The organism is Mesorhizobium sp. M2A.F.Ca.ET.042.01.1.1, from assembly GCF_003997405.1.
Lineage (GTDB): Bacteria > Pseudomonadota > Alphaproteobacteria > Rhizobiales > Rhizobiaceae > Mesorhizobium.
The window spans coordinates 1-56751 of the sequence record NZ_RZRX01000001.1 but is presented as its reverse complement, the minus strand read 5'-3'; the positions used below and the strand labels follow the sequence as shown (position 1 = coordinate 56751).

The following is a 56751-nucleotide window of genomic DNA, read 5'->3' as shown; positions in this document are numbered from 1 at the left end:
CCATGGCCATGCAATGGCGGGCCTGGTCGAAAGGGCGAAGATCACGCTCACCGACCACCCTTCGGCCGAGGTGAAGGTGTCGCTGCCCGGCGCGCGCTTCGCGGCCGAGATCACCCGCGCGGGCCTCAAGGAGACCATTGCGGTCGACATCGAACGCGTGGCCGCGACGGTCAGGCAGACGATCGCCGACGCCGGCGTTCATGCCTCCGCCATCACTGCGGTGTTCCTCACCGGCGGATCGACCGCGATCCCGCTGGCCAAGCGGGAAATCCTGTCGCTGGTGCCGCAGGCCGCTGTCATCGAAGGCGACATGTTCGGCTCGGTCGGCCTTGGCCTGGCGCTCGACGCGCAGCGCAAATACGCCTGAGGCGCTAGGAATTCAGATCTGTCACAGGGCTGGCATAAACGACGATTCCATAGCCCTGTTGGAGGGCAGTCTCCGCAGCATTTCGCAGAGTTTGATCGCTGATCGAAGGAACTTCAATCGCCAGCTTCTTTGCGTCCCTTACGTTGATTTGCTCCCAGCCGCATGAGGCGAGAAACCGTGGCGTCGATAAAAGGGCGGACTCCAAGTCGTTGGTATTTGCAAAAACCAAGAGTGCATGTCGCTCCCCATCAGGGTATTCGCGATGCTTCTCCGCACACGCTATGATTTTTAATACATGAACGCTCATTCGGCCTCTCGTGCTTTCCTGTAGAATCCCGCGAGCTATCGGCCTTTCTTACCTTTGGTCCCTATCGGGTTGGCGACGCTTCAGCCTTGCCACCCAGATGCGCCTTCAGCGCCATCTGGGCGAGGCTGGCCTGGCGGTCGCGATGCGTGATCATGGCGAAGTCGCGCTTGGGCAGTTCGACCGGCACGGCCCTGAGGCTGCCCTCGGCCAGCGAGCGCGCGACGACGAGCTCGGAGATGATCGTGGCGCCCGCGCCGGCCTCCACCGCCTGGCGCACGGCCTCGTTGCTGGGCAGAACCAGGAATATCTGCAGCTCCGCCGGCGGAACGCCCTGACTGTGGGCGAAATCCTCCAGCGCCTCGCGCGTGCCCGACCCGCCTTCCCTGATGATCCAGCGCAGCGCCCTGATGTCGAGGTTTCCGGCACGCGTCATCGGGATGTCGGGATGCGAGCGCGCCACCACCAGCATCATGCGGTCCTCGTCGACCGTGGCGCGGCGCAGGATGTCGGACTCGGTTCGGCCCTCGACCAGGCCGAAATCGGCCCGGCCATCCAGCACATTGGTCTCGACCTGCCTGGTGTTGCCGATGGTGACGCTCAGCTTCACCGCGGGATAGGCCTCGTGGAAGGCAGCCAGGCGACGCGGCAGCCAGTAGCTGGCGATGGTCTGGCTGGCCGCGATCGACAGGCTGCCGGCGACGGTCTGCGAGACATCCTCCAGCACGCCACGAGCAGCCGCGGCGCGATCCAGGACCGCCTTCGCCTCCGGCAGGAAGCGGTGGCCGGTCTGGGCCAATTCGATGTTGCGGCCGACCCGGTTGAACAGGCGCACGCCATGCTGGCTTTCGAGCGCGCGGATGGCGGCCGACGCCGCCGATTGCGAGATGCCGAGCCGCTCGGCGGCCCTGGTCATATGGCCGTGTTCGGCGACAGCGACAAAGATGCGCAATTGATCGAGGGTCATGGATCAACTAAGAAGCAGAATCGATCAGAATTACAAGAGCTGCTTGTTAGACGGATCAATTGCTTTGTTCTAAGTTTTTGCCCGAGGTTGGAAAAAATTGGTCGTCACAGACCAAGAGTGGGAAATGGCAGGGCGTTTCAGATCCCTATTCGCGCATTGGAGCCGCCGGCTGAAGCGGCAGCTTGCCGGCGAGCGTTATCATCCTGAACTTCACTACATGCGCGGCCCGGGACCCAAGACGAAAGCCAAGATGGCGAACGGCAAGAGCGTTCGCCAATCATGAGCAAAACCGCGCCGCGCGGCGCCAATTCCGCACCCTCGCAACGGCCACTTTCCGACACTCACGCGCCAAATGAGGGCGACGGCGTCGAGACTTCGCCCAGCGTCTCCGACTGCGTCGCCAAGACCACCTGCTATATGTGCGCCTGCCGCTGCGGCATCGACGTCCACATCAAGGACGGCAAGGTGCGCTACATCAACGGCAACAAGGACCATCCGGTGAACCGCGGCGTGATCTGCGGCAAGGGCAGCGCCGGCATCATGCAGCATTACAGCCCGGCGCGTCTGAGGAAACCGCTGCTGAGGACAGGCCCGCGCGGCTCGGGCGAATTCCGCGAGATCGAATGGGACGAGGCTCTGACCATCGCCACGGAGAGGCTGTCGGCGATCCGCCGCACCGATCCGAAAAAACTCGCCTTCTTCACCGGCCGCGACCAGTCGCAATCGCTGACCGGCTGGTGGGCGGCGAAATTCGGCACGCCGAACTTCGCTGCGCATGGCGGCTTCTGCTCGGTCAACATGGCGGCCGGCGGGCTCTACACGATCGGCGGCTCGTTCTGGGAGTTCGGCGAGCCCGACTGGGACAACACCCGATATTTCATGCTGTTCGGCGTTGCCGAGGACCATGATTCCAACCCGATCAAGATCGGCCTCGGCAAGCTCAAGGCGCGCGGCGCCAAGGTGGTTTCGATCAATCCCTGCCGCACCGGCTACAATGCCATCGCCGACGACTGGATCGGCATCCGGCCGGGCACCGACGGCCTGTTCGTGCTGGCGCTGGTCCACGAATTGCTCAAGGCCGGGCGCGTCGATCTCGACTATCTGCTGCGCTACACCAATGCGTCGGTGCTCGTCGTGCAGGAGCCGGGCGCGGCCGACGACGGACTCTTCGTGCGCGGCGCCGACGGCAACCCGCTGGCTTGGGACAGCGTGGCCAAGCGTCCGGTCAACGCAGCCGGACCCGAGGCAAAGCCGGCGCTGACCGGCAGCTACGAGGTCGGTGGGCGGCGCTGCGTGCCGGTGTTCCAGCTCATCGCCGATCGCTATCTGGACGAGAGCTACTCGCCGGATGCCGTGGCGCAGCGTTGCGGCGTCAGCGCCGACACCATCCGGCGCATCGCGGCGGAGCTGGCGCATGTCGCCTTCGAGCAGACGATCGAGCTGCCGGTCACCTGGACCGACTGGGCCGGCCGCCGGCACGAGACGATCAAGGGGCGGCCTGTCTCGATGCATGCCATGCGCGGCATCTCGGCCCATTCCAACGGCTTTCATACCTGCCGCGCCATCCATTTGCTGCAGGTGCTGCTCGGCACCGTCGACGTTCCAGGTGGCTTCCGCTTCAAGCCGCCCTATCCGCGCTGCGCGCCGCCGGGACCGAAGCCAGCCGGCAAGAACGCCCAGCCAATGACGCCGCTGGACGGCATGCCGCTCGGCTTCGTCTGCGGGCCGGACGATCTTCTCGTCGACGAAGCCGGCCGGCCAGTCCGCATCGACAAGGCCTATTCCTGGGAAGCGCCTTTGGCCGCGCATGGGCTGATGCATTCTGTCATCCGCAACGCCTGGGCCAGCGATCCTTATCCGATCGACACGCTGTTCATGTACATGTCGAACATGGCGTGGAACTCGTCGATGAACACGGTCGAGACGATTTCCATGCTGACCGACAAGGACGAGGCCGGCGCGTACAAGATCCCGTTCATCATCTATTCCGACGCCTATTACTCCGAGACCGTGCCATTCGCCGACCTGGTGCTGCCCGACACCACCTATCTCGAGCGGCACGACTGCATCAGCCTGCTCGACCGGCCGATCAGCCATGCCGACGGAGCCGCCGACGCCATTCGCCACCCCGTGGTGCAGCCAGATCGCGACGTGCGGCCGTTCCAGTCGGTGCTGATAGAACTCGGCGCGCGGCTGGGCCTGCCAGGCTTCGTCGAGGAGGATGGCTCGGCGAAATACCGCGACTATGCCGACTATATCGTCAACCACGAGCGCACCCCCGGCATCGGCCCTTTAGCCGGCTGGCGCGGCAAGGATGGCGACGCAATCGGCAAGGGCGACGTCAACCCCGGCCAGTTGCAGCGCTACATCGACAATGGCGGCTTCTGGCACCACGATTTTTCCGACGACCAGCGCTATTACAAGATGGGCAACCGCGCCTATCTCGATTTCGCGGTCGAGATGGGTTTCATCGCCAAGGCCGAGCCGATCGTCTTCCAGCTCTATTCGGAGCCGATCCAGCGGTTCAGGCTGGCAGCGCGTGGCCACGGCAAGGTGCAGCCGCCCGACGCCGAACGCGGCCGCATCGAAGCCTATATGGACCCGCTGCCCTTCTGGTACGCGCCCTTCGAGGATGACACCGGCGATCTCGAAAAATATCCGCTGCATGCGCTGACGCAGCGGCCGATGCATATGTACCATTCCTGGGGTTCGCAGAATGCCTGGCTGCGGCAGATCACCAGCCAGAACCGGCTGTTCGTCCATCGCCAGACGGCCAGCAAGCTCGGCCTTGCCGACGATGACTGGGTATGGATCGAAAGCGTCAACGGAAGGGTGAAGGGCCAGATCAAGCTGATCGACGGCGTCAACCCCGATACGGTCTGGACCTGGAACGCGATCGGCAAGCGGCGCGGCAGCTGGGGGCTGAAGGACGATGCGGCCGAGAGCAATCGCGGCTTCCTGCTCAACCACATCATCGGCGACCAGACATCGGCCCACGCCAACGGCAAGCGCTATTCGAATTCCGATCCGGTCACCGGACAGGCGGCATGGTTTGACGTGCGCGTGCGCATCGTCAAATGCGCGGCGGACGAAGCCGGCTTCACCGAGCCGCAATTCGAGCGTTTTGCCCGGCCGGCGCATTTCGAACCGTCGCCCGACATACTTCGCTTCGGCGCGAAATTCCGGATGAAGAGGGAAGCCGCCGAATGACCTGCTTTCCCGCCCGGACCGAGAAAAAGCTCGGCCTGGTCATCGACCTCGATACCTGTGTCGGCTGCCAGGCCTGCGTCACCGCCTGCAAGGAGTGGAACACCGGCGGCCATATGGCGCCGCTGACCGACACCGACCCTTATGGCGGGCATGCCGACGGCGTCTGGTTCAACCGCGTGCATGCCTACGAGCATACGACGGAGCGGGGCGGCCGGACAGTGAACTTCCCGCGCTCCTGTTTGCATTGCGAGCAGCCGGCCTGCGTCACTGTGTGCCCGACCGGCGCCTCCTACAAGCGCGCCTCGGACGGCATCGTGCTGGTCGACGAGAGTAAATGCATCGGCTGCAAGTTGTGCAGTTGGGCCTGTCCCTATGGCGCGCGCGAATTCGACACGGATGTCGGCGTGATGAAGAAATGCACGCTCTGCGTCGACCGTATCTACAACGACAATCTCGCCGAGGAAGATCGCGTGCCCGCCTGCGTCGCCGCCTGCCCGACCAGCGCCCGGCATTTCGGCGATCTCGGCGATCCCACCTCGGCGATCTCGCAACTCGTCGAGGAGCGTGGCGGCGTCGCGCTGATGCCGGAGCTTGGCTATAAGCCGACCAACCGCTATTTGCCGCCGCGCACCCGCAGCGAACGGGCGGCGAAGGTCGACGCGCCGGCGCTGGAGCCGATCAAGGCCGAGGGCGGTTTCCTCGGCTGGATCGACCGCATGCTTTCGAACTGATCATGCATCCCGGTTTCTCGGTCGTCTTCTTCACCACCGCCACCGGGGCCGGCTACGGCCTGCTGGCGCTGCTCGGCCTGCTTGGCGGGTTGGGATACATTCCCGCCGATTTCTGGCTTGGCTTCGTCGGCATGGCGCTGGCGCTCGGCCTGATCGTCGCTGGCCTGTTGTCGTCCACGGGTCATCTCGGCCGGCCCGAGCGCGCCTGGCGCGCCTTCTCGCAATGGCGCAGTTCCTGGCTGTCGCGCGAAGGCGTGGCGTCGGTCGCGACCTTCATCCCGGCCGTGCTGTTCGGCATCGGCTGGGTGTTTCTCGGCAAGAGCGGCGGCTGGGTGGCGGCCGCCGGCCTGCTGGCGGCGGCTGGCGCCGTCGTGACTGTCTGCACGACGGGCATGATCTACGCTTCGCTGAAGCCGGTCGCGCAATGGCACAGCCGATATACGTTGCCGGCCTATCTCATCTTTGCTGCCATGACCGGAAGCGTTCTCGCCAACGCCCTGCTTCAGGGGTTCGAGCTGGGTTCAGCGGAGATGCTGGCCTGGGTCCTGCTTGCCACCCTCGCCGGCTGGGTCTGGAAGCTCGCGACATGGCGCTACAATGACCGGCTGGAGATTCCGACAAATGCCAACACCGCGACCGGGCTCGCCGGCGGCACGGTGCGGTCGATCGAATGGCCGCATACGGAAGAGAACTATCTGCTGAAGGAGATGGGCTTCCGCATCGCGCGCAAACATAGCGCGAAGCTACGACGGATCACGCAGGCGCTGGCATTCATTGCGCCCGCCGTCCTGCTTGTCATCGCCTTCGCCCTGGCTTGGCCGTTCGCGGCGATTGCCTCGGTGCTTGCAGCTGTTTGTCAGTTGGCCGGCATGCTGGTCGAGCGCTGGCTGTTCTTCGCCGAGGCGAAGCACACGGTCACGCTGTACTATGGCAGATGAAGCTGTATCAGCCCGGCCGCAGCATCGAGCCCGAGATCGCAAAGATGCGCTCGGCTCCCAACATATACGCCATCAGCGTTTCCAGGCGGAACAGGCCGGCATAGGCGCGGTCGAGCACGTTGAGCGAGCCGGTATAGGCGCCGAAGGCCGGCATGATCATGCGGCCGCCGTCGCCGGCAAAGCAGCGTCGCCTGACCGAGCGGCCGCGCTGGACGATGCGCGCGCATGGATGGAGATGGCCTGATATCTCGCCCTCGATCCGCGTCTTCGAGGGCTCATGCCGGAAAAGCAGCGAGCCGATGGCAAGCTCCTTGACCGTCTCGCCGGGCAAATCAGCGGGCGCCTCAGGATCGTGGTTGCCGGCGACCCAGAACCAATCGCGGCCTGCCATCATCGCCTCGAGCCGCTCACGGAAGGTCTGGTGCATGCGCTCGGCGCCGCCACCATCATGGAAGGAATCGCCCAGGCTGACGACGATGCGCGGCTGGTAGTCGGCGATGACCGACTGAAGCCTGAGCAAGGTGGCGCCGGTGTCGTAAGGCGGGATCAGCGCGCCGCGCCTGGCGAAGGACGAGCCTTTTTCCAGATGCAGGTCGGAGACCGCGAGCAGGCGCAGATCGGGGAAGTAAAGCACACCACGCCGGTCGCACACAGCGCGCTCGCCAGCGATGCCGACAAGGTCGGCCTCGGCGATCAGCGTTGCGCGCGACAGCGAAAAATTCATCCCCTCTTCGTCCCTCTCTTTCAGTCGATCATCTCAGGCCCCATGGCCTCTTCGACGAGGGTGGCGGCATCCATCAACAGCGTCTCGTCCGCCTCGCCATTCACCGGCATCTTGCCGATTTCCAGCATGATCGGCACGGCGAGCGGCGATATCTGCTCCAGATTCTTATGCATGATTCGACCGCGAATGCGCGAGAGCATCTCGGCAAGTCTGCTGACATCGAGCAACCCGGTCGCGGCATCCGTGCGGGTGGCCTGCAGCAGAATATGGTCGGGTTCATGGCTGCGCAGCACGTCATAGATCAGGTCGGTGGAAACGGTCACCTGGCGGCCGCTTTTCTCCTTGCCGGGGTGGCGCTTTTCGATCAGTCCGGAAATCAGCGCGCAGTTGCGGAAAGTGCGCTTCAAGAGCCAGCTGTCGGCAAACCAGGCCTCGAGATCATCGCCCAGCATGTCTTGATCGAACAGCGTGGCCAGCGACGGTTTTCTATTCTTGAACATCCAGCCCATGTCGGCCAGCGACCAGATGGCCAGCGCATAGTCGGTGGCCACGAAACCGACCGGCTTCGCGCCCGCGCGATCGAGCCGGCGGGTGAGCAGCATGCCGAGCGTCTGGTGAGCAAGCCTGCCCTCGAACGGATAGGCCACGAGGTAGTAGCGGTTGCCGCGCGGAAAGGTCTCGATCAGCAGGTCGTCGCGTTTCGGCAGAATGGACTTGTCCGCCTGGAACCGCAGCCAATCCGCAACCTGCTCGGGCAGCTTCTTCCAGCGTTGAGGATCGTCGAGCATGGCTCGGACCTGCTCGGCCAGGTAGGTCGAAAGCGGGAATTTGCCGCCGCCATAATAGGGCACCTTCGCGTCGCTGCCCGGCGCGTTCGAGACGAAGCACTCGTTCTCGCGAATGCCTTCGAAGCGCAGGATCTTGCCGGCGAACATGAAGGTGTCGCCATGGGTCAAGGTCTCCAGGAATGCTTCCTCGATCTTTCCCAGCACCCTGCCGCCGCGCGAGGCTGCCCCCCTGCTGCCAGCCTGGACGTAGCGCACATTGAGCGCCGGCACTTCGATGATGGTGCCGACATTGAGCCTGTATTGCTGGGCGACCGCCGGATTTGAAACCCGCCACAATCCTTCCCTGGTCTGCCGGATGCGGGCATAGCGCTCGTAATTTCTGAGCGCGTAGCCGCCGGTAGCGACGAAGTCGATGACCCGATCGAATGTCGGCCTGTCCAGGCTGGCGTAAGGCGCGGCCGTCCTTACCTCATCGAACAGTGCGTCAGCGCGAAACGGCGCGCCGCAGGCGCAGCCCAGCACATGCTGCGCCAAGACGTCCAGCCCGCCATTGACCAGAGGTGGGGTGTCCTGTGCGCCAAGATAATTGGCGTCGAGCGCCGCCCGACACTCCAGCACTTCGAAGCGGTTTGCCGGGATCAGGATCGCCTTCGACGGCTCGTCCATGCGGTGATTGGCGCGGCCGATGCGCTGCGCTAGACGACTGGCGCCCTTCGGTGCGCCGACATGCACGACCAGATCCACGTCGCCCCAGTCGATGCCGAGATCGAGCGTCGAGGTAGCGACGATGGCGCGCAGCACATTGTCGCCCATCGCCTTCTCGACGCGGCGGCGCTGGGCGACGTCCAGCGAGCCGTGATGAAGCGCGATCGGCAGTGTGTCCTCATTGACTCGCCATAGCTCCTGGAACAACAGCTCGGCCTGGCTGCGCGTGTTGACGAAGAGCAGCGTGGTCTTGTGCCGCTTGATCTCACGATAAATTTCCGGCGTGGCGTAGCGGGCCGAATGGCCGGCCCAGGGAACGCGCTCTTCGGAGTCAAGGATCGAGATCTCGGGCTTGGCGCCGCCCGTGACGACGATGAGCTCGGACATGGCGCCGGGGGAAGCCTGGCTGACCAGCCACCGCCGCAATTCGTCGGGCTCGGCGACCGTTGCCGACAAGCCGATGGTCTGCAATCCGGGGACGAAGCTGCGCAAACGCGCAAGGCCAAGCGCCAGCAGATGCCCGCGCTTCGAGGTAACGAGCGAATGCAGCTCGTCGAGCACGACATAGCGCAAATCCTCGAAGAAGCGCTTTGCGTCGTTCGAGGCGATCAGCAGCGCAAGCTGCTCGGGCGTGGTGAGCAGAATGTCGGGTGGCGCCAGCTTCTGCCGCTGGCGCTTGTGCGAAGGCGTGTCGCCGGTGCGGGTCTCGATGGTGACGGGCAGGCCGATCTCCTCGACCGGCTTGCCGAGATTGCGCTCGATATCGACGGCCAGCGCCTTGAGCGGCGAGATGTAGAGCGTGTGGATGCCGCGACGGGCCTGGCCAGGCTTGCGCTTGGGACGGTTGGCGAGCTCGGTGAGCGACGGCAGGAAGCCGGCCAGCGTCTTGCCGGCGCCGGTCGGCGCGATCAGCAGCACCGATTGGCCGGCTTGCGCCTTCGCCAGCAACTCGAGCTGATGGACGCGCGGCGACCAGCCCTTTTGGCCGAACCATCTGACGAATGGCTCGGGCAGCAGGACGGCGGCATTCTGTTCGGCAAGGCGCGGCTGCTCGGTCACTCGCAACAGGTAGCGCGGCGGCACGCGATCGCCAAGGAAAATCGGAACAAAAGGGGATCAGCTATTTCGTCCTCCCCCCCTTGTGGGGGAAGGTGGATTGCCGCGCAGCGGCAAGACGGATGAGGGGTGTTCCAGCTTGGCGCCAAGCTACCCCTCACCCGGACTGCCATCCGATTTGTGAAGGACAAATCGGGGCAATCCGACCTCTCCCACAGGGGGAGAGGTAGGGGAGTTACGGCCTCCTGAACCCGGTCGGGCCGCCATAGAGATAGCCGATGCGCTCGACCGCTTCCTTCAGCCCTTCCCGCGAGACCAGCATGGTGTGGCCGTTGGCGTGGATCATGTCCCTTTCGTCGGTCATAATCGCCACATGGCCTTTCCAGAACACGAGGTCGCCGCGCTGGAGGCCGGTATAGTCCGGACCCGGCTCGAAGGGCGTGCCGATCGACGCCGCCTGCATGTCGGAGTCGCGCAGCACATCCTTGCCGGTCATGCGCATCGCCAATTGCACGAGGCCGGAGCAGTCGATGCCGAAGCCGGAGACACCACCCCAGAGATAGGGCGTGCCGAGGAAGCTTTCGGCGACGGTGACGTAATCCTCCGCAAGCTCGCCGATCGGCCGCAGATGGCCTGCGATGATCGCCTGGCCGGAGGGCAGCAGCGCATAATGCGTGCCGCGCGTCTCGGCCGAGCCGCTCACGGTCACGGTCGAGCCCATCGACAGCTGTCCGCTGATCGGAAAACGCAGATCCGGCCCGGGATAGAGGAAGGTGCGCGGCACGCAGACGATGTGGGTCGGCGCGTGGTCGCGCGCGCCAAGGAGATTGTCCGCCACATAGCCGACATAGCCGTCGCGCTCGGCCTGCACCCAGGCCCAGCCTTCCGCGTCCTCGAAGACGAGCACGTCGTCGCCGAAGAGCGCCTGCGTGTTGACGCCCGCATCGGGGCGCGGCGCCTTGCGCAGGTCGGCGACCGAGGCCGTGATCCGCACCGGGCGGCCGGTGACGAAGCGGTCGGCGGCAACTTCGCCTTTCAGCCTCGCATCGGCAAGGTCGGAGCGGAAAGCGTGAAGGCGGGCATCCCTTGCGGTCAAATCGATAATCCGGTCGTTGGCAGTGAGGTCAGATGGGCAGTTCGTGCGCCCTGGCGACGATACCATCGCCGAAGCGCTCGACAAAGAGCGCGCCTTCCACCGTGCGGCGGATGAGTACGTTGCGCTTGTCGAGCTCGTCGCGATGGCGCGAGACCAGCTTCAGCGCGCCCATCGTGTCCAGCGCCCGGGTGATGACCGGCTTGGTGACGTTGAGTTTTGCCGCAAGCCCGCGCACCGTGTGCGGCGGCGGGTCGAGATAGATGGTGAACAGGATCGCCGTCTGGCGCATGGTGAGATCTGGCTCGCCATCGCGCACCTGGGCCAGCATCACCTGCTGCCACAGTCGCAAGGCCTGGCTCGGGCGCATCGAGATCGACATCGCCCAAGCATGCCGGCAAATTGTTTCGGTTCCGTTTCAGTGACGGTTTATCCGCCGACCCGGTCTTCCGGCCTAGACAAATCGCTGCGTGATGACCCGCTCCAGCGCGCGAATGCCCTGCGCCTCGCCGCCGGTCAGGCCGTAAGGGCGATCGGCCGGGTTCCAGGCGAAGATGTCGAAATGCGCCCAGCTGTGGGTCTTCTCGACGAAGCGCTTGAGGAAAAGCGCCGCGGTGATCGAGCCGGCAAAACCGTCCGTGGTGACATTGTTGATGTCGGCGATCTTTGAGGAAAGCTTCGCATCATAGGGACGCCATAGCGGCATCCGCCACAGCGGATCCTCGACGGACACGGAGGCGGCGGCAATGTCGGCGGCGAACGTCTCGTCGGCGGTGTAGAAGGGCGGCAGATCGGGGCCGAGCGCGACCCTGGCAGCGCCGGTCAGCGTCGCCATGCCGATCAGCAATTCTGGCTTCTCCTCATCGGCCAGCGCCAGCGCGTCGGCCAGGATCAGCCGCCCCTCCGCGTCCGTGTTGCCGATCTCGACGGTGATGCCTTTGCGGCTCTTCAGAACGTCGCCGGGCCGGAAGGCATTGCCGGCGATCGAATTCTCGACGGCTGGGATCAGCACGCGCAACCGGACATTCAATTTCGCCGCCATGATCATGGAAGCGAGGCCCAGCACGTTGGCGGCGCCGCCCATGTCCTTCTTCATCAGAAGCATGCCGGACGACGGCTTGATGTCGAGACCGCCTGTGTCGAAGCAGACGCCCTTGCCGACCAGCGTCACCTTCGGCGCAGCGCTCGGTCCCCAGCTCATGTCGATCAGCCGCGGCGCGTCGGCGGAAGCCCGGCCGACAGCGTGGATCATCGGGAAATTCCGCGCCAGAAGATCGTCGCCGTGAATTGCGGAAATCTCGGCGGCATGGGCGGCCGCCAATTGCCGGGCGGCTTCTTCCAGCTCGACCGGCCCGAGGTCGCTGGTCGGCGTGTTGACCAGATCGCGCGTCAGGAAAACGCTGTCGGCGACGCGACGGACATGCGCGGCGTCAGCGCCCTCCGGAAGCGCGAAGCGCAGGGCCTTGCCGGGCTTCTTGCCGTAGCGCGTGAAGACATAGCCGCCCAGGACAAGCGCCAGCGCGGCGAGTTCGGGTTGCGCCAGGCCCGACGCGAAATACCAGTCGCCTTCCGGCAGCGCCCTTGCGAGCGCGCCGAGGGCAAGCGCGCTTTCGCCGTCACCCGTGCCGAACAGCGCGCCGGCGAGACCACCGCCCTCGCCAGGCAGGACCAGCGTGCGCCCTGCCTCGCCGGAAAAACCGTTGGCTCTTGCCCAGGCGATGGCGGGCGGCGGCAATGCCGCGGCTTCAAGGGCGTCCTTTGCCACCAGATAGACAGGGAAGGCGGCTTGCGGCTTTTGTTCGACGAGTTCGACAGGCATGCGATGATCTCCGGCCGAACAGGATGAGTCGGCTTCTTAACGGTCCGTTAGGGTTAACAGAATATTTCTGCGGGAGGGAAGACGGCCAGCCCATGGCCGCACAGGAATGGAGACCGGGCGCCGATGCCGATCAAAGCGTTGAACCGTAGAGCCAGGCGTCTGATCAGCACGGCCTTCATGGCGGCACTGGCCGCCAGCGTGGCAGGTTGCGGCAGCACCAGCCAAATGACCACCGGCTCCATCTCGCGCTCCGACAGAAGGCCGCTGGAAACGATGTCGGCCGGCGAACTGCACACGGCCACGTCCAGGCTTGGCGAATCCTACGCCCGCAATCCCAATGACAAGCGCATGGCGATGAATTTCGCGGCGGCACTGCAGATGGATGGCGATGCCGACCAGTCGCTCGCCGTGATGCGCAAGCTGGCGATCGCCTATCCCAAGGATCGCGACGTGCTTGCCGCCTATGGCAAGGCGCTTGCCGCCAACGGCCAGTTCGAGCCGGCGCTCGACGCCGTGCGCCGCGCGCAGACGCCCGAATATCCGGACTGGAAGCTGGTGTCGGCGGAAGCCGCGATCCTCGACCAGATGGGCCAGAAGGACGAAGCGCGTCAGGACTACCGCAAAGCGTTGGAACTCAAACCGAACGAGCCTTCGGTGCTGTCCAACCTCGGCATGTCCTATGTGCTCGAAGGCGACCTGCGAACGGCCGAGACCTATATGCGCTCGGCCGCGCAGCAGCCCAGCGCCGACAGCCGGGTGCGGCAGAACCTTGCACTCGTGGTGGGCCTGCAGGGCCGCTTCGACGAGGCCGAGAAGATCGCCTCGCAGGAATTGTCGCCCGAACAGGCGCAGGCCAACGTCGCCTATCTGCGCCAGATGCTTGCCCAGCAGAATGCCTGGAGCCAGCTGAAGGATCAGGACAAGAACAAGGCGAAAGTCGCCACGAACTGACGGACGCCGCCAAGCGCCGCCCGCTCCGACAATGCAAAAGCCGCGCGGCTTTTTTGATTTGCGCGAACGGCTCTTTCTCTTTGCTTTTTACGCAATTCCGGGCGGAAAACCGCACCACACTTTTGCTGGAATTGCTTTATTGGCTCGAGGAGCTGTGCTGGTCGCCGAAGATGCCGCGCTGGCTGACCTGGATGCCGGCCGGGCCAAGAATGATGGCGAAGAGAACCGGCAGGAAGAACAGGATCATCGGCACGGTGAGCTTCGGCGGCAGCGCGGCGGCTTTCTTCTCGGCCGCGTTCATGCGCATGTCCCGGCTTTCCGAGGCGAGCACGCGCAGCGCATGCGCCACCGGCGTGCCGTAGCGTTCGGCCTGGACCAAGGCCTGCGACACCGACTTGACCGATTCCAGGCCGGTGCGGCTTGCCAGGTTCTCATAGGCGATCTTGCGATCCTGCAGATAGGAAAGCTCGGCATTGGTGAGCACGAATTCCTCGGCAAGCGCGACCGACTGCGCGCCGATTTCCTCGGCGACCCTGCGCAGGGCCGCTTCCACCGACATGCCGGATTCCACGCAGATCAGCATCAGGTCGAGCGCGTCCGGCCACGCCAGCTGGATCGATTGCTTGCGCTTGGTGGCGCGGTTGTTGACATAGAGGATGGGAGCGTAGAAGCCGCCATAGGCGACGACGACACAGACGAACAGCTTGATCAAAGCCGGCTGCTGCGGCAGGCCGCCGAGCACGAACAGGTAGACGGCCGCCAGCGCAAAGCCCACAAATGGCAGGACGAGGCGGAAGAAGAGGAAGCGCGTCAGCGGGTTCTGGCCGCGGAAGCCCGCGACCTTGAGCTTCTGGATCGTGTTTTCATCGGCAAGCGCGCGCTTCAGATCCAGGCGGTCGACGATGTTGCGCATGCCGATGGACTGTTCCTCGCGCAGGCCCTTGCGGCGCCGGTCGGCCTCGCTGGCCAGCCGCGCGCGCTGCTCGGCGCGCAATTTGTCGCGTTCGAGCGCCACGGACTTCATGCGCGATTTGAGCGACGTGCCGCCGAACGCCGGCATGAGGGTGAACACGGTCGCGAACACGGCGATGCCGACCAGCATCGCGATCAGGAAGGAAGGATCGGTGAGTGTTTTGACGACCTGTTCTGTCACCGGATCCGCGCCCCTATACTTCGAAGTTCATCATCTTGCGCATCACCAGGATGCCGATCGACATCCAGACACCCGAGCAGCCGAGGATCAGGTTGCCGACACTGGTGGTGAACAGCGGCATGATATAATTCGGGCTCGACAGATAGACGAGGAAGGCCACGACAAAAGGCAGGGCGCCGATGATGACGGCGGATGCCTTGGCTTCCATCGACAGCGCCTGGACCTTGGCCTTCATCTTCTTGCGGTCGCGCAGGACGCGCGAAAGGTTGCCTAGCGCCTCGGACAGGTTGCCGCCGGCCTGCGACTGTATCTGGATGACGATGCCGAAGAAGCCGGCCTCGCTGCACGGCATGGTCTCGGACATGCGCAAGGCGGCGTCGGGGACCGACATGCCCATCTGCTGGGAATCGACGATGCGGCGGAACTCCGACCGGACCGGTTCGGGCGATTCATTGGCGATCAGGCGGATCGCGTCGTTGAGCGGCAGACCGGACTTGACCGCGCGCACGATGATGTCGAGCGCGTTCGGAAACTCTTCCAGGAAGGCCTTGACGCGACGTGTGCGGCGAAACGAAACGAACCAGCGCGGCAGGCCGAGCCCGCCCACCAGCAGGGCGCCGGGCAGGGCCCACAGAGGCGCGCCGACGAAAAAGAGAAGGGCCGTCAGGATGATGCCGCAGACGGCGGAGTACATGTAGAAGCGCTCGATCGGGACCTGCATGCCGGCCTGGCTGATCTGGACCTTCAGCGGCGGTTTCTTGAGGTTGCGATCGTTGGTCTTCTGTTTCTCGTCGAGCTGCTTGAGCGAGTCCTGGAGACTTTTGCGCCGCTTGACCGCCTCCGCGGCGCGATCGCGCGTGGCTTTCACCACCGACCTGTCGGTTTCGGCTGTCTTGATGGTTTGAAGCCGCTTGCCCGCCTGCTTCTCGTTGTCGATGCGCGTGAACAGGAAAGCATAGGCCACCGCGCCGGCGCTGAAGCCGGCGAGCACGATGAATGCCAGGACGGTGGTGTCAATTCCGAACATCGACCGGTGCCCCTAGGCCCTTTCGCCGTTTCAAAGAAACGGCGAACCGCCCTATTTCTTTGTTTAGACGCAATTCCGGACGGAAAACCGCTTCACACTTTTCCTGGAATTGCGTCAGACCTCCAGACAAATCAGTCAGCGCGTTTCTCCATCGCCTCGAGCGCATTGGCGAGGCGCTGCTCCTCGCCATAGTAGCGGGCGCGATCCCAGAAATGCGGGCGGCCGATGCCCGTCGACACATGCTCGCCGACCAGCCGGCCGCTCGAGTCCTCTCCCTTGATGTTATAGAGGACGAGATCCTGGGTGATGATGACGTCGCCTTCCATGCCGACCACCTCGGTGATGTGGGTGATGCGGCGCGACCCGTCGCGCAGGCGAGCGGCCTGGATGATCACGTCGATCGAGCCGACGACGATCTCGCGCACCGTGCGCTGCGGCAGCGAATAGCCGCCCATGGCGATCATCGATTCGATACGGTTGAGGCATTCGCGCGGGCTGTTCGAGTGGATCGTTCCCATCGAGCCGTCGTGACCGGTGTTCATCGCCTGCAGAAGGTCGAACACTTCCGGTCCGCGCACTTCGCCGACGATGATGCGCTCGGGCCGCATGCGCAGGCAGTTCTTGACGAGATCGCGCATGGTCACCTCGCCCTCGCCCTCGAGATTGGGCGGCCGGGTTTCCAGACGCACCACATGCGGCTGTTGCAACTGCAGTTCGGCCGAGTCCTCGCAGGTGATGACCCGCTCCTCGCGGTCGATATAGTTGGTCAGGCAGTTGAGCAGCGTCGTCTTGCCGGAGCCGGTGCCGCCCGAGATGACGACATTGCAGCGGACACGGCCTATGATCTTGAGGATTTCCGCGCCTTGCGGCGAGATGGCGCCGAACTTGACCAGCTGGTCCAGCGTCAGCTTGTCCTTCTTGAACTTGCGGATGGTGAGCGCGGTGCCGTCGATGGAGAGCGGCGGCGCGATGACGTTGACGCGCGAGCCGTCGGGCAGGCGCGCGTCGCAGATCGGGCTCGATTCATCGACACGACGGCCGACCTGGCTGACGATGCGCTGGCAGATGTTGAGCAGCTGCTGGTTGTCGCGGAAGCGGACTCCGGTCTGTTCGACCTTGCCGTTGACTTCGATGTAGACGTTCTTGAAGCCGTTGACCATGATGTCGGCTATGTCGTCGCGGGCAAGTAACGGCTCTAGCGGTCCATAGCCCAGAACGTCGTTGCAGATGTCTTCGAGCAGCTCCTCCTGCTCGGAGATCGACATCGCGAAATTCTTGATCGCGATAATGTCGTTGACGATGTCGCGGATTTCCTCGCGCGCGCTCTCGGGATCGAGCTTGGCGAGCTGCGACAGGTCGATCGTGTCGATGAGCGCGGAGAAAACCTGGCTCTTGGTGTCGTAATAGGTCTCTGAGCGCTCGCGCTGGACCCTTCTTGGCGGCTCGGGCGCCATCGGCGGCGCCTCGACTGGACGGCGAGCCGGCGGCGCGGGCGGCGCGCTGTACGCCGGCGCGGCCGGCCGCTCGGCCGTCATCGTTCCCGTCGAAGCGGGAGCGGCGGGAGCCGACGCCGGCGGACGGAATTCGGGCGTCACCCGGTTGCCGTCGTCTTTGCCTCTCTTACCAAACATGATCGACTACCCGATGCCGCTCAAACAGCGTCATTTCTTGTTGCGCGAGAGCTTGCCGAGGATCGAACCCAGGCCCGCCTTCTTCTTGGTCTTGATTTCGCTCCGTCCGGTCAGCACATGCGCTATCTCATTGATGATGGCAACGACCGGGTTCTTGGCGTCCATCTCGGTCAGCATGCGGCCGTTGTTGGCGGCATTGCCGAACAGCAGCGGTTCGAAATTGATCACCGCCATGGGCGCGATGCCGAGCGGCTCGGCGAAATCGGAAGGCGCTATTTCCGGCCGTTTCGGCACACCTGCCTGGTTGATGATCAGCTTCGGCGGCGGATCATTCGGGCGCAGCCGCTTCAGCATGTCCACCAAGTTCTTGGTGTTGCGAAGATTTGCGAGCTCGGGCGTGGCGGTGATGACGATCTCGTCGGCCTTGACCAGCGTGCTCTTCGTCCACCCGCTCCAGATGTGAGGGATATCGAGAACCAGCAGGGGCGCGCTACGCTGCGCCGTCTCGATGACCTGCGAGAACGCCTCGGCGTCGAAATCGTAGACGCGCTCCAAGGTGGAAGGGGCCGCAAGCAGGGACAGATGCTCGGCGCATTGCGCGAGCAGGCGATCGAGATAGACCTCATCGACGCGCTCGGGCGAAAACACGGCCTCTGCGATGCCCTGAGCCGGGTCCTGATCGAAGTTGATGTTGGCGGTGCCGAAGGCAAGGTCGAGATCGGCGATGACGACTTCGGATTTGAACAGCGACGACATCGCCCAGGCCGTATTGTGAGCAATGGTAGACGAGCCGACGCCGCCCTTGGCGCCGATGAAGGCGATCGAGCGGCCGATCGGCTCCGATTCCGGATCGACGAAGATCGACGACACGACGCTGACGATGTCGGACATCGAGACTGGCGCGATGACATATTCGGAAATGCCTGAACGGATGAGCTCGCGATAGAGCCCGACATCGTTGTAGTGGCCGATGACCACGACCTTGGACGACGGATCGCAATACTCCGCGAGCTGGCCGAGCTGTTCGAGCAGTTGCTTCGGCTCGCTGCGCGATTCCAGCAGGATCAGGTTCGGTGTCGGCGCGGACTGATAGAACTCGATCGCGGTCGGAACGCCGCCCATATGGACCTTGAGATGGGCCTTGGCCATCCGGCGATCCTCGGCGGCGCGCTCCACGGGGCTGGCGACGCCTTCGGTCTCGCAGAAAGCCTGGATCGAAATGCGCGGCACGGGGCGCAGCGCCTGCATGGCGGCGATGTCCTGCTGCGAAAGGTCGCCGGTTTCCGCGGGCGTGTCGTAGGCAAGATTGCTCATCGTCATGCTCTTTCCGTCGTCTTGCGCGGCTCAGTACGTCACTTCAGAATTGCCCAGGAACTCGTCGGAGATGCCTCTCGCCCGGTACACGTCGATCACTGCGCCACGGTTTTCGGCGTCGATTTCGGACTGCTTGCGCGGCCCGATCAGATCGTTGGGGTTGGCGACCTGGGCCGCGAGATTGTTCTGGTAGGAGCAGCCGAAGTCGGCATAGTGCTTGTTCTCCGACGTCTCGGTCAGGTCGTCGGGCCAACGCCCGCATTTGTCGGTCTGGGCCCGCACCGCGACGAAGGCGACACGCACCGGCGCGGACGCCTCCGGCACGGCCGACTGATAGGATGTCATGACGATGCGGTTGCGCTTGACGCCGGCCGCCATGGCGAGCCTAGCAAAATCGCGGCCGGCGGCGCGGGCGGCGACCTCGTTGGCGGAGCCGGATGGCATCGCGATCGTCAGCGCCGGCGCGGCGCTCTTGTCGTAGCCGTCAAGGAAGCCAAGCAGCGCGTCGCGCTGCTTGCCGGTCATGCCGCGATCGCCGGCGCCGACCGGCAGATCGATCTTCTGGCTCTTCTCGGCAATGACGATCGGATGCGTCGTGCGGTAGTCGTCCGGGATCGACCCGACTGTGATGCTGTCGCGATTGGCGCATCCGGCGAGCGACGCTGCAAGGGCGACCGCCAGTGCCGGGACCACCTGCCGGCCTATCCTTGCGATGCCGGATGCTGTCCGGACCGTCATGACCTTCGATGCTGACTTGGACATATCCGCATTCCCACTCATTTGTAGATGAAGCCGACGACGCCGTGGTAACGGCCGGCCGGCCTGTCGGTCTGCATGGTGCCGTAGACGCGATTGACGCGGCCGAGGAACATGCCGGCGCCGTCGCTCGGCGGGTTGAAATTGTCATCCGGCTTGGCCAGGTCGTTGCGCGCCACCGGCCGCGCCAGATAGGGCGTGATGATGATGACGAGCTCGCTTTCGTTGCGGACGAAGTCGCGGCTGCGGAAGAGCGTCCCGAGCACGGGGATCTTGGTCAGGCCGGGCAATCCGGTGACAGCCTGCCTGAGATCGTCGCGCACGAGGCCCGCGATCATCATCGAACCGCCGGAAGGCAGTTCCACCGTCGTATCGGCCAAGCGCTTGCGCAGCGACAAAGCGTTCATGCCGATGTTCCGATTGTCTGTGGATGCCGATACAGATCCTTCGGTCGTCGGTTCGGAAACCGACGTCCTCACCTTCAGGCTTATGCGACCGGGCGACAGAACAACCGGCTGGAACTCCAGCCCGATACCGTACTCGATCTTGTCGAGCGAATAGTTCTGCAGACCGGTCTGGTTGTCGGTGGACACGTTGGCGGAAACGCTCTTCACAATATTGTACTCGCCGCCGACCTTGAAGGTCGCCTTTTCCCCGGACACGGCGGTCAAAGTCGGCTCAGCCAGGGTCTTCATGACCCCCGACTGTTCCATTGCGTTGATATAGGACTGCAGCCCTGACGAGCTGATAGAGAGGCCCGCGTTCGACAGCGGTTTGCCAAGACCCATGTAAGGATCGCTGAGCGCCGCCCAGGAAATGCCGTTGCTGCCGCCGCTGGCGAGCATATTGACGCCGAGCTGTTTCATCACCGAGCGGCTGACTTCGGCGACGGTCACCTTGAGCGTCACCTGATCGTCGCCGATGATCTGCAACAGGTTGACGATCTTGGAGACCCGGCGTTCTTGGTCGGGGTTGTTGATGTCGACGCCGCCATTGACCGAGCCGCCGGCGGCGGTCTGCGAATATTGACCGGTGGTCGCTTCACCGCCCGAGACGAAGATGGTCGCGAGATCGACGGCGCGTTTGGCGTCGAGCGGCGTATCCACTGTGCCCGTCAGCACGACGTTGTCATTGAGCAGCTCGACCTTGATCTGCGAGGACGGGATGAAGCGCTTCAGATAGTCTTCCAGCCCGGCAACGTCGCGTTCGACGGCCAGATCCAGGCTGACGATCTGCTCGCCATTGGGACCGAAGACAAAGATGTTGGTCTCGCCGACCGCCTTGCCGAATAGGTAGATGCGCCGCGCCGTGCGCGTCACGGCATCAGCAACCGCCGGATTGGCGACGAGGATGTCATAGGCATCATTCGGCAGATCGATGACCACGGATTTGTTGAGGCCGAGCTTGACGCGTTGCGTGGCGACGGAAGCCGATACGCCGGCGCTCGCGGCTTTGGCTTCGACCAATCCCGAGGCGTTGGTGCCAATCAGAAGCAGGCCGATCGCCGCGGCCGCCAGGAAGGGCAGCAGTTTACTGTTTAGCCTCATTTCCTTGCTCCAACCTCGGAAACCTCGCCCGATTTGATCAGACGCACCGTTCCGCGTCGGCCATTGCCGTTGACCAGATAATCGGCTTCGTCCGCATTCTTTTCGTGGATGTCGGTGATCGGACGCAGCGCGAGCGTCAGGCGGTCCGCCATCTGCTGCGCGACGGTGATGATCTCTGCCTGTTGCGGCGTCAGCTCCAGTGTCGCGGTCTGGCCGACCCTGGTCTTCTTGCCTTCCTCATCTTCCTGGATGGTCTGGTCGATGGCCAGCACCCGGATGTTCTTGAGGATGGTCTCGGTGTTGAAGCCGCTGCCGCCGTTGCCGGTGTCGGCGCGGCGGGTCATGATGACGTCGACGAAGTCGTTGGGCAGGATGAAGCCGCCGGCGGAGGTGTCGGCCGATATCGCGGTGGCGACAGCGCGCATCCCTGAAGGCAGGATCGACGACATGAAGCTCTGCCCCTCGCCGACCAGCTTGGAGCGGCGCAGCGGCTCGCCCGTATACATGGCGACGCGCGCTACCGAGCCCTTGAGCTTTTCGACCGCGTCAGGTTCGGCGGCGCGTGTGATGAAATTGGCATTGACGCCGTCGGCCGGCCATTGTTCCCAGCTGATGTTGTTGCCGAGCTGGCTGCCCATTGCCACATCGCCGGAAAGCACCAGCACGTCCTGCAACGCGACCGCCGGCTGCGCGGGCGCATTGACAACGACCTGCGCTGGCGGCGCCACCACCATGTTCTTGGCGACATAGCCCGCGCCACCCGCCGCGACCGCAGCCACGCCCAGAATAATCAATCGGGATGCTGGCATTCGTCCGAAACCCTTCGCCTCGTGGCAAACCACCCACGCCTGGTCGGACTTTGCAGCCGCAATCGTCAAAACAAGGTTAATGTAATGCTTACGATCGTGATTAATTTAAGGTTTACTCAAATTAGATCGAACGGCCTGCCGTTAACAAAAAAAGGCGGCCAGGCCGCCTTCGGTCGCCGACATCGATGTCACCAAAACCTATGCCGTAAGCCTCTGCAGCGCCCAGACCATCAGCGGCGAATCCGGGAACGTGATCAGTCCACCGGCGCCAAGCGCGATGCCATAGGGAATGCCCACTTTCTCGTCGGCAAAGTAGCGCAGGAATCGGCTGTGGCCGGTATACGCGGCCAGCGGCGATTTCCGGTAAGCCAGGATTGCGATGGTCAGCAGTCCCCCGATGAAAGCCGACGTCACCAGATAGCCGATCAAGTTGATGTTGAGGCCCATCCAAAGAGCGGTCGCGGCCAGAAGCTTGGCGTCGCCGCCGCCCATGCCGCCGAGCGCAAAGAGGCCGAATGTCGTGGCAAGCACGAGGGCGCCGGCGGCGAAGTGCCAGCCATAGGTCGCCCAGTCCATCCCGGTGAGCGGCGCGACAAGCGCGAATGTCGCCACCAGCAATACGGGAATGCGGTTGGCGATCGTCATCGACAACGTATCGGAGATCGCAGCAAACAGCATGCAGAATGGGAAGACGACGAAGATTATGGCTTCGAGCATGAACAGGTGCCGTGAGACAATACCGCGCGCACTCTAAAGCAAGGCGCATTAACGATCGGTGAGTAGGGTGGCCGGATGCTGCAACGAACAAGGGCCGCCGCGAGGCAGCCCTTGTGTCAGAATGACTTCGCCGTCCCTCGGCTTATCACGGGCCCGACGGGGCGTTGTTGACAGCCGTGGCGATCGCAGAGAACTTGGTATTCAGCGCGGTGCCAAGCGAGGTAGCGCCGACCATGATGGCGAGCGCGATGAGAGCGGCGATCAGACCGTATTCGATGGCGGTCGCGCCGGATTCGTCCTTCACGAAACGTGCAATGAGATTAGACATGCGAGAGCTCCTACTCCACGTGTTACAGCACTTCCGTCAACTTCTCTTTGCGGTTGATCGGATGCTGCAAATCTAGGGAGAAGCCGTTTCGATCGGCTTAATAAACAGCCTTACCGATTCCTTTCCGGGCGCGAACGCACTGCGTGGTTAACCGCGGCCTAAACATTGTCAGCCGGCTCGAGGATCGAGCAAAGCGGCGCAAACCTGCGCTTGTGCAATGTTACTAAAACAGGAAGCGCCGTCGGCGCGTGGACGGGCGAGGCAAAGTCCTTAATCGCGGCCTGGTCCGGTTTAACCGTTGCTTCACCAATCTCGTTCATGTTCCGTTGAAGAATCCGCCTGCCGGGAGCTGTTCAATGAGGTTGTCGAGATCGCTGTTTCCAGTCGCCGCGCTGCTGGCGGCTGCAGCCTTGGTGATGCCGGCCAGGGCCGGCGCGGGTGTCGAAGTGACCATGAACCAGGCAAAGATCGTCAAATTGTCCCGTGCGGCCGACACCGTCGTCATCGGCAACCCGGCCATCGCCGATGCCTCGGTGCAGGACGCCTCGACCATCGTTCTCACCGGCAAAGGTTTTGGCGTCACTAATCTGGTCGTGCTCGACTCGGACGGCAGCCCGATCATCGATGAACAGGTGACCGTCGTGCGACAGGCCGCTTCCTCGGTGCGCATCTACAGGCGTGCCGAAGTCCAGACCATGTCCTGCACGCCCTATTGCGAGAGCGCCTACAAGACCGACGCCGAGAAGGCTTCCGAGACCGAAATGAGCGCTGCGCACTAAGCCCGAAGAGAGCGTCAGAGCAAGCGTTAAGGACAGCTTAAAGCCTGCCCGGCGAATTTAACGATCATCCAAACCGGACCTCAATGGGTTTTCGCTACCTTGCCGCCGGTACCGCAAGGGGATCGGCAGGAACGCAAATGAGCAAGGATGCCACATCCGGCGACGGCGTGGACAGCACGGCGCGCGGCAAACCCCGCCCCGGCTTCTTCAGCGACAGACGCGGCAGCACGGCAATGGAATTTGCGATGCTTGCCATCCCGTTCGCGCTTCTCGTCTTCGCTATTCTCGAGAGCTGCATCTCCTTTGCCGGCCAGGAGGTGATGGCCAACGTCACCGACGATGTCGCCCGCCAGTTGCGGACCGGCCAGTTGCAGAAGTCGAACGTCACCGAAGCCTCTATCAAGCAGCTGATCTGCAGCAGGCTGGAGATCATGGTGGCCAAGGACTGCCCGGGATTGCTGGTGGACCTGCGTGAATATCCGAGCTTCGCCGACGCAGCCACGGCGGGCTTCAAGATTGTGGATGGAGATATCGTGCTTACACAGGGCGCGAGCACGACAACCCCCGCCGTCTCGCCGGGATTGGCAGAGTCCATCAACATGTTGCGGGTGTTCTACAAATGGCCGGTGATGACCGATTTCCTGGCCCAGTCGATGGCAAATCTGAAGGACAAGAAAACACTGCATTTCGCTTCGGTGACCTGGCAGAACGAGCCATTCGACGACAATTGAGGCTGCTCGACGGCTAAAGCCGCGGCGTGGAGGACGATATGCATAGTGCGGGGGCACTCCGGGGGATTTCGGCAAAGGTTGAGCGGTTTTGCCGTGATCGCCGCGGCGTCGCGGCGATCGAGTTCGCGTTCATCGTGCCGGTACTGCTGATCATGTATTTCATCACGATGGAGGCCTCGCAGGCCATCGAGACCAGCAAGAAGGTCAGCCGCATCGGCAGCATGGTGGCGGATCTCGTCACGCAACAGCAGACCGTCGTGAAGGCCAACCTCGATGCAATAATGAAGATCGGCACATCGACGCTGCAGCCTTACAACCGTTCATTGCCGACGATCATCATCACAGGAATACAGATCACGGACGAAGCGACGCCGAGGGTGCAAGTCGCATGGTCGCGCAAGCTGGTGGGCACCACCTACAGCGCGGACGCGGCTGTGAATTCGATCACCACGGTGCCGGCGACGCTGACGATCCGCAACACCTTCCTGGTCCGGGTCGAGAGCGACCTCGGCTACAAACCGATCATCACCTGGTCCGCCAGCGATTCGCAGGGGCTCGGATTGACCTCGGCCTTCAACAACATATCGATGAGCGAGACCTACTACCTGCGGCCTCGCCGAAGCCCGACCATCCCCTGCAGCGACTGCTGACAGGCTACTCCTGTCCTGCCGTTTCCCGCCGCACGATCGCCTCGGCCATCGCATAATCCTTCTGCGAGACCGGCACGAAGCCGCCGGTATGCGCCCTCTCCAGAAGGTCGTACACATCGGGCGTCTGCGATTTGAGATTGGTCAGGAAGACGGTCAGCCGTCGTTTCGCCTCTGGATCGAGATCGCTGCGGACTGCATGCGGCCCGTAGCGCAACAGGTCGGAGGTCCATAACACCCTAAGCGACGCCCCAGGGATGCCGGCAGCCTCCAGCCGCTCGACCGTGCCGCCGGAATGGGCGGCTTGGCCGTCGGCATCGGCCGGCTCCCAGCCGAACAGGCCATCCGCGTCGCCGCCGCCCAACATCGTCTCGGCCGCCGTGGCCGAGACAGCGCGTGCCAGGAACGGCGAATCCTGCGCAATCTTGACCCCTGCGGCGGAAAGGGCCGCCAGCGGCAGCAGCGCGCCGCCGACATTGTCGGCCGGCGCAATCGCGATCCGATGCGAAGCCATGGCGGCAAGATCCTGAAGCCTGCCGTCGCGCGTCACCAGGACGGAGCGGATGCCGACGGCGCCGTCGGCGTCGACCGGCGCCACCAGTGGCTCGACACAGCCGCAGCGCTCCGAGGCCGTGGCATAGGCAAGCGCCGAATAGACCGCGTATTGCACGCGACCGCTCGCCTGCGCCTCGATCAGCGCCGCGTAGTCACGCGCAACGACGAACTCGACCTTCATGCCGAGCGCGTTGGCATAGGCTTCCGTCAGACGCGCAAGCCCAGGGACGGTGTTGCCGCCGCCCGGCTCGGCAACGATGCCGATGCGGAACGTGCCGATGTCGTCACGCCAGTCGGCGTGTGCCGGCCATGCGGCGGCGCCGGACGCCAAGAGAGCGGCCGCGCACATTTTCACGGCCTGCCTTGCCGCGGTCTTGCCGCGCCTCGCCATGCTTGCTTTGCTCCCGCGATATCCACGCCTCGTCGCAACTATGGCGCGAAGCGGTTGCGGTTTGGTTTCCGATTTGCCAACGCCGCCGCGGAACCCTATGTCTGGCAGCCAGGACTGACAACAATGACACCCATGGCGCGCGCGTTCCTGTTCGTTCTCGATTCTTTCGGCATCGGCGGCGCGGCCGACGCCGAACGCTATGGCGATGCCGGCGCCGACACGTTCGGACATATCTTCAAGGCCTGCGCCGAAGGCCGCGCCGACCGGGAAGGTCTACGCAAAGGACCGCTCGCCGTGCCCAACATGATGTCGCTCGGGCTTGGCCTGGCGGCACGGACGGCAACCGGACTGCAGCTCGACGCCGACACGCCGCTGATCGCCTCGGCCTTCCACGGCGCCGCCCAGGAGGTGTCAAGCGGCAAGGACACGCCGTCGGGCCATTGGGAGATCGCAGGACTGCCCGTGCGCTTCGACTGGGGCTATTTTCCCGACACGGTGCCTGCCTTCCCGGCCGAGCTGACCGACGCGATCATCCGCGAAGGCAAGGTGCCGGGTATCCTCGGCAATTGCCATGCGCCGGGAACCGAGATCATCGAGCGGCTCGGCGAAGAGCATATCCGCACCGGCAGACCGATCTGTTACACGTCGGTGGACTCCGTGTTGCAGATCGCCGCGCATGAAACGCATTTCGGCCTGGAGCGGCTTTATGAGCTTTGCCTGACGGTGCGCCGGCTCGTCGATCGCTTGAAGATCGGCCGCGTGATCGCGCGGCCTTTCGTGGGCGAGACGCCCGCCACGTTCCAGCGCACCCACAACCGCCGCGACTATGCGGTGCCGCCGCCTGAGCCGACCCTGCTCGACCGGCTGACGGAGCGCGGCAGCAAGGTCATCGCGGTCGGCAAGATCGGCGACATCTTCGCTCATCGCGGCATCTCGCAGGTGCGCAAGGCAGGCGGCAACATGGCGATGTTCGACAAGGCGCTCGGCGCCATGGACGATGCCGGCGAAGGCGACCTGGTCTTCGCCAATTTCGTCGACTTCGACACCGAGTTCGGCCACCGGCGCGATGTCGCCGGCTATGCCGCCGCGCTCGAGGCCTTCGACCGCCGGCTGCCCGAGGCGCTGTCGCGCATCAGGCCGGGCGACCTTCTCATCCTCACCGCCGATCACGGCAACGACCCGACCTGGCGCGGCACCGACCATACGCGTGAGCGCGTCCCGGTGATCGGCATCGGGCCGGGGCTGAAGGGCGGCGACATCGGACTCAGGCCAACCTTCGCCGATATCGGCGAAACCGTCGCGGATCACCTTGGCCTGGCAGCCGGACGCCATGGAACATCATTCCTCGCAACGATAGGCGTCCATGCCTGAACTGCCTGAAGTCGAAACCGTCCGGCGCGGACTGCAGCCGGTCCTGGAAGGGGCGCGGCTGGTCAAGGTCGAAGCGCGCAGGCCCGACCTTCGCTTTCCTTTTCCCGAGCGCTTTTCGGAGCGGCTGACAGGCAAGACCGTGACGGCGCTTGGCCGGCGCGCCAAATATCTGACGATGCATGTCGAAGATGGTCCGGTGCTGATCTGCCACCTCGGCATGTCGGGGTCATTCCGGTTCGAAACCGCCGGGAGCAGCGGGGTTCCCGGCTCCTTCCATCACGAGCGCTCGAAGATCGCCGCGCACGACCACGTCGTGTTCGACGTCACCTCGCCGATGGGCGTGCGGTCCAGCATCATCTTCAACGACCCGCGCCGCTTCGGCTTCATGCTGTTTGCCGAAGGCTCGCCGGACACGCATCCGATGCTGGCGGGACTCGGCATCGAGCCAACCGGCAACGCGCTCGACGGCCCCCTGCTCGCCTCGCTGCTGAAGGATCGCAGATCGCCGCTCAAGGCGGCGCTGCTCGACCAGCGCCTGATCGCCGGGCTCGGCAATATATATGTCTCGGAAGCACTGTGGCGCGCCGGGCTCTCGCCGCTGCGCGAAGCCGGCACCATCGCTGGCTCGGCCAAGAAGGCGAAAGGACAAAGCGAACGCCTCGCCGAGGCGATCCGCTCGGTCATCGCCGATGCGATCGCCGCCGGCGGCTCATCGCTGCGCGACTATGTCCAGGCCGACGGATCGCTCGGCTATTTCCAGCACTCCTTCGCCGTCTACGATCGCGAAGGAGAGCCATGCCAGAAGCCGGGCTGCCGTGGCCACGTCGAACGCATTGTGCAGAGCGGCCGCTCGACCTTCTATTGCCGGACCTGTCAGCGGTAAGCTAGGAACGGTATCGATCATCCCACCCCCGCGGAGGAAGCGAACCATGACCTATGAAACCATTCTCGTGGAGATACGCGGCAAGGTCGGGTTGATCACGCTGAACCGGCCCAAGGCGCTCAATGCTCTGAATTCGCAGGTGCTTGCGGAGGTGGTTGCGGCGGCGAGCGCGTTCGATGCCGATCCCGCCATCGGCGCGATGGTGCTTACGGGCTCGGAAAAGGCGTTCGCCGCCGGCGCCGACATCAAGGAAATGCAGGCGATGTCCTTCGCCGACGCCTACACGCAGGATTTCTTCGTCGGCTGGGAGGAATTCACGCGCACGCGCAAGCCCGTCATCGCGGCGGTCGCGGGCTACGCGCTCGGCGGCGGCTGCGAGCTGGCCATGATGTGCGACTTCATCATCGCCGGCGACAACGCCAAATTCGGCCAGCCCGAGATCACCCTCGGCGTCATGCCGGGCATGGGCGGCTCGCAGCGGCTGACCCGATTCGTCGGCAAGTCCAAGGCGATGGACATGTGCCTGACCGGGCGGATGATGGACGCGGCCGAGGCCGAGAGGAGCGGGCTGGTGTCGCGGGTGGTCCCGGTCGCCGAGCTGCTCGACGAAACGCTGAAGGCGGCGGCGAAGATCGCCGAGTTCTCACTGCCGTCGGTGATGATGACAAAGGAGGCCGTCAACCGCGCTTACGAGACGACGTTGGCCGAGGGGCTGCGCTTCGAGCGCCGTCTTTTCCACTCGCTGTTTGCGCTCGACGACCAGAAAGAAGGCATGGCCGCCTTCGTCGAGAAGCGGAAGCCGAACTTCACCAACCGCTAAAGCATGTCTCCCGAAAGTGGGAACCGGTTTCGGGATAAAGACATGCGTAAAACCAAAGACCTAAAGCGCATGGAGCGAATCTGAAAGATCGCGACGCGCTTTGGCGCTTCGCCCAGGTGGCCGCGATTTTGCGGGACATGACGTCGAGGCCCAAAAAGACCGCGAAGCGGCGTTGACGAGGCGGAAAAGCTGAACTATAAGCCGCACCAACCGAGGCGGCCCGTGGCTGCCCGTTCGTTTTTTGCGCCCTGCGACAACGCTGGCGTTCACCAGATCAGAAGAGAGGCATCATGGCCAATACTTCCTCGGCCAAAAAGGCTACGCGCAAGATCGCCCGCCGCGCTGCGGTCAACAAGAACCGCCGCTCGCGCGTCCGCACCTATGTCCGCAAGGTCGAAGAGGCGCTGGCCGCCGGCGACAAGGCCGCTGCGGTGGAAGCCTTCAAGGCTGCTGAACCGGAATTGATGCGCGCCGCCACCAAGGGCGTCGTCCACAAGAACACGGCTTCCCGCAAGGTTTCGCGACTGGCTCAGCGGGTCAAGACGCTGTCGGCCTGACCGACTCAATCCTCGATCCGTCGATTTGGAACCCGGCCGCACAGGCCGGGTTTTTTCGTTTGCCGGCAAGTACTTAAAAAGTTCGCCCGCAAGCTGCACTTGTGAGGCGATTCAAATGCCGGTATTGTTTTGCCGGCATATACAGCGCCGCTTATATCTGCGCGCCTCCGCCGCGGCACCTGCCCAAATTCCCCTGTCAGAAATTCCTCATTCTTTTCAGGTACTTACAGACGGTCATCCACAGCTTGTTCAACGCACGGCCGGACCGCGGGGGAGAAGTAGCTGTCAAGAGAATTATTTCAGAATATTTCGTTTCGGGCGGTCTTTTTCATATTCGCCGGAAAAGGGTTTGAATCACAATGGCTTTGTCAAAACGTGCCGTCGCAGCACCCGAATTCAAGTCCCGTTCGGTAACCAGATTCGTTAAAAAACCGTTAGATGTGGCCTTGCCCTATCCACAGCGATTTCGGTAATGTCCATCCATCGAAGGGACGGGCACTAAGCCCCTGACCCAGCCTGAATCGGCCAGCACAAAATGGCAGAATTCATGACGTGGAGCAATTCCGCGCGTGGCTTGGTTTGTCTCTTCGGTGCGGTAGGGGACTGGCGTAATTGTACATTGGCGGTCGATGTCTCGCCGGCGTTTTCGCCGGAGGGTGGCGTATTGCCTTGTCTTTGTCGGAAGCCGGCGTGCGGAGCCGGCGGCTGGTCCCTTGCGCGAGTTGCGATGACCGTTTGCCGGCGGCGGCAGCGGCAGCGCGGCGAATGAGGTCGCCGGACCAAGGATGCAGGAGGCGCATCCCCGGCGGGAAAAGGGTACGAGAAGACAAGGAACTGTGATCATGCAAAGCGGCATCGAGAGGGAGATAGCGGGCGATCTCCCATTTCCAGCAACTTTTGTCGGAGAGGGCGACGTGGCGGTATCCAGCGACGCGGAACAGAAGTTCGAACGGGTCAAGGCCCAGTTGAAGGCGCGTCTCGGGGCCGAGGTCTATTCGAGCTGGTTTGGTCGCATGAAGGTCGCCGAGGCTTCCCGCGGCATTGTCCGCATCTCGGTGCCGACCGCCTTCCTGCGGTCATGGATCAACGGCCACTATCTCGAGCTTATCGCGGAGCTGTGGCGGCATGAGGATCCCGACGTCCTCAAGATCGAGATCGTCGTGCGCACCGCGACGCGCCAGGGGCGCAACCATGTCGAGCCGGAAATCGCGCCGGCCCGCAAGACGACCAGGCAGACGCACACCGCGCTGGCCAACGGCACCGCGAGCGCCGGACGCGTGGAACAACGGGCGCCGGCGCCCCGCCAGGGCGCATCCGCGGAACCGGAGTTCCGCCACAATGTTCTGGGGTCGCCACTCGACCCGCGCTACACGTTCGCCTCCTTCATCGAGGGACCGTCCAACAGGGTGGCCTTCGCGGCGGCGAGAGCCGTGGCGGAATCGCAGTCGAGCGCGGTGCGTTTCAACCCGCTTTTCCTGCATGCCACCGTCGGGCTCGGCAAGACGCATCTCTTGCAGGCGATCGCGGCGGAATCGCTGCGGCACAATCCGAAGTCGCGCGTCGTCTATCTGACGGCGGAGTATTTCATGTGGCGCTTCGCCACCGCGATCCGCGACAACAACGCGCTGACGCTGAAGGAGCAGCTGCGCGACATCGATCTCCTGATCATCGACGACATGCAGTTCCTGCAAGGCAAATCGATCCAGCACGAATTCTGCCACCTCATCAACATGCTGCTCGACAGCGCCAAGCAGGTGGTGGTCGCGGCCGACCGGCCGCCGTCGGAGCTGGAATCGCTGGAGCCTCGCGTGCGGTCGCGCCTCAATGGCGGCGTGGCGCTTGAAATGTCGGCGCCGGATTTCGCCATGCGGCTCGGCATGCTGAAGCTGCGCCGCGCCACCGCCAAGAGCGATGACACCTCGCTCGACATCTCGGACGAGATCCTGGAGCATGTCGCCCGTACGGTCACCGGCAGCGGGCGCGAGCTTGAGGGCGCCTTCAACCAGCTTCTGTTTCGCCAGTCCTTCGAGCCGCAGATCACGATCGACCGCATCGACGAGATCCTCGGCCACATCTATCGCTCGGGCGAGCCGAAGCGGGTGCGCATCGAGGACATCCAGCGCATCGTGGCGCGCCATTACAACGTGTCGAAGACGGAGCTTCTGTCCAACCGGCGCACGCGCACCATCGTCAAGCCGCGGCAGGTGGCCATGTATCTGTCGAAAGTGATGACGCCGCGCTCGCTGCCGGAGATCGGGCGGCGTTTCGGCGGCCGCGACCACACGACCGTGCTGCATGCCGTGCGCAAGATCGAGGACCTTTCGGGCGGCGACAACACGCTCGCGCAGGAGCTCGAACTGCTCAGAAGGCTGATCAACGACCAGGCCTGAGGCAATGCGAAAATGGCCGGCGACCCGCTTCGCCGGCTTTATCCCCAGAAAGCCCGCGCAACCGGCTCGAACCGGTGCCGCGGGCTTGCCTTTGCAGGCTTTTTACTGTCAGCTTACGGAGATTCTGGAAGCCTTTCAGGGCTTTCGCGGGATGCCGCCTGCCGGTGACCCGTTCATTCATTGAAGCGAGCCTGTTCGTCATGCGTGTTATCCTGGAACGGTCAAATCTCCTGAAGTCACTCAACCACGTCCACCGAGTGGTCGAGCGGCGCAACACCATCCCGATCCTCTCCAACGTGCTGCTCAGCGCCGAGGGCGCGAGCCTCGAGATGAAGGCGACCGACCTCGACCTCGAGGTGACGGAGGCGACACCCGCCAAGGTCGAGCGCGGCGGCGCGACGACGGTGCCGGCGCATCTGCTCTATGACATCGTGCGCAAGCTTTCCGATGGCGCGGAGGTGATGCTGAAGACGGACGAGGACGGCAACGCGATGACCGTCACCTCCGGACGTTCGAGCTTCCGCCTGCAGTGCCTGCCGCAATCCGACTTCCCGGAGCTCTCGGCCGGCTCGTTCTCGCACATCTTCCGGCTGGAATCGGCGGCGCTGAAGGGGCTGATCGACAAGACCCAGTTCGCCATCTCGACCGAGGAAACGCGCTACTACCTCAACGGCATCTACCTGCACGCCGTCGAAGTCGGCGGCAAGCTGAAGCTGCGCTCGGTGGCGACCGACGGACACCGCCTGGCGCGCGCCGAGATCGACGCGCCGGCCGGTTCGGAAGGCATGCCGGGCATCATCATTCCGCGCAAGACGGTGAGCGAGCTGCAGAAGCTGGTCGACGACCCCGATGTCGCGGTGACGACGGAACTGTCGGACACCAAGATCCGCTTCACCATCGGCAGCGTCGTTTTGACCTCGAAGCTGATCGACGGCACCTTCCCCGACTATCAGCGCGTGATCCCGACCGGCAACGACAAGAAGCTGATCATCGATCGCCAGAGCTTCGCCGCCGCGGTCGACCGCGTCTCGACCATTTCCTCCGAACGCGGCCGGGCCGTGAAGCTGTCGATCAATGACGGCCAGCTCACGCTCGCGGTCAACAATCCGGATTCGGGCAGCGCGACCGAGGAACTGGCGGCCGACTATTCGTCGGATCCGATCGAGATCGGCTTCAACGCCAAATACCTGCTCGATGTGGCGGCCCAACTCACCGGGTCGGAGGCCAAGTTCATGCTGGCCGACGCCGGCTCGCCGACGCTGATCCATGACATGGCCGACGAAACCGCGCTCTATGTGCTGATGCCGATGCGGGTCTAGGTCTCTTTGTCGACGCAATTCCGGACGGAAACCCGCAGTGCACTTTTCCTGGAATTGCTTTAGCGGACCTGATGTGTCGCCGTGACCGCGGATGCGAAACAGCTTCGGCAGCAAAGCTACATAAGTAAGTTAACGCTTACGAATTTCCGCAACTATGCGGCACTTTCGCTGGAACTTGCCCCTGGCGCGGTGGTGCTGTCGGGCGACAATGGCGCCGGCAAGACCAATCTCCTGGAAGCGATCTCGTTCCTGACGCCTGGCCGGGGCCTGCGCCGCGCGCCTTATGCGGATGTGGCGCGCGAAGGCGGCGACGGCGGCTTCGCCTTGCATGCGCGCATCGAGGGGCCGGAGGGCCAGGTCGAGATCGGCACCGGCATTTCCGGCGGCGACGCCGCCGGCGAAGGCGGCAGGAAGGTGCGGATCAACGGCGCGCCGGCGCGATCGGCCGAGGATATGCTCGAATGGCTGCGGGTCGTCTGGCTGACGCCGGCGATGGACGGGCTGTTTCCCGGGCCGGCGGCGGACCGACGCCGCTTCCTCGACCGGCTGGTGCTGGCGATCGACCCTGGCCATGGCCAGCGCGCGCTCGACTATGAGAAGGCCATGCGTGGGCGTAACCGTCTGCTTACCGAAGGTTCCCGCGACGGCGCCTGGTTCGACGCGATCGAGACGCAGATGGCCGAAACCGGCGTGGCGATCGCCGCGGCGCGGGCCGAGTTGGTGCGGCTGCTTGCCGCCATGATCGACAGATTGCCCGGCAGCGGGCCGTTTCCGCAGGCCGATATCAGCCTCGCCGGCGATCTTGAAAGCGCGCTTGGCAGCGCACCGGCGGTCGATGTTGAGGAACGCTATCGCGCCGCTCTTGCCAATGGCCGTGAACGCGACCGCGCCGCCGGCCGCACGCTGGACGGTCCGCACCGCTCCGATCTCGTGGTGCGGCATCGGCCGAAGTCGATGCCGGCGGAACTTTGCTCGACCGGCGAGCAGAAGGCGCTGCTGGTCGGTATCGTGCTGTCGCATGCCAGGCTGACCGGCGAGATGTCGGGTCTGACGCCGATCCTGCTCTTGGACGAGATCGCCGCGCATCTCGATGCAGGCCGGCGCGCAGCGTTATTTTCAATCCTCGAGGAGCTCAACTGCCAGGCCTTCATGACCGGCACGGATGCCGCCCTGTTCTCGAGCCTTGAAGGCCGGGCGCAGTTCCTGACGGTCGATCATGGCAGCGTCGAGCCGACCGGCTAGCCCGTGAAGAAGCTATTTCGGCGCTGCGCCACCAGGCTTTGCCTTGCGTCGTGCGAAACCTTTGCCTCGTCATGTGGACCACAAGGCTTTGCCTTGCGCTTACTGACAAGGCTCTGCGCCAGCGATAAAGTCCAGCCATGACCGATGCCGCCCTCACCGACGAAGAGCTCGAACGCTATGCCCGCCACATCGTGCTGCCGGAGATCGGCGGGCCAGGGCAGCAGAAGCTGAAACGAGCGCGGGTGCTGGTGATCGGCGCCGGCGGGCTCGGCGCGCCGGTACTGGAATATCTTGCCGCCGCCGGCGTCGGCACGCTCGGCATCGTCGACGACGACACGGTTTCGCTATCCAACCTGCAGCGGCAGGTGATCCATGGCAGCGATACGATCGGCATGGCCAAGACCGACAGCGCCGCGGCAGCGATCATGCGCCTCAACCCCAACGTCGCGGTGGAAACGCACGGCCTGAGGCTAACGGAAGAGAACGCCCCTGCCCTCGTCGCCTGTTACGATGTCGTTGTCGACGGTTCCGACAATTTCGAGACGCGCTACGCGGTCGCCGATGCCTGCGCCAGCGAGAAGAAGCCCCTGGTGACGGCCGCCGTCGGCCGCTTCGACGGCTCGGTCACGGTGCTGAAACCGTTCGAGACAGGCGCCGACGGCAAGCGCAACCCGAGCTATCGCGACCTGTTCCCAGAGGCGCCTCCCGAAGGGCTGGTGCCGTCCTGCGCCGTTGCCGGCATTGTCGGCGCGCTGACGGGCGTCATCGGCGCGCTAGAGGCAATGGAGGCGATCAAGCTGATTACCGGCATAGGCGATCCGCTCATCGGCCGGCTACTGCTCTATGACGGGCTCACAGCCCGCTTCGACACCATCCGCTACAAGGCCGTCTGAGCGTATGGACCAGACCGTCGGCATTTCCATAATCGGCCTTCCCGCGGATTTCGACGGATGGGGCGACTTGCTCGCGCTGATCCGCCGCGCCTTTGCCTATATGGACGGCGTCATCGACCCACCGTCATCGGCGCATCTTCTGAGCGCCGACAACCTTGCCGGGAAGGCGAAAAAGGAGACGTGCTTTGTGGCCGTCGAGAACGGCCGCGTCGTCGGCTGCGTCTTCGCGCTGGAGCGGGCGCGGGATTTCTATGTCGGCAAGCTCGCGGTCGAGCCAGAGCTCCAGAGTCAGGGCGTGGGAGCCCGGCTGATGCAAGCGGTGGAGGATCTTGCCCGCGAACGCGGCAAGGATGCGATCGAGCTGCAGACCCGCATCGAGCTGACCGCAAACCACGCGGCCTTCGCCCGGCTCGGCTTTCGCGAGACCGGGCGCACGGCGCATGCGGGCTATGACAGGCCGACCTCCATCACCATGCGCAAGGTGCTGTCTTGAGTCTTGCCCTCAGCCCGGAAGAACAGGCGATCGCCGCCAGCCAGGACGGCGCGGGCATGGCGATGCGCATCGTTGCCGAAAGCGCAAGGCTGCTCGGCGCGCCGGGGCTGATCCCGATCGCGTCCGCGCATATCGACGGGGCGCTCTATCACGGCGATTCCGGCACGCTGTTCGCCGAAAGGCTGGTCGAAGGCGGCACGAAGGTCGCGGTGCGCTCGACGCTCAATGTCGGAGCGCTCGACCTGATGGGCTGCTCGCGCATCCGCCTGGAAGAGCCGCAGCGCGGCATGGCGCGGCGAATGATGGAAGCCTATCGCAAGCTCGGCTGCGAGCAGAGCTGGACCTGCGCGCCCTATCAGGCCGGACACAGGCCGGCACAGGGCAGCGATGTGGCCTGGGGCGAGTCCAACGCGGTCGTCTTCTGCAACTCGGTGCTGGGCGCGCGCACCAACCGCTACGGCGATTTTCTCGACATTGCCTGCGCCATCACCGGCCGCGCGCCGGACTACGGCCTGCATCGGCCTGAAAACCGCCGGGCGCGGCTTGTGTTCGACGTCTCGGGCCTGTCGCCCTCCTTCCTTGCCTCGGAGATCGCCTGGCCTGTCCTGGGCAGCCTCTACGGCCGCGAGGTCGGCAACGCGATCGGCGTCCTCAGAGGCGTGGCCGGTCATCCCGGCGAGGATGCGCTGAAAGCCTTCGGCGCGGCGGCCGCATCGTCTGGCGCGGTCGGCCTGTTCCACATAGCCGGCGTCACGCCCGAGGCTCCCGACGTCGCAACCATTCTGGCCGGGCCGGAACCGGAAGCGGTGATCCGCGTGACGCCTGAGATGGTTGCCAGGGCCCGCGCGGGCCTGTCGACCGCGGCAGCGCCAAAAGCCATCGATGCGGTGGCGATCGGCAGCCCGCATCTGTCGCACGCCGAGTTCGATACCCTGGAGCGGTTGATCGCCGGGCGGCGGCTCGCGGTGCCGATCTATGCCTGCACCGGCCGCCACGCGCTTGCCCTGCTGGAGAAGGACGGCCGGCGAAAGAGGCTCGAGGCCAGCGGCGTGGTCATCGTCGCCGACACATGCGTGGTGGTGACGCCGATCATGCCCGACATCGGCAACGGCGTGCTGATGACCAATTCGGGCAAGTTTGCCCATTACGCGCCGGGCAACACCGGCTATGCGGTGCTCTACGCTTCGCTCGCCGACTGCGTCGAAAGCGCGGTCCGCGGCAAGCCGGTCTTCACGGATGTCGCCGCATGAACGCCTCCGCCGAAATCCTGGTACCGGGCAAGGCCGGCGAAGGCGAGGCGCTGGTGCTGACGGCGCCGATCAGCTTCTGGGGCGGCGTCGACCCGAAGACAGGCCGCATCGCCGATGTCCGCCACCCGCAGCATGGCGAAGTCATTGCCGGCCGCGTGCTGTTCCTGCCGGGCACGATCGGCTCGTCATCGGCTTCGGCGGTGCTGATGGAGCTTGTCCACAACGGCCGGGCGCCGGTGGCCCTGGTGTTGCACGAGCCGGACGCCATCCTGCTGCTCGGCCTGATCGTCGCCCGGGAAATGGGCTGGGAAACGCCGATTGCGGCAAGGCTTGAACGCGATCAATTCGACAGTTTTCGAGGCGGCCAGGTGGCCGTCGGCGCCGACGGGTCGATCTCGCGGCGTCCTGCTATTCCGGATGGGCCGTTATGAGCATTCTCATTCGCCCGGCGGCAAGGAACGACGCGTTGCACGTCGCAGCGATCGTCGACATCGCCGGGCACGGCATCGATCTCGACAGCTGGATTAGGGACAGCGGCCAAGACCATGCAGTGCTGGAGGCGGCGCGTCGGGCTGCATCCGCCGATGCGAACTCGCCCTATCATTTCTCAAAGTCCTGGCTGGTCGAGGTGGATGGGACGATAGCTGGCGGACTGGTCGGAGAGCTGCTTGCAAATAACCAGGACAACGCGGCGGAGATCTCGCCGGCCCTCATGCCTCTGGTCACGCTGGAAACAAGACTGATCGGCTACTGGTCCATCCTCGCGATTGCCACCTATCCCGAGTTCCGCGGCAAAGGCTTGGCAACCCGGCTGCTTGCTCATGCCGGCAAACTCGCCAGCTCAGCCGGAGCGAAAGGCCTGTGTCTGACCGTTGAAGACTCCAATTTTGCAGCAATTTCCGTCTATCAAAGGCTCGGCTTCGTTGCGGCCGACAAACTTCCCTGGATCGCTTATGGCGGCAGGAGCGGCCCAATCGAATGGGTCATGATGAAGCGGGACTTCTGATGCCGCCCGCGATTCATTTGTAACTCAGGTCCTCAGCGGCAGAACACGGTCCGGCGGGCGGTGGCCGTCGAAGAAGGCGCGGATGTTGATGATCACCTTCTCGCCCATGTCGATGCGGCCCTCGAGCGTGGCCGAGCCCATATGAGGCAGAAGCACCACCTTGCCCTTGGCGGCAAGCTTCAACAGCTTGGTGTTCAGCGCCGGCTCGTGCTCATAGACGTCGAGGCCGGCGCCGGCGATCTTGCCGTCATGGATCAGCTTGATCAGCGCTTCCTCGTCGATGATGTCGCCGCGCGCCGTGTTGACCAGGTAAGCCGAAGGCTGCATCAGCGCCAGCCGGCGGCCGGACAAAAGATGGAACGTCGCCGGCGTCGAGGGACAATTGACCGAGATGATGTCCATGCGGGCCAGCATCTGGTCGAGGCTTTCCCAATAGGTCGCCTCCAGCTCCTCCTCGACGGCCGGCAGCACGCGGTGCCGGTTGTGGTAGTGGATCGAGAGGCCGAAGGCCTTGGCCCGTCTGGCAACCGCCGTGCCGATGCGGCCCATGCCGACGATGCCGAGTCGTTTGCCCCAGATGCGCCGGCCGAGCATCCAGGTCGGCGACCAGCCGGCCCATTTCTTCTCGCCGGTCAGCACATTGGCGCCTTCGGCGAGCCTGCGCGGCACGGCGAGCATCAGCGCCATGGTCATGTCGGCGGTGTCTTCGGTGAGCACGTTCGGCGTGTTCGTGACGGTGATGCCTTTCTTGGCGGCCGCCGCGACGTCGATCTTGTCGACGCCGTTGCCGAAATTGGCGATCAGCTTGAGGTTTTCGCCGGCCTGCGCGATCAGCGCCGCGTCGATGTGGTCGGTGATGGTGGGAACCAGCACGTCGGCTTCCTTGACCGCCGCGACCAGCTCCGGCTGGGTCATCGGCCGGTCCTCGACGTTCAGCCTTGCGTCGAACAGCTCGCGCATGCGGGTCTCGACAGGGTCGGGCAGCTTGCGCGTGATGACGACGAGGGGCCGTTTTTTGCCTGCCATTTTATCCCCGAAGCTTGCTAGATCAGGTTGACGTCTCGTTGAATCGTCATCCTGATCCTGCTCTTTTTTGGAGCATGATCGTTTCCGAAAACCGATTCCCACTTCTCGGGATCATGCTCTCGAAACCGATCTCGTTGAGACCTCTTTAACCAAGACCGGCGAAACTTGTAGCCAGTCGCGGCATCAGCCCACTCCTGTAACAAGCGGTGCCGCCGAAGACAAAGAAAAAGGGGCGCTCATCCGACGGACCGGCGCCGAAAGGAACGAAAGTGTCTGGTTTCGCGTCGCTTCGCCTGGCCCTCAGCGCAGCCATTCTTGGCGTCCTCCTTTGCGCGCCGCAGGCATTCGCGCAAAGCGCGGCCGCGCCGGCGCAAACCATAACGCTTGGTCCGAGCGGTTTGCCGCTGCCGCGCTTCGTCAGCCTGAAACCGGCCCGCGTCAATTCGCGCGTCGGCCCCGGCGCCAATTATTCCGTCAACTGGATGTATCTGAAGGCCGGCCTGCCGATGGAAGTCATCCAGGAATTCGACACATGGCGCCGCGTGCGCGATGCCGACGGATCGGAGGGCTGGATCAACCAGTCGCTGCTTTCCGGCCGGCGCACCGCCATCGTCGCGCCCTGGCAGCGCGGCAAGGGCGGGCAGGTCAACCTGCTCGACGAGCCCGACAAGGACGCCGGTGTCATCGCCATCATCGAGCCGGGCGTGATCGGCTCGATCAAGAAATGCGACGGCCAATGGTGCGAGATGACCTTTGATGGTCACACCGGCTGGATGGCCCAGTCGCAGGTGTGGGGCGCTTATCCCGGCGAGAAGTTCAAGAACTGAGGCGCATCGAGATTCAGGTGAGGCCGGCCTGCGAATGGCGGCTTCCTGCGCTTTCGGTGCTGACGTACTTTCAGTACGCTCCGCTCCGGTTCTCGGAAACCATCGCCTCTAGCCGGCAGCGCCGCTGCGGTCGCGGCCAATGCGGCCGAGATGCGTATCCTGAAAAGCGGTGGGCAGCTTGAGGCCGTAGCCGAGGGCACGGTCGATGGCGATGTGCGCTATCCAGATAAGCGCCACCGCGGTTGTGAGCGGACCAGAGAGCAACGCGCCCGCGAGCAGAAGGACCAGCGGGGCAATCAGGATATGCAAGGCGTTATAGGTGACGGCGCCGAGGCGCGGCCCGGCGAGGTAGCCCAGCATCGACAGGTCCGGCGCCAGGATAAGCAGCGCAAACAGCCACCAGGAAAAGTGGGCCAGCGCGTAGCAAACGACGGCCAAGGCGGCGACGGTGACCCACTCAAACCGGACGATCAGGTCGACGGGCCGCGTCGCCACGGGATCAGTCGCCGCGCTTCGGGCGAAGCCTCACGACGATGTCGACATTGGCGATCTCCATGCCCTCCGGCGGTGCCGGCAGGTTGGAGACGGTGACCGGTCCGCTTTCGATGTCGAAAATCCGGTTCTCGCCCTCGACGTAGAAGTGATGATGGTCGGAGGTGTTGGTGTCGAAATAGGTTTTCGAGCCTTCGACCGCCAGGATGCGCAGCAGCCCGGCCTCTGTGAATTGATGGAGCGCGTTATAGACCGTCGCCAATGAAACCGGCACGCCGGCGGCGATCGCCTCTTCATGCAGTTCCTCGGCCGAAAGGTGGCGGTCGCCCTTGGCGAAAAGCAGATCGGCCAGCGCGATGCGCTGGCGCGTCGGCCTCAGGCCGGCTTCGCGAACCCGCTTGTCCACAGCGACATTTTCCTTCCGGTAGCCCGAATCCATCTCTTCGCTTCGAAGCTTGTTGCCCAGCCCATCAACAGGTCCAGAGTGGCAAAAAGACGTCGAAAGCCAAAACCGGACATCAGCCGACATATATTCTGTAGTCTGAATGCGATCAATAGCGCGCATTGACCCGGGCAGGCGCACGGGTTAAGCGCAAACGCCGGTTTCCGGCCGCAAACAGAGTGTGTTAGGAAACCAACGAGAAGGGCGCCCTGCCGCCCGCGAAAGAACACGGGGACGGAAATTTGATGGCGGATCAAAAGTCCAGCTACGATTACGAGGAACTGCTCGCCTGCGCCCGCGGCGACCTGTTCGGGCCGGGCAACGCCCAGCTGCCCTACCCACCTATGCTGATGTTCGACCGCATCACCGAGATCAGCGAGACCGGCGGCGCTTTCGACAAGGGCTTCATCCGCGCCGAATTCGACATCAAGCCGGACCTGTGGTTCTTCGCCTGCCACTTCATCGGCAATCCAATCATGCCGGGCTGCCTCGGCCTCGACGCCATGTGGCAGTTGACGGGTTTTTATCTCGGCTGGCTGGGCGAACCCGGCAAGGGCATGGCGCTTTCGACCGGCGAGGTGAAGTTCAAGGGCATGGTGACACCGTCGGTGAAGAAGGTGGAGTACGGCGTCGACTTCAAGCGCGTGATGCGTGGCCGGCTGGTGCTCGGCATCGCCGATGGCTGGCTTAAGGCGGATGGCGAACCCATATACGCCGCCACGGATCTGAAGGTCGGCCTGTCCAAACAGTCGGCCGCCTGACCGTTTTTCGCCACGGCGTCCGCGTACCCAATGGGCGCCACGTCAGTTTATTTGCGTATGATCACAGGCGAAAACCGGCTAGGTTTTCCGCCCGGATACGCCGGAAGGAGTTGCGAATGAGACGGGTCGTAGTGACAGGGCTCGGCATTGTGTCGTCGATCGGCAACAATGCCAATGAGGTCCAGAGCTCGCTTTACGATGCCAAATCCGGCATCAGCTTTTCCAATTCCTTCGCCGAGCACGGCTTCCGCTGCCAGGTCTGGGGCGCGCCGACGCTCGATCCTACCCCGATGATCGACCGCCGCGCCATGCGCTTCCTGAGCCAGGGCGCGGCCTGGAACCATGTTGCCATGGACCAGGCGATCGCCGATGCCGGGCTTGGCGAGACCGACATCACCAATGAGCGGACCGGCATCGTGATGGGATCCGGCGGACCCTCGACCCGCACCATCGTCGAGGCGGCCGAAACCACCATCAAGAACAACAGCCCCAAGCGCATCGGTCCATTCGCCGTGCCGAAGGCGATGTCGTCGACGGCCTCGGCCACCCTGGCCACATGGTTCAAGATCCATGGCGTCAACTACTCGATCTCGTCGGCGTGCTCGACCTCGGCGCATTGCATCGGCAACGCCTACGAGTTGATCCAGTGGGGCAAGCAGGACATGATGTTCGCCGGCGGCCACGAAGATCTCGACTGGACGATGTCGGACCTTTTCGACGCCATGGGCGCCATGTCGTCGAAGTTCAACGACAAGGCAACGGCCGCCTCGCGCGCCTATGATGTCAACCGCGACGGTTTTGTCATCGCCGGCGGCGCCGGCGTGCTGGTGCTGGAGGAATTGGAGCACGCCAAGGCGCGTGGCGCCAAGATCTATGCCGAGATCGTCGGCTATGGCGCGACCTCCGACGGCTACGACATGGTCGCGCCTTCGGGGGAAGGCGCCATCCGCTGCATGCGGCAGGCGCTTGCCACCGTCTCGACCCCGGTCGACTACATCAACACCCACGGGACCTCGACGCCGGTCGGCGATTCCAGGGAAATGGGCGCCATCCGCGAAGTGTTCGGCGACAAGATGCCCTACATCACCTCGACCAAGTCGCTCACCGGCCATTCGCTGGGGGCGGCCGGCGTGCAGGAATCGATCTATTCTATCCTGATGATGCAGGGCGGCTTCATCGGCGAGAGCGCCCATATCGAGGAGCTCGATCCGGAATTCGAGGGCATGCCGATCGTGCGCAAGCGTATCGACAACGCCAAGATCGACACCGTTTTGTCCAATTCCTTCGGTTTCGGTGGCACCAACGCAACGCTGATTTTCCAGCGCTATTCCGCATAAGGATCTGCCTTTTATGGAAGGGTTGATGAAGGGCAAGCGCGGGCTTGTCATGGGGGTCGCAAACGATCATTCGATCGCCTGGGGCATTGCCAAGAAATTGACCGAGCACGGGGCGGAGCTTGCCTTCACCTATCAGGGTGACGCCTTCGGGCGGCGCGTCAAGCCGCTCGCCGAGAAGGTGGGCGCCTCCTTGATCGTGCCTTGCGACGTCGAGGACAGCGCTTCCGTCACCGCGACCTTCGAGACGCTCGGCAAGGCCTGGGGCGGGCTGGACTTCGTGGTGCACGCCATCGGCTTTTCCGACAAGAACGAGCTCAAGGGCCTCTACGCCGACACCAGCCGCGACAATTTCGTGCGCACCATGGTGATCTCCTGCTATTCCTTCACCGAGGTCGCCCGCAACGCCGCCGCGCTCATGGGCAATGGCGGCTCGATGATCACACTGACCTATGCCGGGTCGGTGCGGGTGATGCCGAACTACAATGTCATGGGCGTCGCCAAGGCCGGGCTCGAGGCCAGCGTTCGCTACCTTGCCAATGACTACGGGCCGCGCGGCATCAGGGTGAACGGCATCTCGGCCGGACCGGTGCGTACGCTGGCCGGCTCTGGCGTTTCGGACGCCCGCCACATGTTCTCCTATCAGCAGCGGAACTCGCCTCTGCGGCGCACCGTGACCCTGGACGAAGTCGGCGGCTCGGCGCTTTACCTGCTCTCCGATCTTTCGTCGGGTGTCACCGGCGAGATCCATTATGTGGATTCCGGCTATCACATCGTTTCGATGCCGTCGCTGGAGGAGCTGAAGCAGAACGACGGTGGTCGCGAATAGTTCGCTAAGGCAAACAATATTTTCCAGTAAAATTGCAGGCATCGGCGGAAACTCATTTTAAGGAGATTTCCGCTACAAGGCCCCTTAATCCAGGGACCTTGCATGTCTGCAATCAGTAACCCGAAGCGAACACCGCTGTTCCGGCTGATCACCATCGCCAGCTCCGGCATGGGCAGTTTCATCCTCGGATTGTGGGGGTTGCAGTTCGGCTTCGGCGATGGCATAGCCGGCATGCCGGCCGAGACGATGATAGGCGCCATCGCCGCGCTGTGCGCCCTTGCCGCCGGCGGTGCGGCGATGTCGTTCTTCGCCGGCGTCGATGAATCGGTGGCCTATGTCGTCAAGGAAACCCATTTCGACAAGCTGACGGGTCTTTTGTCGCGCCAGGCCATGGTCGGCGAGATTGCCGATGCCGCCGCCGGAACGATCCGAACCGGCGAGCCGGTGTTCCTGATCGACATCGATATCGACCGCTTCAAGCAGATCAACGACGCCATCGGCTACAGCCATGGTGACGACCTTGTCCGCGCCTTCACCAGCAGGCTGAAGGAGAGCATGCCGAAGGATGCTGTGATCGGGCGCATTGGCGCCGGCGAGTTCGGCGTGCTGCTGCCGGACCGCGACATCCGTGGTTCGATCGAGCGGCTGATCGAAAAGCTCATCAGCGATATGATGGAGCCTTACCAGTTGCAGACCCACCTGCAGTCGGTCAGCCTGTCGGTGGGCATCGTGGCGATGCCGAAGGACGGCGTCGACCCGGTCCTGGTCCTGCGCCGTTCGAACCTGGCGCTGCAGAATGCACGGGCCAGCGGCGTCGGCAACTGGTCTGTCTTCCACGCCGACATGGGCCGCGTGGCCGACTATCGGCAATGGATCGAATCGGAGCTGAAGACCGCTTTCGACCGCGGCGACTTCAGTCTCCACTACCAGCCACAGCTCAACCTGCCGAGTGGTCGCGTCGTCGGCTACGAGGCGCTGATCCGCTGGAAGCATCCGGAGCGCGGCATGATTCCGCCGATGGAGTTCATTCCAATCGCCGAGGAAACCGGCATGATCAATCCGATCGGCGAATGGGTGCTGCGCAAGGCCTGCAGTGACGCCAAGCATCTGCCGCAGGACTGCTTCGTCGCCGTCAACATCTCGCCGGTCCAGTTCATGACCAGGGATTTCGTCGGCATCGTGCGCGAGGTGATGGAATCGACCGGCATCAAGCCGTCGCGGCTGGAGCTCGAGGTCACCGAGACGGCGATGATGCAGGATCGCGACCGCGCCGCCGCGATCCTGGAGCAGCTTGCCGAGATGGGGATTTCGGTGGCCGTCGACGATTTCGGGACCGGCTATTCCAATTTGAGCTACCTGATCGACTTCTCCTTCGGCAAGCTGAAGATCGACCGTTCCTTCGTCAGCCGCATCGACACCGACTCCAGTTCCGGCGCGATCGTCTCGACCATTGTCGGCCTGTCGCGGGCGCTGGGCGTCGGCATCATCGCCGAAGGCGTGGAAACAGAGAACCAGGCTACGCTGCTCAGGGCCGCGGGCTGCGAGGTGGTCCAGGGCTATCTGTTCGGCCGCCCGGCCCCGCTCAAGGTCGAGCTCGGCGAGATGCGGCCTGCCATCGAAGCGCGCGAGCCCGCCCGCATCGTCAGCCTGCATTAGAGCTACTTTCTCCTGGCGCAATTCCGGACGGAACATCGCTCCGCACTTTTCCTGGAATTGCTTTTTTCCTGGCGCAATTCCGGACGGGAAGCCGCTCCGCACTTTTCCTGGAATTGCTTTCAGCGGCGCGCCGACAACACCTTGAACATGCCGTCGCGGGCGATCTCGGTATGGTTGGCAAAAGCCTCGGACAGCACCTGTTCATAGGGAAGCTGGCGATTGGCGACCATGAATAGGCGACCGCCCGGTTTCAGCGCCTTCGACGCCGCGCGGATCATGCCGGCGCCAATGCCGGGCTCGGCGGCGCGGCCGCTGTGGAAAGGCGGGTTCATGACGATGGCATCGTAGCGCCGCTCGACCGCCTCGGTGAGCAGATCGATCCAGAAGAAGCGCGGCTCGATGGCGTCGTGGACATTCAACCTGGCTGCTTCCAGTGCTTCGAAATCCGCTTCATAGAGATCGAGCGCGGTGAGGCTCTGCGAGCGCTGCAGGACTTCCGCCGCCAGATAACCCCAGCCGGCACAGAAATCAGCGATATTGCCTTTGAGATTATCAGGCAGGCTGGCGGCCAGCAGCTTCGAACCGGCGTCAATCCTGTCAAACGAGAACATGCCAGGCGCGGTTTTGAAACCGCCCCCAACAACAAGGTCGGGGTTGCCGGCGCGCAGCGTCTCGGCTGCTTCCGTGCCGGCCCGCCGGAACCAGAAGGCAACGCCGTGATGCTTCGGCAGATGGCCTTCGAGCGGCGCCAGCGCATTGATCCGCTTGCGCAGGCTGTCGGTGCCGTCATCCTTGCCACCCGCGACAGCGATCAGCCCGCCCGGCGCAACACGCTCGAGTGCTTCGGCAATGCGCACCTCATTCTGACCCCGATGACGGCCGGCGAGCACGAGAGCCATGTCGTAGCCTTGGCCTTCCACGCGCGGCGTGACCGTGTAGCCGGACGCCTGCAAGGCGCGGAAATGCGGTCGAAAGCCTTGCACGAGATGCAACGCCGCATCGAAGCCTACGGGCAAGCGGAAGCCGGGCTCGGCGCCCAGAAAAAGAAGGCGGGCATCCTTTCGCGGCAGAGGCAGCGCCTCGGCCTCGAACGGGTAAAACAGCGTCTTCAGCGGTTCGGCGGCCATTCATCCACCCTCGAAACAAAACGGGCGCGACCTTGCGGCGCGCCCGTCTTAAACTATCCAGCCAGACCGATCAGGCGGCGTCTTCCTCGCCTTCGGCCTTCTTCTTCTCCTGGACGATTTCCTTGCCGGTCGCCTGGTCGACGACCTTCATCGACAGGCGAACCTTGCCGCGCTCGTCGAAGCCCATCAGCTTGACCCAAACCTTGTCGCCTTCCTTGACGACATCGGCGGTCTTGGCGACGCGCTCATTGGCGAGCTGCGAGATGTGGACGAGACCGTCGCGCGGGCCGAAAAAGTTGACGAAGGCGCCGAAGTCGGCCGTCTTGACGACGGTGCCTTCGTAGATTTCGCCGACTTCCGGCTCGGCGACGATGGTGTGGATCCACTTCTTCGCCGCCTCGATCTCCTTGGCGTTGGCCGAAGCGATCTTGACCGTGCCGTCGTCCTCAATGTTGATCTTGGCGCCGGTCTTCTCGACGATCTCGCGGATCACCTTGCCGCCGGAGCCGATGACGTCGCGGATCTTGTCGGTCGGGATGTGCATGACCTCGATGCGCGGCGCGAATTCGCCGAGCTCGGCCCGGGCGCCGGACAGCGCATGCGCCATCTCGCCAAGGATGTGCAGGCGGCCGTCCTTAGCCTGGCCAAGGGCGATGCCCATGATCTCCTCGGTGATGCCATCGATCTTGATGTCCATCTGCAGCGAGGTGACGCCATTGGCGGTGCCGGCGACCTTGAAGTCCATGTCGCCGAGATGGTCCTCGTCACCGAGGATGTCGGAGAGCACCGCGAAGCGCTCGCCTTCCTTGATCAGGCCCATGGCGATGCCGGCGACAGGCTTGGCCAGCGGAACACCCGCATCCATCAGCGCCAGCGAGGTGCCGCACACGGTCGCCATCGACGACGAACCATTGGATTCGGTGATCTCCGAGACGACGCGCAGCGTGTAGGGGAACTGTTCCGCCGAAGGCAGCATCGGATGGATGGCGCGCCAGGCGAGCTTGCCGTGACCGATTTCGCGGCGGCCCGGCGAGCCCATGCGGCCGGTCTCGCCGACCGAGTAAGGCGGGAAGTTGTAGTGGAGAAGGAACTTCTCCTTGTACATCCCGGTCAGCGAATCGACGAACTGCTCGTCCTCGCCGGTGCCGAGCGTGGCAACCACCAGCGCCTGGGTCTCGCCGCGGGTGAACAGCGCCGAGCCATGGGTGCGCGGCAGGACGCCGACCTCGGACACGATCTTGCGCACGGTCTTGAGATCGCGGCCGTCGATGCGCGAGCCGGTGTCGAGGATGTTCCAGCGCACGACCTTGGCCTGGAGCTCCTTGAAGACGCTGCCGATCTGCTCGGAAGTGTACTTGGCTTCCTCGCCTTCTGCCGGAGCGAAGGCGGCCTTGACCTTGGCCTTGACGGAATCGACCGCGGCATAGCGCGACTGCTTGTCGGTGATCTTGTAGGCCTCGCGAAGCTCGTCGCCGACGACCTTCAGCATCTCGGCCTCAAGCGCGGAATAATCCGGCGCGGTGAAGTCGCGCGGCTCCTTGGCGGCGACCTCGGCCAGCTTGATGATGGCATCGATGACCGGCTGGAAGCTCTTGTGGCCGAACATGACGGCGCCGAGCATCAGGTCCTCGGAGAGTTCCTTGGCCTCGGATTCGACCATCAGCACGGCGTCGGCGGTGCCGGCGACGACGAGGTCGAGCTTGGATTCCTGCATCTCGTCGATATGCGGATTGAGCACATATTCGCCGTTGATATAACCGACGCGGGCGCCGCCGATCGGACCCATGAAGGGCACGCCCGAAAGCGTGAGCGCGGCGGAGGTGGCGACGATCGACAGGATGTCCGGATCGTTCTCGAGGTCATGTTGCACGACGGTGACGACGATCTGGGTGTCGTTCTTGTAGCCGTCGGCGAAAAGCGGGCGGATCGGACGGTCGATCAGGCGGGAAACCAGCGTTTCCTTTTCGCTCGGACGCCCCTCGCGCTTGAAGTAGCCGCCCGGGATCTTGCCGGCGGCATAGGTCTTTTCCTGGTAGTTGACGGTGAGCGGGAAGAAATCGAGGCCGGGCTTCGGCTCCTTCATCGAGACGACGGTGGCCAGAACCACGGTCTCGCCATAGGTGGCGAGCACCGCGCCGTCAGCCTGGCGGGCGATCTTGCCGGTCTCCAGGATGAGCGGACGGCCGCCCCATTCGATTTCCACTTTGTGATGATTGAACATATCTTGTCCTTCATATGCGGAAAGGGCCGCACCGTCCTAACGGTCGCGGGTTCTCCCTTTCCTGGCTTCCTTCGGGCAGCCACGGGCAAGACAACGGGAAGCTCGACAGATCCGGCGCAAGGCCGAGCGAGCATCCTGCAATCCTGCCCCATGACCGTCCATGGGCGGTTCCGGATAGCCCTCTGCGGTCCGGAACCCGATTGGCCGGCTGGTCGGCCGGCCTTGCGCTTGACGCCGGAAACGCTGTTTCCGGAACGCGCCATGCGCGCAGGCGAATTTCCTTTTCAGCATTGCGGCAGCGGACTATCCGATGCGCCAATGCGCGACCGGCGGGCCCCCTTGGAGAGCCCGCCGGTCAATTGGTCAGCGACGGAGACCGAGCTTGTCGATCAGCGTCTGGTAGCGCGCATCATCCTTGCGCTTGAGATAATCAAGCAGGCTGCGGCGCTGGGAAACCAGAGCAAGCAGGCCACGGCGGGAATGGTTGTCCTTCTTGTGGTCCTTGAAATGCTCGGTCAGGTTCTTGATGCGCTCGGAAAGAATGGCAACCTGGACTTCCGGAGATCCGGTATCGCCTTTCGCAGTCGCGAATTCGGTCATCAGTTCTTTCTTGCGCTCGGCAGTAATCGACATCGTGCTTTTCCTTATCTGTTGGAGGAAACGGGACGCCCACAGCCGGGATGTCGTCCAGCAGGGGCCAGTGCAAGCGACGCGTCAGGGCGCGAAGCTGCGGCGCATATAGTGCAATTCCGGAAAAAACACCAGCCCAATTGTCAAGCCGGCTTGTCGCAGGTTCCGGCGGCGAAAACGGGGGCATTCAAAGGCTACAACCACTTCTTCCCTTTGAAGAACGCGATCAGCCCGACAGCAACGACCGCCATGAACAGCAGCGACGCCGGATAACCGTAATAGGCTTTCAGCTCGGGCATGTTCCAGGGCGAGCTTTCCGGGTCGAAATTCATGCCCCAGACGCCGACCAGGAAGGTCAGCGGCATGAAGATCACCGAGACGATCGTCAGATAGGAAATGACGTCGTTGGTGCGGGCCTGGGACAGCGAGAGATGCATCTCGATCAGGCCGGTGAGCATGTCGCGCTGGTTCTCGACCAGCTCGATCAGCCGCAGCGAATGGTCGAGCGTGTCGTTGAAGAAGATCTTGGTTTCGGCCTTCACGAAGGGCACGTCGTTGCGGATCAGCGTCGCCAGCGCATCGCGCATCGGCCACAGCACGCCCTTGAGCACGTTGGCGTCGCGCCTGAGCTCATGCAGCTGCCGCATCTGATGCTTGTGCGGCTTGTTCAGCATCTCGTCCTCGATGCCGTCGACCAGTTCGCTCGCCGCCTCGATCGGCGGGAAATAGCTGTCGACAATTGCATCGATCAGCGCATAGGCAAGATAGTCGGCACCGCGCGAGCGCAGCCGGTTCGGCATCGCGGCCGCGATGCGCTTGCGCACCGGATCGAACGGATCGCCCTCGCGTTCCTGGAAAGTGACGACGAAATTCCGGCCGAAGAACAGCGAGATCTGCTCGTAGCGATGCGCGGTGACATCGTCGATCATGCGCATGACGACGAAGGCATGGTCCTCGAAGAAATCCACCTTGGGCCGCTGCCCGGTGTTGACGACGTCCTCCAGCGCCAGCGGGTGGAGGTTGAAGATACGGCCGATCTCCTCGATCAGCGGAATGTTGGCAAGCCCCGTGCAGTCCAGCCAGACGACAGGCCATTTCTCGCAATGGGTGTTGAGGTCGTCGATCGAGGCATTGTCGATGGTTTCGTATTTCTGCGGCGAGATCAATGTCAGCCGAAGCTCGCTGCGGCGTGCCGCCGGATCGGCGATCAGCGTGCCTGGCGACGCCCCGACCGGCGGCCGGCGGGTTCTCAGCGGCGCCCTCTTGTTGCCTGTATCAGCCTTGGCCATGAGATCCCTGAAGCGCGGCACCCAGTGGAGGTTAGACGACCGGATTCACCCGGCAAAGACCCGCTTGGGCTTGAACATGCCCTGCTCGATGGCGCCGATGGCGACGAGCCTGCCGCGCGCGGTGGCGCAGGCCTCCTCCGCCTCGACCGGCGCATCGCGGCCGCGAATGATAACGGGATTGCCGAGGCGGATCTTCGTCGCCGCGTCGTCGCTGACCGCGACTTGCGGCAGGCAATCGAGCGCCGCCGCCGTTTCGACCAGCAGCGCGTCGATGGCGCTGAAATCGACCGGCACCTCGGCCTTATCCGGACTTTCTTCAGTCTTGCCGCCAAAACGGGCCGCTTCCAGTTCGGCTACCGTGACGAAATCGTTCGGCGTGAACGGCTCGACCTCGAGGCGGCGCAATTCAGCGATATGGCCGAAGCAGCCGAGATCGCGGCCCATGTCGCGCGCCAGCGAGCGCACATACGTGCCCTTGCCGCATTCGACCTCGAAGACGGTCTTGTCGGCATTGTGCTCGATAATATCCAAACGGCCGATTTCAATTTCCCGCGCGGGTATCTCGACCGTCTCGCCGTCGCGGGCGAGATCATAGGCGCGCTCGCCGGCGATCTTGATGGCCGAGAATTGCGGCGGCGTCTGCATGATGACGCCGGTGTATTTCGGCAGCAGCGCCCGCAGCTCGGCCTCGGCCGGGCGCCGATCGGAGCTGTTGGTCACCGGGCCTTCGAGGTCGTCGGTCGAGCGCTCCTCGCCCCAGGCGACGGTGAAGCGGTAGATCTTGGCGCCATCCTGCACGTAGGGAACGGTCTTGGTCGCTTCGCCAAGCGCGATCGGCAGCATGCCGGAAGCGAGCGGATCGAGCGTGCCGGCATGGCCGGCCTTCTCGGCCTGAAACAGCCATTTGATCTTGGAAACGGCCTCGGTCGAGCCCATGCCGACCGGTTTGTCCAGCACCACCCAGCCGGAGACCGGCCGACCCTTCTTCTTGCCGCGCCGCGCCACTATTCCTCGTCCTTGCCGTTGTTCTTGCCGTCGCCGAGATCGCGCGCCACTTCGGGCGATTTCAGCAGTTCATTGATCTTCGCGAAATTGTCGAAGGATGTATCGAGCCGGAAGCGGAACTCCGGCATATACTTCATCTGCCTCAGAGCGCCCGAAACACGGCCGCGGATGAACTTCGCGTGCCTGTTGAGCGCCTCGACCACGGCATTGTCGTCAGCCGCGCCAAGCGGCGAGACGAAGACGGTGGCGATCTTGAGATCGGGCGACATGCGCACCTCGGAGACCGACACGACGCTGTTCTCGACCACCGGATCGATGATCTCGCCGCGCTGCAGCGTTTCGGAAAGGGCATGGCGCACCTGCTCGCCGACGCGCAGCATGCGCTGGGAGGGGCCTGACGTTGTCGAACGTGACATTTCTTCGGTCCTGAAATCGTGAAGCGCGGGATGGGACCACGCCACATGTCTCAAATGCATGAGCGGTCTGGGCGGCAGCCTTGCGGCCGCCGCCCGTTCATTTCGGCAAGTATACCCGAATTAGAGCGTCCTGCTCACCATCTCGACGCGGAAGCACTCGATGACGTCGCCGACGCGCATGTCCTCGTAGTTCTGGAAGGCCATGCCGCATTCCTGGCCGCCCGGCACCTCCGAAACCTCGTCCTTGAAGCGCTTGAGCGTCTTCAACGTGCCTTCGTGGACGACGACGTTGTCGCGGATCAGGCGCACGCCCGCACCACGCTCGACCTTGCCTTCGGTGACGCGGCAGCCGGCGATCTTGCCGACCTTGGAGATGTCGAAGATCTCGAGGATCTCGGCATTGCCGATGAAGGTCTCGCGCCGCTCCGGCGAAAGCATGCCGGAAAGGGCCGCCTTCACGTCGTCGACGAGGTTGTAGATGATCGAGTAGTAGCGGATCTCGATGCCCGCGGCCGCTGCCGCGGTGCGCGCCTGCGCATTGGCGCGGACGTTGAAGCCGATGATCGCGGCACCCGACGTCTCGGCCAGCGAGACGTCGCTTTCGGTGATGCCGCCGGCGCCCGAATGGACGATCCGCACCCTGACCTCGTCGTTGCCGAGCTTTTCCAGAGCGGCGTTGATCGCCTCGATGGAGCCCTGCACGTCGCCCTTGATGACCAGCGGGAATTCCTTCAGCCCGCTCGTCTGCAACTGGGACATCATCTGTTCGAGCGAGCCGCGCTGGCCGGCATGCTTGGCCACCGCCTTGTCGCGCGCCAGGCGCTGACGGTATTCGGTGATCTCGCGGGCGCGAGCCTCGTTGTTGACAACGGCGAAACGGTCGCCGGCCTGCGGCGTGCCCTGAAGGCCAAGCACCTCGACCGGCATCGCCGGCGGCGCTTCCGGCACATGCTCGCCGCGGTCGTCGACAAGCGCGCGCACACGGCCCCACTCGTTGCCGGCGACAATGATGTCGCCCGGCATCAGCGTGCCGGTCTGCACCAGAACGGTGGCGACCGGACCGCGGCCCTTGTCGAGCTTGGCTTCGATCACCGCGCCTTCGGCGGTGCGGTCAGGATTGGCCTTGAGGTCGAGAACTTCGGCCTGCAGCAGGATCGCTTCGAGCAGCTTGTCGAGATTGGTGCCCTTGGTCGCCGAAACCTCGACGTCCAGCACCTCGCCGCCCATCGATTCCACGAACACCTCGTGGCGCAGCAGCTCGGTCCGCACCTTCTGCGGATCGGCGTCGCGCTTGTCGATCTTGTTGATCGCCACGATGATCGGCACGCCGGCCGCCTTGGCGTGGTTGATCGATTCGATCGTCTGCGGCATCACGCTGTCGTCCGCCGCCACCACCAGCACGGCGATGTCGGTGACCTGGGCGCCGCGGGCGCGCATGGCCGTGAAGGCGGCGTGGCCGGGCGTGTCGATGAAGGTGATCTTCTGACCGTTCTTCTCGATCTGGTAGGCGCCGATATGCTGGGTGATGCCGCCGGCCTCGCCGGAGACGACATTGGCGTTGCGGATGGCATCGAGCAGCGAGGTCTTGCCGTGGTCGACATGGCCCATGATGGTCACGACCGGCGGACGCGACACCAGGTCCTCGGGACGGTCGGCGATGTTGAACAGGCCTTCCTCGATGTCGGACTCCGCAACGCGGCGGACCGTATGGCCAAATTCGGAAGCGACCAGCTCGGCCGTGTCGGCGTCGATGACGTCGCCCGGCTTCAGGATCTGGCCCTGCTTCATGAAGTACTTGACCACATCCACGGCGCGCTCGGACATGCGCTGCGCCAGTTCCTGGATGGTGATGGTTTCGGGCAGGATCACTTCGCGCATGACTTTCTCGCGCGGCTCATTGTGCATCGCGCGTTTGAATTTTTCCTGGCGGCGGCGCATTGACGACAGCGAACGGCCGCGCGCATCTTCGTCCGACAGCGCGGTGTTCAGCGTCAGCTTGCCGCGGCGGCGATCTTCCTCGCCCTTGGTCGGTTTGGCGGGCCGCGCCACTTCCGGCGTTGCAAGGCGCCGGGCAGGCGCACCGGCGCCTGCGCCACCGCCGGCACCTGTGCGCCTCGGCTTGGCCTCTTCTTCGTCATCGGCCGTAGCGACATCGGCTGCCTGCGGCGCGCGACGGCGAGCCTCTTCCTCGGCACGACGCCGCGACTCGGCCTCGGCCTGCAGGCGCGCTTCCTCCTCGGCCTGACGGCGCGCGGATTCGTCGCGCTCGCGCTTGCGGCGTTCCTCTTCCTCGGCGCGGCGCTTGGCATCCTCCTGAGCGCGCTGGCGATCCTCGGCCTCGCGGGCCTTGGAGCCTTCCAACGCCCTGCGGCGCGCTTCCATCTCGCCGCGTGACAGCTCGTTCAGGACCATGCCCGAACGTTCCGGCGGCGGAGGCGGCGCCTTCGGCGCTTCCTGCACGACAGGCGCGGCGGCGACAGGAGCGGGCGCGGCGGGCTTCGGCGTGAACACGGACGGCGCCACCGGCTCCGGCTTGTCGCCAGGCAGCGAGAACTTGCGCTTCTTGGTCTCGACGACGACCGACTTGGTGCGCCCATGCGAGAAATTCTGGCGCACGGTGCCCTGCTCGAGGCCGGGGCGCTTCAGCGTCAAGGTCTTCTTCGGCGTAACGCTCAACGTCTTGTCGTCGCCCGATTTCGTATCGTTCATTCCATATCCTCTGCGGCATCATCTTCGTCGGCAACGGCCGCAAGCACTGCCAGATCGTTCGGGGTACCGCCCCGATATCGGTCGAGCGCAACAACGCGCTTCTCAACCGCCAGTCCCGCGTCCTGCGCGAGGACGGCAGCATGTATCACATTTGTACCCCCCAATGCCAAGCTCAACTCGGCCTCGGAGAAAAGTTTGTAGGCAAGGATGGCAGGACCGCCGAGATGGACGGTCGCCCGCCGCGCCTGACTGATCTTGCGGACACCGTCGTCCGACGCCTCCGCCGCATGCAGAACGAGCGACGCCTGCCCGTCGCGCACAGCACCCTCGACCTTGGCGGCGCCAAGAACGACGGCGCCCGCCTTGCGGGCAAGGCCAAGCATACCCAGAGCGTATCTGGAGAGCAGCCCGTCGACCATGCCGCCGAGATCGGACGGAACGGTCACCTGCGCCTTGAATGCGCGGGCAAACAGGTTCTTCGCCGCTGCCTTCTCGATATGTAGGCGATCGGCGGTGACCCAGCAACCGCGGCCGGGCAGATTTCTCTTGATGTCCGGAACGACGGCCGAATCCGGGCCGACGACGAAGCGGATCAGTTCATCCGCTTCGGCCTGCCTTCGCGTAACGATGCAAGTGCGATCGTTCATCTCGTCTACGGGCTTTGCGATTGGTGGTCACCTCACGCACCGACGGTTTCGCCGGTTGCTGCCTCTTCGGCGGCGAGTTCTTCCTCGGTGATCCAGCCGGCCTGCCTGCGGGCGGCGAGCACCATCTGCTCGGCCTCGGCGCGCGAGACGCCATGAGAGGCCAAAACGCCCGGATAGACCTTGGTCTCGCCGTCCTTGCGCTCTTTCCAGCCGATCAGGTCGTCGGCGGCATAGCCGGCGAAATCCTCGATCGTCTTCACGCCGTCCTCGCCAAGCGTCACCATCATGGCGGTGGTGACGCCGGGGATCTCGCGCAGCTCGTCCTTGACGCCCAGCGCCTTGCGCTTTTCGTCATGCTCGGCCTCGATCTTCTCCAGATATTCGCGGGCGCGGGTCTGGATTTCCGAAGCGGTGTCCTCGTCGAAGCCGTCGATGGAGGAGATTTCGCCCGAGTCAACATAGGCGACTTCCTCGACGCTGGTGAAGCCTTCCGAGGCAAGCACCTGGCCGACCATCTCGTCGACGTCGAGGGCTTCCATGAACAGCGCCGAACGCTCGACGAATTCCTTCTGGCGGCGCTCGCTCTCTTCCTGCTCGGTCAGGATGTCGATGTCCCAGCCGGTGAGCTGCGAGGCCAGGCGCACGTTCTGGCCGCGGCGGCCGATGGCCAGCGACAGCTGGTCGTCCGGCACCACCACCTCGATGCGCTCGGCGTCCTCGTCGAGCACCACCTTGGCGACTTCCGCCGGCTGCAGCGCGTTGACGATGAAGGAAGCGGCCGAAGGCGACCACGGGATGATGTCGATCTTCTCGCCCTGCAATTCGCCGACCACAGCCTGGACGCGGCTGCCGCGCATACCGACGCAGGCGCCGACCGGATCGATCGAGGAATCGCGCGAGATGACGGCGATCTTGGCGCGCGAGCCGGGGTCGCGGGCGACCGACTTGATCTCGATGATGCCGTCGTAGATTTCCGGCACTTCCATGGTGAAGAGCTTGGCCATGAACTGCGGATGGGTGCGCGACAGGAATATCTGCGGGCCGCGCTGCTCGCGGCGCACGTCGTAGACATAGGCGC

Annotated in this window: 54 protein-coding genes (1 of these 54 only partly in view); 25 read left to right on the top strand and 29 right to left on the bottom strand. The window is 64.0% G+C overall.

The genetic code is table 11. The annotated features are described in order from the left end of the window. Positions 1–367, top strand: the final stretch of a protein-coding gene (locus EOA23_RS00275) for an Hsp70 family protein (protein WP_127302485.1). 890 nt of this gene lie to the left of the window's left edge; only the last 367 of its 1257 coding nucleotides appear in the window; its start codon lies beyond the left edge, outside the window; it ends in the stop codon at positions 365–367. Between the two features lie 4 nt (positions 368–371). Here EOA23_RS00275 and EOA23_RS00270 read toward each other — a convergent pair whose 3' ends face one another. Beyond that, the gene (locus tag EOA23_RS00270; protein ID WP_127302484.1) at positions 372–674 is read right to left on the bottom strand and encodes a hypothetical protein; all 303 of its coding nucleotides are present in this window, start codon (positions 672–674) and stop codon (positions 372–374) included. A 61-nt stretch (positions 675–735) separates the two neighbouring features. Beyond that, on the bottom strand, positions 736–1638 hold the full coding sequence (locus EOA23_RS00265) for a LysR family transcriptional regulator (RefSeq protein ID WP_127302483.1): 903 nt from the start codon (positions 1636–1638) through the stop codon (positions 736–738). A 279-nt stretch (positions 1639–1917) separates the two neighbouring features. On the opposite strand from EOA23_RS00265, the gene EOA23_RS00255 reads away from it, so the two are divergent. The 3 genes from EOA23_RS00255 to EOA23_RS00245 are packed head-to-tail and all read left to right on the top strand — an operon-like array spanning position 1918 to position 6517. Further along, positions 1918–4848, top strand: coding sequence for a molybdopterin oxidoreductase family protein (locus tag EOA23_RS00255; protein ID WP_127302481.1), 2931 nt, complete (start codon positions 1918–1920; stop codon positions 4846–4848). Further along, positions 4845–5579: a 4Fe-4S dicluster domain-containing protein gene (locus EOA23_RS00250; protein WP_127302480.1), complete on the top strand. Its 735-nt coding sequence runs from the start codon at positions 4845–4847 to the stop codon at positions 5577–5579. Before EOA23_RS00255 ends, EOA23_RS00250 begins: the two co-directional genes overlap by 4 nt. Before the next feature lie 2 nt (positions 5580–5581). Next, a complete protein-coding gene (locus tag EOA23_RS00245; RefSeq protein ID WP_127302479.1) occupies positions 5582–6517 on the top strand; it encodes a DmsC/YnfH family molybdoenzyme membrane anchor subunit in 936 nt (311 codons plus the stop codon). A 7-nt stretch (positions 6518–6524) separates the two neighbouring features. Here the strand turns inward: EOA23_RS00245 and pdeM are convergent, their stop codons facing one another. The 5 genes from pdeM to EOA23_RS00220 form a co-directional block, all read right to left on the bottom strand. After that, a complete protein-coding gene (pdeM, locus tag EOA23_RS00240) occupies positions 6525–7241 on the bottom strand; it encodes a ligase-associated DNA damage response endonuclease PdeM (RefSeq protein WP_127302478.1) in 717 nt (238 codons plus the stop codon). 20 nt (positions 7242–7261) lie between these two features. After that, on the bottom strand, positions 7262–9793 hold the full coding sequence (locus tag EOA23_RS00235) for a ligase-associated DNA damage response DEXH box helicase (RefSeq protein WP_127302509.1): 2532 nt from the start codon (positions 9791–9793) through the stop codon (positions 7262–7264). A 232-nt stretch (positions 9794–10025) separates the two neighbouring features. Then, positions 10026–10886 (bottom strand): NlpC/P60 family protein, encoded by an 861-nt coding sequence (locus tag EOA23_RS00230; RefSeq protein WP_189341457.1) that lies wholly within the window; start codon positions 10884–10886, stop codon positions 10026–10028. Positions 10887–10914: 28 nt separating this feature from the next. Next, positions 10915–11265 (bottom strand): MarR family winged helix-turn-helix transcriptional regulator, encoded by a 351-nt coding sequence (locus tag EOA23_RS00225; RefSeq protein WP_040985896.1) that lies wholly within the window; start codon positions 11263–11265, stop codon positions 10915–10917. 72 nt (positions 11266–11337) lie between these two features. Next, positions 11338–12702, bottom strand: coding sequence for a leucyl aminopeptidase family protein (locus tag EOA23_RS00220; RefSeq protein ID WP_127302476.1), 1365 nt, complete (start codon positions 12700–12702; stop codon positions 11338–11340). Positions 12703–12825: 123 nt separating this feature from the next. Between EOA23_RS00220 and EOA23_RS00215 the strand changes: the two genes are divergently transcribed. Continuing rightward, entirely contained in the window at positions 12826–13653 is an 828-nt protein-coding gene (locus tag EOA23_RS00215) for a tetratricopeptide repeat protein (RefSeq protein ID WP_127302475.1), read from the top strand. 136 nt (positions 13654–13789) lie between these two features. On the opposite strand, the gene EOA23_RS00210 is transcribed toward EOA23_RS00215, so the two are convergent. The 9 genes from EOA23_RS00210 to EOA23_RS00170 all read right to left on the bottom strand — a co-directional run bounded on the left by EOA23_RS00210 (position 13790) and on the right by EOA23_RS00170 (position 22935). Beyond that, a complete protein-coding gene (locus EOA23_RS00210) occupies positions 13790–14806 on the bottom strand; it encodes a type II secretion system F family protein (RefSeq protein ID WP_127302474.1) in 1017 nt (338 codons plus the stop codon). 13 nt (positions 14807–14819) lie between these two features. Beyond that, positions 14820–15833 (bottom strand): type II secretion system F family protein, encoded by a 1014-nt coding sequence (locus EOA23_RS00205; RefSeq protein WP_127302473.1) that lies wholly within the window; start codon positions 15831–15833, stop codon positions 14820–14822. A 131-nt stretch (positions 15834–15964) separates the two neighbouring features. Continuing rightward, positions 15965–17464 (bottom strand): CpaF family protein, encoded by a 1500-nt coding sequence (locus EOA23_RS00200; protein WP_126062816.1) that lies wholly within the window; start codon positions 17462–17464, stop codon positions 15965–15967. Positions 17465–17494: 30 nt separating this feature from the next. Further along, positions 17495–18778, bottom strand: a complete 1284-nt coding sequence (locus EOA23_RS00195; RefSeq protein ID WP_189341456.1) for a CpaE family protein — start codon at positions 18776–18778, stop codon at positions 17495–17497. A 30-nt stretch (positions 18779–18808) separates the two neighbouring features. After that, complete coding sequence (locus EOA23_RS00190) at positions 18809–19540, bottom strand: CpaD family pilus assembly protein (protein ID WP_127302472.1); 732 nt, start codon at positions 19538–19540, stop codon at positions 18809–18811. A 14-nt stretch (positions 19541–19554) separates the two neighbouring features. After that, entirely contained in the window at positions 19555–21081 is a 1527-nt protein-coding gene (locus EOA23_RS00185) for a type II and III secretion system protein family protein (RefSeq protein ID WP_127302471.1), read from the bottom strand. Further along, positions 21078–21890 carry a Flp pilus assembly protein CpaB gene (cpaB, locus tag EOA23_RS00180; RefSeq protein WP_126062820.1) on the bottom strand — a complete coding sequence of 271 codons (813 nt, stop codon included), beginning with the start codon at positions 21888–21890 and terminating at the stop codon, positions 21078–21080. The genes EOA23_RS00185 and cpaB overlap by 4 nt, the downstream gene beginning before the upstream one ends. A 198-nt stretch (positions 21891–22088) precedes the next feature. After that, entirely contained in the window at positions 22089–22607 is a 519-nt protein-coding gene (locus tag EOA23_RS00175) for a prepilin peptidase (protein ID WP_126062821.1), read from the bottom strand. A gap of 145 nt (positions 22608–22752) precedes the next feature. Beyond that, a complete protein-coding gene (locus EOA23_RS00170) occupies positions 22753–22935 on the bottom strand; it encodes a Flp family type IVb pilin (protein WP_127302470.1) in 183 nt (60 codons plus the stop codon). Between the two features lie 356 nt (positions 22936–23291). On the opposite strand from EOA23_RS00170, the gene EOA23_RS00165 reads away from it, so the two are divergent. From EOA23_RS00165 to EOA23_RS00155, 3 genes are all read left to right on the top strand, one after another. Next, a complete protein-coding gene (locus EOA23_RS00165; RefSeq protein ID WP_126062823.1) occupies positions 23292–23714 on the top strand; it encodes a pilus assembly protein N-terminal domain-containing protein in 423 nt (140 codons plus the stop codon). Between the two features lie 137 nt (positions 23715–23851). Beyond that, entirely contained in the window at positions 23852–24445 is a 594-nt protein-coding gene (locus EOA23_RS00160) for a TadE/TadG family type IV pilus assembly protein (RefSeq protein ID WP_127302469.1), read from the top strand. A gap of 38 nt (positions 24446–24483) precedes the next feature. Beyond that, on the top strand, positions 24484–25095 hold the full coding sequence (locus EOA23_RS00155; RefSeq protein ID WP_127302468.1) for a TadE/TadG family type IV pilus assembly protein: 612 nt from the start codon (positions 24484–24486) through the stop codon (positions 25093–25095). Between the two features lie 4 nt (positions 25096–25099). Here the strand turns inward: EOA23_RS00155 and EOA23_RS00150 are convergent, their stop codons facing one another. Further along, positions 25100–26038, bottom strand: a complete 939-nt coding sequence (locus EOA23_RS00150; RefSeq protein WP_127302467.1) for a PhnD/SsuA/transferrin family substrate-binding protein — start codon at positions 26036–26038, stop codon at positions 25100–25102. A 132-nt stretch (positions 26039–26170) separates the two neighbouring features. On the opposite strand from EOA23_RS00150, the gene EOA23_RS00145 reads away from it, so the two are divergent. The 12 genes from EOA23_RS00145 to EOA23_RS00090 all read left to right on the top strand — a co-directional run bounded on the left by EOA23_RS00145 (position 26171) and on the right by EOA23_RS00090 (position 38262). Beyond that, positions 26171–27409 (top strand): phosphopentomutase, encoded by a 1239-nt coding sequence (locus tag EOA23_RS00145; RefSeq protein ID WP_127302508.1) that lies wholly within the window; start codon positions 26171–26173, stop codon positions 27407–27409. Beyond that, positions 27402–28292 (top strand): bifunctional DNA-formamidopyrimidine glycosylase/DNA-(apurinic or apyrimidinic site) lyase, encoded by an 891-nt coding sequence (gene mutM / locus EOA23_RS00140; protein ID WP_127302466.1) that lies wholly within the window; start codon positions 27402–27404, stop codon positions 28290–28292. The genes EOA23_RS00145 and mutM overlap by 8 nt, the downstream gene beginning before the upstream one ends. Positions 28293–28338: 46 nt before the next feature. Further along, entirely contained in the window at positions 28339–29112 is a 774-nt protein-coding gene (locus EOA23_RS00135) for an enoyl-CoA hydratase (protein ID WP_126062827.1), read from the top strand. A gap of 290 nt (positions 29113–29402) precedes the next feature. After that, complete coding sequence (gene rpsT / locus EOA23_RS00130) at positions 29403–29669, top strand: 30S ribosomal protein S20 (protein ID WP_040985913.1); 267 nt, start codon at positions 29403–29405, stop codon at positions 29667–29669. A gap of 842 nt (positions 29670–30511) precedes the next feature. Then, on the top strand, positions 30512–32059 hold the full coding sequence (dnaA, locus tag EOA23_RS00125) for a chromosomal replication initiator protein DnaA (protein WP_126062828.1): 1548 nt from the start codon (positions 30512–30514) through the stop codon (positions 32057–32059). A 200-nt stretch (positions 32060–32259) separates the two neighbouring features. Further along, positions 32260–33378: a DNA polymerase III subunit beta gene (gene dnaN / locus EOA23_RS00120; protein ID WP_095819339.1), complete on the top strand. Its 1119-nt coding sequence runs from the start codon at positions 32260–32262 to the stop codon at positions 33376–33378. A gap of 81 nt (positions 33379–33459) precedes the next feature. Further along, the gene (recF, locus tag EOA23_RS00115; protein ID WP_127302465.1) at positions 33460–34620 is read left to right on the top strand and encodes a DNA replication/repair protein RecF; all 1161 of its coding nucleotides are present in this window, start codon (positions 33460–33462) and stop codon (positions 34618–34620) included. A gap of 137 nt (positions 34621–34757) precedes the next feature. Continuing rightward, the gene (locus EOA23_RS00110; RefSeq protein WP_127302464.1) at positions 34758–35513 is read left to right on the top strand and encodes a molybdopterin-synthase adenylyltransferase MoeB; all 756 of its coding nucleotides are present in this window, start codon (positions 34758–34760) and stop codon (positions 35511–35513) included. 4 nt (positions 35514–35517) lie between these two features. Next, complete coding sequence (locus EOA23_RS00105) at positions 35518–36006, top strand: GNAT family N-acetyltransferase (RefSeq protein WP_127302463.1); 489 nt, start codon at positions 35518–35520, stop codon at positions 36004–36006. Beyond that, positions 36003–37256, top strand: a complete 1254-nt coding sequence (locus tag EOA23_RS00100) for an aconitase X catalytic domain-containing protein (protein ID WP_127302462.1) — start codon at positions 36003–36005, stop codon at positions 37254–37256. Before EOA23_RS00105 ends, EOA23_RS00100 begins: the two co-directional genes overlap by 4 nt. Next, complete coding sequence (locus EOA23_RS00095) at positions 37253–37687, top strand: DUF126 domain-containing protein (RefSeq protein ID WP_127302461.1); 435 nt, start codon at positions 37253–37255, stop codon at positions 37685–37687. The genes EOA23_RS00100 and EOA23_RS00095 overlap by 4 nt, the downstream gene beginning before the upstream one ends. After that, positions 37684–38262 carry a GNAT family N-acetyltransferase gene (locus EOA23_RS00090; RefSeq protein ID WP_127302460.1) on the top strand — a complete coding sequence of 193 codons (579 nt, stop codon included), beginning with the start codon at positions 37684–37686 and terminating at the stop codon, positions 38260–38262. The genes EOA23_RS00095 and EOA23_RS00090 overlap by 4 nt, the downstream gene beginning before the upstream one ends. Before the next feature lie 24 nt (positions 38263–38286). Here the strand turns inward: EOA23_RS00090 and EOA23_RS00085 are convergent, their stop codons facing one another. After that, entirely contained in the window at positions 38287–39288 is a 1002-nt protein-coding gene (locus EOA23_RS00085) for a D-glycerate dehydrogenase (protein ID WP_126062834.1), read from the bottom strand. Positions 39289–39557: 269 nt separating this feature from the next. Here EOA23_RS00085 and EOA23_RS00080 point away from each other — a divergent pair, with 269 nt between their 5' ends. Next, entirely contained in the window at positions 39558–40115 is a 558-nt protein-coding gene (locus EOA23_RS00080) for an SH3 domain-containing protein (RefSeq protein ID WP_127302459.1), read from the top strand. 108 nt (positions 40116–40223) lie between these two features. Here EOA23_RS00080 and EOA23_RS00075 read toward each other — a convergent pair whose 3' ends face one another. Both EOA23_RS00075 and irrA read right to left on the bottom strand, forming a co-directional pair. Then, a complete protein-coding gene (locus EOA23_RS00075; protein ID WP_126062836.1) occupies positions 40224–40610 on the bottom strand; it encodes a DUF4260 domain-containing protein in 387 nt (128 codons plus the stop codon). Positions 40611–40614: 4 nt separating this feature from the next. Beyond that, entirely contained in the window at positions 40615–41046 is a 432-nt protein-coding gene (irrA, locus tag EOA23_RS00070) for an iron response transcriptional regulator IrrA (RefSeq protein ID WP_042647097.1), read from the bottom strand. A 248-nt stretch (positions 41047–41294) separates the two neighbouring features. Here irrA and fabA point away from each other — a divergent pair, with 248 nt between their 5' ends. The 4 genes from fabA (at position 41295) to EOA23_RS00050 (ending at position 45629) form a co-directional block, all read left to right on the top strand. Further along, the gene (gene fabA, locus EOA23_RS00065) at positions 41295–41810 is read left to right on the top strand and encodes a 3-hydroxyacyl-[acyl-carrier-protein] dehydratase FabA (RefSeq protein ID WP_040985924.1); all 516 of its coding nucleotides are present in this window, start codon (positions 41295–41297) and stop codon (positions 41808–41810) included. A 116-nt stretch (positions 41811–41926) separates the two neighbouring features. Further along, the gene (gene fabB, locus EOA23_RS00060; protein ID WP_127302458.1) at positions 41927–43147 is read left to right on the top strand and encodes a beta-ketoacyl-ACP synthase I; all 1221 of its coding nucleotides are present in this window, start codon (positions 41927–41929) and stop codon (positions 43145–43147) included. A gap of 13 nt (positions 43148–43160) precedes the next feature. Beyond that, entirely contained in the window at positions 43161–43973 is an 813-nt protein-coding gene (gene fabI / locus EOA23_RS00055; RefSeq protein ID WP_127302457.1) for an enoyl-ACP reductase FabI, read from the top strand. Between the two features lie 102 nt (positions 43974–44075). Then, positions 44076–45629: a bifunctional diguanylate cyclase/phosphodiesterase gene (locus EOA23_RS00050; RefSeq protein ID WP_126062838.1), complete on the top strand. Its 1554-nt coding sequence runs from the start codon at positions 44076–44078 to the stop codon at positions 45627–45629. Between the two features lie 119 nt (positions 45630–45748). Here the strand turns inward: EOA23_RS00050 and EOA23_RS00045 are convergent, their stop codons facing one another. The 9 genes from EOA23_RS00045 to nusA all read right to left on the bottom strand — a co-directional run. Next, on the bottom strand, positions 45749–46756 hold the full coding sequence (locus tag EOA23_RS00045) for a class I SAM-dependent methyltransferase (RefSeq protein ID WP_127302456.1): 1008 nt from the start codon (positions 46754–46756) through the stop codon (positions 45749–45751). A 70-nt stretch (positions 46757–46826) separates the two neighbouring features. Then, complete coding sequence (gene pnp / locus EOA23_RS00040) at positions 46827–48977, bottom strand: polyribonucleotide nucleotidyltransferase (protein ID WP_127302455.1); 2151 nt, start codon at positions 48975–48977, stop codon at positions 46827–46829. Positions 48978–49340: 363 nt separating this feature from the next. Continuing rightward, positions 49341–49652: a 30S ribosomal protein S15 gene (gene rpsO / locus EOA23_RS00035; protein ID WP_278158561.1), complete on the bottom strand. Its 312-nt coding sequence runs from the start codon at positions 49650–49652 to the stop codon at positions 49341–49343. A gap of 149 nt (positions 49653–49801) precedes the next feature. Further along, the gene (gene corA / locus EOA23_RS00030) at positions 49802–50896 is read right to left on the bottom strand and encodes a magnesium/cobalt transporter CorA (protein ID WP_127302454.1); all 1095 of its coding nucleotides are present in this window, start codon (positions 50894–50896) and stop codon (positions 49802–49804) included. A gap of 45 nt (positions 50897–50941) precedes the next feature. Further along, a complete protein-coding gene (gene truB, locus EOA23_RS00025; RefSeq protein WP_127302453.1) occupies positions 50942–51901 on the bottom strand; it encodes a tRNA pseudouridine(55) synthase TruB in 960 nt (319 codons plus the stop codon). Then, positions 51901–52317 (bottom strand): 30S ribosome-binding factor RbfA, encoded by a 417-nt coding sequence (gene rbfA, locus EOA23_RS00020; protein WP_126062843.1) that lies wholly within the window; start codon positions 52315–52317, stop codon positions 51901–51903. The genes truB and rbfA overlap by 1 nt, the downstream gene beginning before the upstream one ends. A 120-nt stretch (positions 52318–52437) precedes the next feature. Continuing rightward, entirely contained in the window at positions 52438–55026 is a 2589-nt protein-coding gene (gene infB / locus EOA23_RS00015) for a translation initiation factor IF-2 (protein WP_126062844.1), read from the bottom strand. After that, a complete protein-coding gene (locus tag EOA23_RS00010) occupies positions 55023–55673 on the bottom strand; it encodes an RNA-binding protein (RefSeq protein WP_127302452.1) in 651 nt (216 codons plus the stop codon). The genes infB and EOA23_RS00010 overlap by 4 nt, the downstream gene beginning before the upstream one ends. Before the next feature lie 32 nt (positions 55674–55705). Next, a partial coding sequence (nusA, locus tag EOA23_RS00005) for a transcription termination factor NusA (RefSeq protein WP_127302451.1) occupies positions 55706–56751 on the bottom strand: 1046 nt, incomplete at its 5' end.

What these genes read in the sequence shown, in the direction of transcription:
- fabA (WP_040985924.1), top strand. Translation starts at nt 41,295, where the DNA reads ATGGCGGATCAAAAGTCCAGCTACGATTACGAGGAACTGCTCGCCTGC.
- EOA23_RS00110 (WP_127302464.1), top strand. Translation starts at nt 34,758, where the DNA reads ATGACCGATGCCGCCCTCACCGACGAAGAGCTCGAACGCTATGCCCGC.
- EOA23_RS00185 (WP_127302471.1), bottom strand. Translation starts at nt 21,081, where the DNA reads ATGAGGCTAAACAGTAAACTGCTGCCCTTCCTGGCGGCCGCGGCGATC.
- EOA23_RS00105 (WP_127302463.1), top strand. Translation starts at nt 35,518, where the DNA reads ATGGACCAGACCGTCGGCATTTCCATAATCGGCCTTCCCGCGGATTTC.
- EOA23_RS00160 (WP_127302469.1), top strand. Translation starts at nt 23,852, where the DNA reads ATGAGCAAGGATGCCACATCCGGCGACGGCGTGGACAGCACGGCGCGC.
- EOA23_RS00265 (WP_127302483.1), bottom strand. Translation starts at nt 1,638, where the DNA reads ATGACCCTCGATCAATTGCGCATCTTTGTCGCTGTCGCCGAACACGGC.
- dnaN (WP_095819339.1), top strand. Translation starts at nt 32,260, where the DNA reads ATGCGTGTTATCCTGGAACGGTCAAATCTCCTGAAGTCACTCAACCAC.
- EOA23_RS00200 (WP_126062816.1), bottom strand. Translation starts at nt 17,464, where the DNA reads ATGTTTGGTAAGAGAGGCAAAGACGACGGCAACCGGGTGACGCCCGAA.
- EOA23_RS00155 (WP_127302468.1), top strand. Translation starts at nt 24,484, where the DNA reads ATGCATAGTGCGGGGGCACTCCGGGGGATTTCGGCAAAGGTTGAGCGG.
- EOA23_RS00045 (WP_127302456.1), bottom strand. Translation starts at nt 46,756, where the DNA reads ATGGCCGCCGAACCGCTGAAGACGCTGTTTTACCCGTTCGAGGCCGAG.
- EOA23_RS00175 (WP_126062821.1), bottom strand. Translation starts at nt 22,607, where the DNA reads ATGCTCGAAGCCATAATCTTCGTCGTCTTCCCATTCTGCATGCTGTTT.
- EOA23_RS00150 (WP_127302467.1), bottom strand. Translation starts at nt 26,038, where the DNA reads ATGGCGAGGCGCGGCAAGACCGCGGCAAGGCAGGCCGTGAAAATGTGC.
- EOA23_RS00205 (WP_127302473.1), bottom strand. Translation starts at nt 15,833, where the DNA reads ATGTTCGGAATTGACACCACCGTCCTGGCATTCATCGTGCTCGCCGGC.
- EOA23_RS00170 (WP_127302470.1), bottom strand. Translation starts at nt 22,935, where the DNA reads ATGTCTAATCTCATTGCACGTTTCGTGAAGGACGAATCCGGCGCGACC.
- EOA23_RS00255 (WP_127302481.1), top strand. Translation starts at nt 1,918, where the DNA reads ATGAGCAAAACCGCGCCGCGCGGCGCCAATTCCGCACCCTCGCAACGG.
- EOA23_RS00135 (WP_126062827.1), top strand. Translation starts at nt 28,339, where the DNA reads ATGACCTATGAAACCATTCTCGTGGAGATACGCGGCAAGGTCGGGTTG.
- EOA23_RS00010 (WP_127302452.1), bottom strand. Translation starts at nt 55,673, where the DNA reads ATGAACGATCGCACTTGCATCGTTACGCGAAGGCAGGCCGAAGCGGAT.
- irrA (WP_042647097.1), bottom strand. Translation starts at nt 41,046, where the DNA reads ATGGATTCGGGCTACCGGAAGGAAAATGTCGCTGTGGACAAGCGGGTT.
- EOA23_RS00195 (WP_189341456.1), bottom strand. Translation starts at nt 18,778, where the DNA reads ATGAGCAATCTTGCCTACGACACGCCCGCGGAAACCGGCGACCTTTCG.
- fabB (WP_127302458.1), top strand. Translation starts at nt 41,927, where the DNA reads ATGAGACGGGTCGTAGTGACAGGGCTCGGCATTGTGTCGTCGATCGGC.
- cpaB (WP_126062820.1), bottom strand. Translation starts at nt 21,890, where the DNA reads ATGCCAGCATCCCGATTGATTATTCTGGGCGTGGCTGCGGTCGCGGCG.
- mutM (WP_127302466.1), top strand. Translation starts at nt 27,402, where the DNA reads ATGCCTGAACTGCCTGAAGTCGAAACCGTCCGGCGCGGACTGCAGCCG.
- pdeM (WP_127302478.1), bottom strand. Translation starts at nt 7,241, where the DNA reads ATGAATTTTTCGCTGTCGCGCGCAACGCTGATCGCCGAGGCCGACCTT.
- EOA23_RS00190 (WP_127302472.1), bottom strand. Translation starts at nt 19,540, where the DNA reads ATGTCCAAGTCAGCATCGAAGGTCATGACGGTCCGGACAGCATCCGGC.
- fabI (WP_127302457.1), top strand. Translation starts at nt 43,161, where the DNA reads ATGGAAGGGTTGATGAAGGGCAAGCGCGGGCTTGTCATGGGGGTCGCA.
- EOA23_RS00085 (WP_126062834.1), bottom strand. Translation starts at nt 39,288, where the DNA reads ATGGCAGGCAAAAAACGGCCCCTCGTCGTCATCACGCGCAAGCTGCCC.
- EOA23_RS00225 (WP_040985896.1), bottom strand. Translation starts at nt 11,265, where the DNA reads ATGTCGATCTCGATGCGCCCGAGCCAGGCCTTGCGACTGTGGCAGCAG.
- EOA23_RS00250 (WP_127302480.1), top strand. Translation starts at nt 4,845, where the DNA reads ATGACCTGCTTTCCCGCCCGGACCGAGAAAAAGCTCGGCCTGGTCATC.
- EOA23_RS00245 (WP_127302479.1), top strand. Translation starts at nt 5,582, where the DNA reads ATGCATCCCGGTTTCTCGGTCGTCTTCTTCACCACCGCCACCGGGGCC.
- corA (WP_127302454.1), bottom strand. Translation starts at nt 50,896, where the DNA reads ATGGCCAAGGCTGATACAGGCAACAAGAGGGCGCCGCTGAGAACCCGC.
- EOA23_RS00165 (WP_126062823.1), top strand. Translation starts at nt 23,292, where the DNA reads ATGAGGTTGTCGAGATCGCTGTTTCCAGTCGCCGCGCTGCTGGCGGCT.
- EOA23_RS00220 (WP_127302476.1), bottom strand. Translation starts at nt 12,702, where the DNA reads ATGCCTGTCGAACTCGTCGAACAAAAGCCGCAAGCCGCCTTCCCTGTC.
- EOA23_RS00215 (WP_127302475.1), top strand. Translation starts at nt 12,826, where the DNA reads ATGCCGATCAAAGCGTTGAACCGTAGAGCCAGGCGTCTGATCAGCACG.
- EOA23_RS00050 (WP_126062838.1), top strand. Translation starts at nt 44,076, where the DNA reads ATGTCTGCAATCAGTAACCCGAAGCGAACACCGCTGTTCCGGCTGATC.
- EOA23_RS00270 (WP_127302484.1), bottom strand. Translation starts at nt 674, where the DNA reads ATGAGCGTTCATGTATTAAAAATCATAGCGTGTGCGGAGAAGCATCGC.
- rbfA (WP_126062843.1), bottom strand. Translation starts at nt 52,317, where the DNA reads ATGTCACGTTCGACAACGTCAGGCCCCTCCCAGCGCATGCTGCGCGTC.
- pnp (WP_127302455.1), bottom strand. Translation starts at nt 48,977, where the DNA reads ATGTTCAATCATCACAAAGTGGAAATCGAATGGGGCGGCCGTCCGCTC.
- dnaA (WP_126062828.1), top strand. Translation starts at nt 30,512, where the DNA reads ATGCAAAGCGGCATCGAGAGGGAGATAGCGGGCGATCTCCCATTTCCA.
- rpsT (WP_040985913.1), top strand. Translation starts at nt 29,403, where the DNA reads ATGGCCAATACTTCCTCGGCCAAAAAGGCTACGCGCAAGATCGCCCGC.
- EOA23_RS00145 (WP_127302508.1), top strand. Translation starts at nt 26,171, where the DNA reads ATGGCGCGCGCGTTCCTGTTCGTTCTCGATTCTTTCGGCATCGGCGGC.
- EOA23_RS00090 (WP_127302460.1), top strand. Translation starts at nt 37,684, where the DNA reads ATGAGCATTCTCATTCGCCCGGCGGCAAGGAACGACGCGTTGCACGTC.
- EOA23_RS00095 (WP_127302461.1), top strand. Translation starts at nt 37,253, where the DNA reads ATGAACGCCTCCGCCGAAATCCTGGTACCGGGCAAGGCCGGCGAAGGC.
- infB (WP_126062844.1), bottom strand. Translation starts at nt 55,026, where the DNA reads ATGAACGATACGAAATCGGGCGACGACAAGACGTTGAGCGTTACGCCG.